This is a genomic window from Cupriavidus sp. 96C5-1 (genome assembly GCF_057798855.1).
Genome location: NZ_JBYOJU010000036.1, coordinates 1 through 57,671 on the forward strand (window position 1 = coordinate 1; position 57,671 = coordinate 57,671).

46 protein-coding genes and 1 pseudogene (1 of these 47 running past the window's edge) are annotated in these 57,671 nt (G+C 66.5%); 24 read left to right on the forward strand and 23 right to left on the reverse strand.

Annotated features, from left to right (window positions below; translation table 11 throughout):
• Nucleotides 1–73: 73 nt before the first annotated feature.
• Entirely contained in the window at nucleotides 74–1,471 is a 1,398-nt protein-coding gene (gene ltrA / locus AC3FOF_RS31015; RefSeq protein WP_276268756.1) for a group II intron reverse transcriptase/maturase, read from the reverse strand.
• 687 nt (nucleotides 1,472–2,158) lie between these two features.
• A complete protein-coding gene (locus AC3FOF_RS31020) occupies nucleotides 2,159–4,525 on the reverse strand; it encodes a DNA polymerase II (protein ID WP_488728772.1) in 2,367 nt (788 codons plus the stop codon).
• 329 nt (nucleotides 4,526–4,854) lie between these two features.
• Here AC3FOF_RS31020 and AC3FOF_RS31025 point away from each other — a divergent pair, with 329 nt between their 5' ends.
• Nucleotides 4,855–5,928: an MBL fold metallo-hydrolase gene (locus tag AC3FOF_RS31025; protein ID WP_276268893.1), complete on the forward strand. Its 1,074-nt coding sequence runs from the start codon at nucleotides 4,855–4,857 to the stop codon at nucleotides 5,926–5,928.
• 21 nt (nucleotides 5,929–5,949) lie between these two features.
• Here the strand turns inward: AC3FOF_RS31025 and pdxR are convergent, their stop codons facing one another.
• Entirely contained in the window at nucleotides 5,950–7,440 is a 1,491-nt protein-coding gene (pdxR, locus tag AC3FOF_RS31030) for a MocR-like pyridoxine biosynthesis transcription factor PdxR (RefSeq protein WP_346430332.1), read from the reverse strand.
• Nucleotides 7,441–7,562: 122 nt separating this feature from the next.
• Between pdxR and AC3FOF_RS31035 the strand changes: the two genes are divergently transcribed.
• Complete coding sequence (locus tag AC3FOF_RS31035; RefSeq protein ID WP_276268894.1) at nucleotides 7,563–8,837, forward strand: 4-aminobutyrate--2-oxoglutarate transaminase; 1,275 nt, start codon at nucleotides 7,563–7,565, stop codon at nucleotides 8,835–8,837.
• Nucleotides 8,838–8,850: 13 nt separating this feature from the next.
• The gene (locus AC3FOF_RS31040) at nucleotides 8,851–10,305 is read left to right on the forward strand and encodes an NAD-dependent succinate-semialdehyde dehydrogenase (protein WP_488728773.1); all 1,455 of its coding nucleotides are present in this window, start codon (nucleotides 8,851–8,853) and stop codon (nucleotides 10,303–10,305) included.
• An 89-nt stretch (nucleotides 10,306–10,394) separates the two neighbouring features.
• Here AC3FOF_RS31040 and AC3FOF_RS31045 read toward each other — a convergent pair whose 3' ends face one another.
• A complete protein-coding gene (locus AC3FOF_RS31045; protein WP_488728774.1) occupies nucleotides 10,395–11,441 on the reverse strand; it encodes a 4-hydroxythreonine-4-phosphate dehydrogenase PdxA in 1,047 nt (348 codons plus the stop codon).
• A gap of 298 nt (nucleotides 11,442–11,739) precedes the next feature.
• Between AC3FOF_RS31045 and AC3FOF_RS31050 the strand changes: the two are divergent.
• Nucleotides 11,740–12,195: pseudogene (locus AC3FOF_RS31050) on the forward strand (LysR family transcriptional regulator); the annotation flags it as partial.
• Here the strand turns inward: AC3FOF_RS31050 and mdeB are convergent.
• The 3 genes from mdeB to AC3FOF_RS31065 all read right to left on the reverse strand — a co-directional run bounded on the left by mdeB (nucleotide 12,193) and on the right by AC3FOF_RS31065 (nucleotide 17,175).
• Nucleotides 12,193–14,886: an alpha-ketoglutarate dehydrogenase gene (gene mdeB / locus AC3FOF_RS31055; RefSeq protein WP_276268897.1), complete on the reverse strand. Its 2,694-nt coding sequence runs from the start codon at nucleotides 14,884–14,886 to the stop codon at nucleotides 12,193–12,195. The pseudogene AC3FOF_RS31050 and the gene mdeB overlap by 3 nt on opposite strands.
• A gap of 121 nt (nucleotides 14,887–15,007) precedes the next feature.
• On the reverse strand, nucleotides 15,008–15,970 hold the full coding sequence (locus AC3FOF_RS31060) for a Bug family tripartite tricarboxylate transporter substrate binding protein (RefSeq protein WP_017227367.1): 963 nt from the start codon (nucleotides 15,968–15,970) through the stop codon (nucleotides 15,008–15,010).
• A 188-nt stretch (nucleotides 15,971–16,158) separates the two neighbouring features.
• Entirely contained in the window at nucleotides 16,159–17,175 is a 1,017-nt protein-coding gene (locus tag AC3FOF_RS31065) for a 1-aminocyclopropane-1-carboxylate deaminase (protein ID WP_017227368.1), read from the reverse strand.
• Between the two features lie 204 nt (nucleotides 17,176–17,379).
• On the opposite strand from AC3FOF_RS31065, the gene AC3FOF_RS31070 reads away from it, so the two are divergent.
• The gene (locus AC3FOF_RS31070) at nucleotides 17,380–17,889 is read left to right on the forward strand and encodes an Lrp/AsnC family transcriptional regulator (RefSeq protein WP_017227369.1); all 510 of its coding nucleotides are present in this window, start codon (nucleotides 17,380–17,382) and stop codon (nucleotides 17,887–17,889) included.
• 41 nt (nucleotides 17,890–17,930) lie between these two features.
• Here AC3FOF_RS31070 and AC3FOF_RS31075 read toward each other — a convergent pair whose 3' ends face one another.
• Together AC3FOF_RS31075 and AC3FOF_RS31080 are read right to left on the reverse strand one after the other, a co-directional pair.
• Nucleotides 17,931–19,343 (reverse strand): M20 family metallopeptidase, encoded by a 1,413-nt coding sequence (locus AC3FOF_RS31075; RefSeq protein WP_488728775.1) that lies wholly within the window; start codon nucleotides 19,341–19,343, stop codon nucleotides 17,931–17,933.
• A 53-nt stretch (nucleotides 19,344–19,396) separates the two neighbouring features.
• The gene (locus AC3FOF_RS31080; RefSeq protein ID WP_488728776.1) at nucleotides 19,397–19,636 is read right to left on the reverse strand and encodes a hypothetical protein; all 240 of its coding nucleotides are present in this window, start codon (nucleotides 19,634–19,636) and stop codon (nucleotides 19,397–19,399) included.
• A gap of 179 nt (nucleotides 19,637–19,815) precedes the next feature.
• On the opposite strand from AC3FOF_RS31080, the gene AC3FOF_RS31085 reads away from it, so the two are divergent.
• Nucleotides 19,816–20,754, forward strand: coding sequence for a LysR family transcriptional regulator (locus tag AC3FOF_RS31085; RefSeq protein WP_276268899.1), 939 nt, complete (start codon nucleotides 19,816–19,818; stop codon nucleotides 20,752–20,754).
• 45 nt (nucleotides 20,755–20,799) lie between these two features.
• Here AC3FOF_RS31085 and AC3FOF_RS31090 read toward each other — a convergent pair whose 3' ends face one another.
• Together AC3FOF_RS31090 and AC3FOF_RS31095 are read right to left on the reverse strand one after the other, a co-directional pair.
• Entirely contained in the window at nucleotides 20,800–22,101 is a 1,302-nt protein-coding gene (locus AC3FOF_RS31090; RefSeq protein ID WP_017227373.1) for a sulfatase family protein, read from the reverse strand.
• Nucleotides 22,098–23,075 carry a Bug family tripartite tricarboxylate transporter substrate binding protein gene (locus AC3FOF_RS31095; protein WP_276268900.1) on the reverse strand — a complete coding sequence of 326 codons (978 nt, stop codon included), beginning with the start codon at nucleotides 23,073–23,075 and terminating at the stop codon, nucleotides 22,098–22,100. The genes AC3FOF_RS31090 and AC3FOF_RS31095 overlap by 4 nt, the downstream gene beginning before the upstream one ends.
• 625 nt (nucleotides 23,076–23,700) lie before the next feature.
• Between AC3FOF_RS31095 and AC3FOF_RS31100 the strand changes: the two genes are divergently transcribed.
• The gene (locus AC3FOF_RS31100) at nucleotides 23,701–26,139 is read left to right on the forward strand and encodes a sensor domain-containing protein (RefSeq protein ID WP_488728777.1); all 2,439 of its coding nucleotides are present in this window, start codon (nucleotides 23,701–23,703) and stop codon (nucleotides 26,137–26,139) included.
• A gap of 141 nt (nucleotides 26,140–26,280) precedes the next feature.
• Here the strand turns inward: AC3FOF_RS31100 and AC3FOF_RS31105 are convergent, their stop codons facing one another.
• A complete protein-coding gene (locus AC3FOF_RS31105) occupies nucleotides 26,281–26,616 on the reverse strand; it encodes a hypothetical protein (protein WP_276268902.1) in 336 nt (111 codons plus the stop codon).
• A gap of 337 nt (nucleotides 26,617–26,953) precedes the next feature.
• Here AC3FOF_RS31105 and AC3FOF_RS31110 point away from each other — a divergent pair, with 337 nt between their 5' ends.
• From AC3FOF_RS31110 to AC3FOF_RS31140, 7 genes are all read left to right on the forward strand, one after another.
• Complete coding sequence (locus tag AC3FOF_RS31110; RefSeq protein ID WP_276268903.1) at nucleotides 26,954–27,166, forward strand: hypothetical protein; 213 nt, start codon at nucleotides 26,954–26,956, stop codon at nucleotides 27,164–27,166.
• Between the two features lie 463 nt (nucleotides 27,167–27,629).
• Entirely contained in the window at nucleotides 27,630–28,163 is a 534-nt protein-coding gene (yfiR, locus tag AC3FOF_RS31115) for a regulatory sequestration protein YfiR (RefSeq protein ID WP_488728778.1), read from the forward strand.
• Nucleotides 28,160–29,419: a diguanylate cyclase DgcN/YfiN gene (gene dgcN / locus AC3FOF_RS31120; RefSeq protein WP_488728779.1), complete on the forward strand. Its 1,260-nt coding sequence runs from the start codon at nucleotides 28,160–28,162 to the stop codon at nucleotides 29,417–29,419. Before yfiR ends, dgcN begins: the two co-directional genes overlap by 4 nt.
• Before the next feature lie 9 nt (nucleotides 29,420–29,428).
• On the forward strand, nucleotides 29,429–29,938 hold the full coding sequence (yfiB, locus tag AC3FOF_RS31125) for an outer membrane lipoprotein YfiB (RefSeq protein WP_488728780.1): 510 nt from the start codon (nucleotides 29,429–29,431) through the stop codon (nucleotides 29,936–29,938).
• Nucleotides 29,939–30,092: 154 nt separating this feature from the next.
• Nucleotides 30,093–30,710, forward strand: coding sequence for a MarR family winged helix-turn-helix transcriptional regulator (locus tag AC3FOF_RS31130; protein ID WP_488728781.1), 618 nt, complete (start codon nucleotides 30,093–30,095; stop codon nucleotides 30,708–30,710).
• Between the two features lie 181 nt (nucleotides 30,711–30,891).
• Complete coding sequence (locus AC3FOF_RS31135; RefSeq protein WP_276269085.1) at nucleotides 30,892–32,316, forward strand: MFS transporter; 1,425 nt, start codon at nucleotides 30,892–30,894, stop codon at nucleotides 32,314–32,316.
• Between the two features lie 65 nt (nucleotides 32,317–32,381).
• Nucleotides 32,382–32,723: a zinc ribbon domain-containing protein YjdM gene (locus AC3FOF_RS31140; protein ID WP_017230832.1), complete on the forward strand. Its 342-nt coding sequence runs from the start codon at nucleotides 32,382–32,384 to the stop codon at nucleotides 32,721–32,723.
• A 36-nt stretch (nucleotides 32,724–32,759) separates the two neighbouring features.
• Here AC3FOF_RS31140 and tam read toward each other — a convergent pair whose 3' ends face one another.
• Entirely contained in the window at nucleotides 32,760–33,530 is a 771-nt protein-coding gene (gene tam, locus AC3FOF_RS31145; protein ID WP_488728782.1) for a trans-aconitate 2-methyltransferase, read from the reverse strand.
• A gap of 136 nt (nucleotides 33,531–33,666) precedes the next feature.
• Here tam and AC3FOF_RS31150 point away from each other — a divergent pair, with 136 nt between their 5' ends.
• From AC3FOF_RS31150 to AC3FOF_RS31165, 4 genes are all read left to right on the forward strand, one after another.
• Nucleotides 33,667–34,599, forward strand: a complete 933-nt coding sequence (locus AC3FOF_RS31150; protein WP_488728783.1) for a LysR family transcriptional regulator — start codon at nucleotides 33,667–33,669, stop codon at nucleotides 34,597–34,599.
• Between the two features lie 175 nt (nucleotides 34,600–34,774).
• Complete coding sequence (locus AC3FOF_RS31155; RefSeq protein WP_017228351.1) at nucleotides 34,775–36,460, forward strand: methyl-accepting chemotaxis protein; 1,686 nt, start codon at nucleotides 34,775–34,777, stop codon at nucleotides 36,458–36,460.
• Nucleotides 36,461–36,832: 372 nt separating this feature from the next.
• Nucleotides 36,833–37,621, forward strand: a complete 789-nt coding sequence (locus AC3FOF_RS31160; RefSeq protein ID WP_488728784.1) for an EAL domain-containing protein — start codon at nucleotides 36,833–36,835, stop codon at nucleotides 37,619–37,621.
• A 17-nt stretch (nucleotides 37,622–37,638) separates the two neighbouring features.
• Nucleotides 37,639–38,508: an EAL domain-containing protein gene (locus AC3FOF_RS31165; RefSeq protein WP_017228352.1), complete on the forward strand. Its 870-nt coding sequence runs from the start codon at nucleotides 37,639–37,641 to the stop codon at nucleotides 38,506–38,508.
• Here the strand turns inward: AC3FOF_RS31165 and AC3FOF_RS31170 are convergent.
• The 7 genes from AC3FOF_RS31170 to AC3FOF_RS31200 all read right to left on the reverse strand — a co-directional run bounded on the left by AC3FOF_RS31170 (nucleotide 38,402) and on the right by AC3FOF_RS31200 (nucleotide 44,889).
• Nucleotides 38,402–39,637 (reverse strand): AAA family ATPase, encoded by a 1,236-nt coding sequence (locus AC3FOF_RS31170; RefSeq protein ID WP_488728785.1) that lies wholly within the window; start codon nucleotides 39,635–39,637, stop codon nucleotides 38,402–38,404. The genes AC3FOF_RS31165 and AC3FOF_RS31170 overlap by 107 nt on opposite strands.
• 122 nt (nucleotides 39,638–39,759) lie before the next feature.
• Entirely contained in the window at nucleotides 39,760–40,533 is a 774-nt protein-coding gene (locus tag AC3FOF_RS31175) for an RNA ligase family protein (RefSeq protein WP_488728786.1), read from the reverse strand.
• 273 nt (nucleotides 40,534–40,806) lie between these two features.
• Nucleotides 40,807–40,986, reverse strand: coding sequence for a hypothetical protein (locus AC3FOF_RS31180; RefSeq protein ID WP_017228355.1), 180 nt, complete (start codon nucleotides 40,984–40,986; stop codon nucleotides 40,807–40,809).
• 56 nt (nucleotides 40,987–41,042) lie between these two features.
• Complete coding sequence (locus AC3FOF_RS31185; protein WP_017228356.1) at nucleotides 41,043–41,366, reverse strand: zinc ribbon domain-containing protein; 324 nt, start codon at nucleotides 41,364–41,366, stop codon at nucleotides 41,043–41,045.
• A gap of 99 nt (nucleotides 41,367–41,465) precedes the next feature.
• Complete coding sequence (gene fmdA, locus AC3FOF_RS31190) at nucleotides 41,466–42,698, reverse strand: formamidase (RefSeq protein ID WP_017228357.1); 1,233 nt, start codon at nucleotides 42,696–42,698, stop codon at nucleotides 41,466–41,468.
• A 126-nt stretch (nucleotides 42,699–42,824) separates the two neighbouring features.
• A complete protein-coding gene (locus tag AC3FOF_RS31195) occupies nucleotides 42,825–43,337 on the reverse strand; it encodes an AmiS/UreI family transporter (RefSeq protein ID WP_017228358.1) in 513 nt (170 codons plus the stop codon).
• 358 nt (nucleotides 43,338–43,695) lie between these two features.
• A complete protein-coding gene (locus AC3FOF_RS31200) occupies nucleotides 43,696–44,889 on the reverse strand; it encodes a LuxR C-terminal-related transcriptional regulator (RefSeq protein ID WP_488728787.1) in 1,194 nt (397 codons plus the stop codon).
• A 291-nt stretch (nucleotides 44,890–45,180) separates the two neighbouring features.
• Between AC3FOF_RS31200 and AC3FOF_RS31205 the strand changes: the two genes are divergently transcribed.
• Together AC3FOF_RS31205 and AC3FOF_RS31210 are read left to right on the forward strand one after the other, a co-directional pair.
• Nucleotides 45,181–47,937, forward strand: coding sequence for an ATP-binding protein (locus AC3FOF_RS31205; protein WP_488728788.1), 2,757 nt, complete (start codon nucleotides 45,181–45,183; stop codon nucleotides 47,935–47,937).
• Complete coding sequence (locus AC3FOF_RS31210; RefSeq protein WP_488728789.1) at nucleotides 47,934–49,244, forward strand: EAL domain-containing response regulator; 1,311 nt, start codon at nucleotides 47,934–47,936, stop codon at nucleotides 49,242–49,244. Before AC3FOF_RS31205 ends, AC3FOF_RS31210 begins: the two co-directional genes overlap by 4 nt.
• Before the next feature lie 312 nt (nucleotides 49,245–49,556).
• Here the strand turns inward: AC3FOF_RS31210 and AC3FOF_RS31215 are convergent, their stop codons facing one another.
• Entirely contained in the window at nucleotides 49,557–50,492 is a 936-nt protein-coding gene (locus AC3FOF_RS31215) for a LysR family transcriptional regulator (RefSeq protein WP_017228362.1), read from the reverse strand.
• A 94-nt stretch (nucleotides 50,493–50,586) separates the two neighbouring features.
• Here AC3FOF_RS31215 and AC3FOF_RS31220 point away from each other — a divergent pair, with 94 nt between their 5' ends.
• The 4 genes from AC3FOF_RS31220 to AC3FOF_RS31235 all read left to right on the forward strand — a co-directional run bounded on the left by AC3FOF_RS31220 (nucleotide 50,587) and on the right by AC3FOF_RS31235 (nucleotide 53,993).
• The gene (locus tag AC3FOF_RS31220) at nucleotides 50,587–51,366 is read left to right on the forward strand and encodes an enoyl-CoA hydratase-related protein (RefSeq protein WP_276265353.1); all 780 of its coding nucleotides are present in this window, start codon (nucleotides 50,587–50,589) and stop codon (nucleotides 51,364–51,366) included.
• 33 nt (nucleotides 51,367–51,399) lie between these two features.
• Nucleotides 51,400–52,368 carry a tripartite tricarboxylate transporter substrate binding protein gene (locus AC3FOF_RS31225; RefSeq protein ID WP_276265352.1) on the forward strand — a complete coding sequence of 323 codons (969 nt, stop codon included), beginning with the start codon at nucleotides 51,400–51,402 and terminating at the stop codon, nucleotides 52,366–52,368.
• Nucleotides 52,369–52,381: 13 nt separating this feature from the next.
• On the forward strand, nucleotides 52,382–53,557 hold the full coding sequence (locus tag AC3FOF_RS31230) for a CaiB/BaiF CoA transferase family protein (RefSeq protein ID WP_276265351.1): 1,176 nt from the start codon (nucleotides 52,382–52,384) through the stop codon (nucleotides 53,555–53,557).
• Nucleotides 53,558–53,660: 103 nt separating this feature from the next.
• Nucleotides 53,661–53,993: a hypothetical protein gene (locus tag AC3FOF_RS31235; protein WP_488728790.1), complete on the forward strand. Its 333-nt coding sequence runs from the start codon at nucleotides 53,661–53,663 to the stop codon at nucleotides 53,991–53,993.
• Between the two features lie 172 nt (nucleotides 53,994–54,165).
• On the opposite strand, the gene clpB is transcribed toward AC3FOF_RS31235, so the two are convergent.
• The gene (gene clpB, locus AC3FOF_RS31240; protein WP_488728791.1) at nucleotides 54,166–56,754 is read right to left on the reverse strand and encodes an ATP-dependent chaperone ClpB; all 2,589 of its coding nucleotides are present in this window, start codon (nucleotides 56,752–56,754) and stop codon (nucleotides 54,166–54,168) included.
• A gap of 199 nt (nucleotides 56,755–56,953) precedes the next feature.
• Nucleotides 56,954–57,671, reverse strand: the 3' portion of a protein-coding gene (locus AC3FOF_RS31245; protein ID WP_276263874.1) for a MaoC/PaaZ C-terminal domain-containing protein. 200 nt of this gene lie beyond the right edge of the window; only the last 718 of its 918 coding nucleotides appear in the window; its start codon lies beyond the right edge, outside the window; its stop codon occupies nucleotides 56,954–56,956.

Here is a 57,671-nt window from a genome sequence, read left to right on the forward strand (position 1 = left end):
AAATCGAGTAGGGTGAGGGGTCACCCCCTCAGCCCTCTCACACCACCGTACGTGCGGTTCCGCATACGGCGGTTCACAAGCGAGACTGCAGGCGCTGCTGGGTATCAAGCAGCGAGACCAGCCCCATGGCGTCGAAGTAGCGCTTATGGAACGCGGTGTTCATATGACTAGCCCCCGCATTCCACCATGGCCCATGACCATTGCGGGCCGAATGCCACGCGCGATCCTTCGTTAATCCCTGCCGACGCAGCATCACAGTGCGGGTAGCACGTCTCTTGGCCTGCCTCCATAGCAAGCAGCGCAGCCGTCGTCGCACCCACCCGTCCAGCGTCTCCAACACCCCTTTCGCTTCCGTGTATTGGAAGTACCCGATCCACCCGCGCAGCACCGGATTCAGCACTGCAATCGTATGGGCCAGGCTCCCCCCTCGCCCCGGACGCACCAACTCCCGTACCCGGGCCGTTAGCCTGCTTAGGCTTTCCGCCGCGATACGAAGCCGCGGCTGACGCTGCCCTGTCAGGCTGTAACCCAGGAACTTGCGCGCCCAAGGTCGTGCACACGCGCTCTTGCCCTCATTGACCCGCAGCTTCAGCCGCTCCTCCAGGAATGCTGTCATGCCGGCCAACAACTGCTGCCCTGCCGTCTCGCTGCGCACATAGACATTGCAGTCGTCCGCGTAACGACAGAACGCGAGGCCCCGCTTCTCCAGCTCACGGTCCCAATCCGTCAGCAGGATATTCGACAGCAACGGCGACAGCGGCCCGCCTTGCGGCGTGCCTTGCCTCCTTGCCTCGACCATCCCACCACGCATCAGCCCCGCTTCCAGATACCGCCGGATCAGCTTGAGCACCCGGACCTCCTTCACTTGCCGCGCCACCCGCGACATCAGGATGTCGTGGTTGACCCGGTCGAAGAACTTCTCCAGGTCGATGTCCACCACCCAGCGCCGGCCTTCCCGCACATACCGCTGTGCCTGCAAGACCGCCTGCTGAGCGCTGCGCCCCGGCCTGAAGCCGTAGCTCGACTCGGAGAATCCCGGCTCAAAGATCGGTTGGAGAACTTGCAGCAGCGCCTGCTGGATCAGCCGGTCCACCACCGTCGGGATGCCCAGTGTCCTCACCCCGCCCGCAGGCTTGGGGATCTCCACCGCGCGCACCGCCTGCGGGATGTATTGGCCGGTCAACAGCGCCACCTTGACGCTCGGCCAGTGCACCTTCAGCCAGTCGCGCAACGCCGTCACCGCCAGGGCATCCACCCCGGCCGCGCCGCCGTTGCTGACCACCTTCCGGTACGCCAGCCACATGTTGCCCTTCTCGACCACCGCCTCCATCAGCGATGGCGCCCGCGCTTTCGTTTGCCCGACAGCCGCCGTGCCAGCCTCCGCACCCCCATCGGCCCCAGGCAGGTTCCGCCTGCCGTCCTCCGCTGTGGGCTGCACTCGTTCGTGCATTTGGGCTTCGTCGGTAAGCATCGAGGTCTGTCGTCCTAATCGCGCTCGTTCATGTTCGGCCCTTCAGCGCCAACCGCTCGCCTACTATGGCCTCTGCTGACTTCTGCACCGCCATCCCGACGCCTCTCGACGTCGGTAGCACCATGGCAGCGGTGCAGATCTCCCCGGGTATGACGCACTCACCTTCATGCTTATGCCTGTCGGATTTACGCCGCATCGTTCCGTGCAAGTATTGGGCTTCAGCAATTACGGCTACCTCACCCCAATACGGCGCCTCGTATCCGCTTCCTGTTCGTCAGGCCAGCGCTTTGCCTCGGGCTTCCTTCAGACCCCCAGTCGCCCGGGGAACCCTTGCCTCTGGCTAACACTTCCCCTTGCCGGGTGTGTAAGGGACTTGCACCCTCAAGTGAGTGCGCCCTGCCGGGCGCACCGTAAAAAAGCCCGCCCCACTTGCGTGGCGCGGGCCAAGTTTCCGTGTTCTGGAAACGGGTAGACAAGTCATGAAGAGCGCCCCCGCATCTCCATGACAGAACCCATCTTAGCCGTGCGCGCCGTCAGACCACTTGACCCATGTCAAAAGCCCTGCGAGCGGCGGCAGGTATTTATTCGCACGCATTGGATGCCTGGTTTCCGAGGCTTGCGCGGCGCACGAAGGCCAGGCCGGCAATGCCTGCGCGGCCGGTCTCGCGTCATCTCATTGCCTTATCTTTAAAACAAAGCCATCTGCCCCGTCACCAGCGTGGCGAAGTCCTCGTGCAGGAACGGCAGGATGGCTTCCGCCACCGGCTGCAGCTGGCGCGTCAGGTAGTGGTGATAGTCGATCGCCGATTGCCGGGTTTCCAGCGGCTCCGGACCGGCGACGGTCATGACATAGCTGATCCAGCCGCCGTTCTGGTATTGCAGGGGCCGGCCCTGCTGGCGGTTGAATTCATCGGCGGTGCGGGCCGCGCGGACGTGGGGCGGCACATTGCGCTGGTAGTCCTCCAGGTCGCGGCGCAGCCGCTTGCGGTACACCAATTGATCGTCGAACTCCCCCCGCATGGTGCGCTCGACATAGTCGCGCACATAGTCCCGGTATGGCTGCTGCCTGAAAATACGCTGGTAAAGCTCCTGCTGGAAATGCTGGGCCAGCGGCGTCCAGTCGGTGCGCACCGTTTCCAGTCCCTTGTAGACGATCTCGTCGCTGCCGTCGGCCCTGACGATCTGGCCTGCATAGCGCTTCTTGCTGCCCTGCTCGGCGCCGCGGATGGTGGGCATCAGGAAGCGCCGGTAATGCGTCTCGAATTGCAGCTCCAGCGCGCTCTCCAGGCCGAATTCCTGCCGCAGGCGCTGCCGCCACCATTGATTGACATGCTGGACCAGCGCGCGGCCGATGGCAGCAGCCTGTTCCTCCGTATGTGCGCGCTTCAGCCAGACAAAGGTGGAGTCGGTATCGCCGTAGATGACCGCATAGCCCTCGGCTTCGATCAGTTCGCGCGTCTGGCGCATGATGTCATGGCCGCGCATGGTGATCGACGACGCCAGGCGCGGATCGAAGAAGCGGCAGCCGCTCGATCCCAGCACGCCGTAGAACGCATTCATGATGATTTTCAGCGCCTGCGACAGCGGCTTGTTCTGCTGGCGCTTGGCCGCCTCCCGCCCCTGCCAGACCTGCTCGACGATGGCCGGCAGGCAATGCTTGCTGCGCGAGAAACGCGCGCCGCGGAAACCCGGCACCGAATCGCTGTCGCCCGGATGCAGCATCCCCTCCACCAGCCCGACCGGATCGATCAGGAAAGTGCGGATGATGGAGGGATACAGGCTCTTGTAGTCCAGCACCAGCACCGACTCGTACAGCCCGGGCCGGGAGTCCATCACGAAGCCGCCCGGACTAGCCTGCGCCGCCAGTTCGCCGACATTCGGCGCCACGTAGCCCTGGCGGTGCATCAGCGGCAGATAGAGGTGCGTGAAGGCGGCGACCGACCCGCCGCTGCGGTCCGCGGCAAGGCCGGTGACCGTCGCGCGCTCGAGCAGGAAGGTCAGCAGCTCGGTCCTGGCGAAGATCCGGGTCACCAGCTCGCAGTCCTTCAGGTTGTAGCGCGCCAGCGCCGGCTTGTCCTGCGCGAACATGCGGTCGATCTCCGCCATGCGCTGATAGGGGTTGTCGATCGATTTCCCCTCGCCCAGCAGGGTCTGCGCCACGTACTCCAGGCTGAAGGACGGAAAGGTCCAGGTCGCAGACTTCAGCGCCTCGATGCCGTCGATGATCAGGCGGCCGGCGGCGGAGGCAAAGAAATGGTTCTGCTGGAAGCCATGTTCGCGCCATTCCAGCACGCCGCCGCCACGGCCAAGCCGCAGCGGGACCTGGAACCGTTCCGCATGCTCCTGCAGCACGCGCAGATCGAACTGCACCAGGTTCCAGCCGATGATCGCATCGGGGTCGTGCCGGGCAATCCATTGATTCAGCCTCTCCAGCAGCAACTGGCGGCTGTCGCAGTACTCCAGCGCGAAGTCCAGCGCGGGCTCGTCCCCGTTCGCCGTGCCGAGCATATAGACCTGGCGCTGGCCGCAGCCTTCCAGCGCGATGGAGTACAACTCGCCGTGAGCGGTGGTTTCGATATCCAGCGACACCAGCTTCAACGGCGGGCGATAGGCCGGCGCCGGCTTCATCTGGCAGTTGAGCAGCGGGCCGTCGCCATTTGGCTCGCCGCTGAACCAGACCGGCGCGGTGATGAACCGCTCCATCAGGTAGCGTTCCGGGGGGCGGATATCGGCTTCATAGACATTGACGCCCCCTTCCCTCAACAGCTTCTCCAGCTTCATCAGCTGGCGGTGCTGCTGGCAATACAGGCCCAGCACGGGCCGCTGGTGGAAATCGCGCAGGGGCAAGGGGCGCAGTTCGAACTGGCGCTCGCCGCGCAACAGCAGCGCCGCCTGCTCGCTTTGCTCCGCCGGGATAAACGCCACGGAGGGTTGCGGCGCGAGGCGGATATGCCGGGGGCCGGCGTCGCTTGCCAGCCAGAATTCGATCTCCGTGCCCGCCGGCGTATCGCGCCAATGCCGGGTCAGAAGGAAACCCTGTTGAAGTTGAACCACGCTGCTGCCTTGGGAACCTGTTGCTCGTTGTCTGTCGCCTGTCGCTGGCGGCGTTGGGGTATTTTACGTTTGATTAGCCCCACATCGTCATCGCGGCCTCCCCCGCGCAGGATTCCGCGGAAGCCACCCCCTTCGCACGGAATGGCGCCGCGGGTGACTTCCGACAGACTTGATCCGGTTCGGACCATGGCCCCGCTTGCAACTTTGGTGTGCATCAAGGGCGAAGGCACCTTATGATCCTTAACCGGAGGATCGGCCTTTTCGCGATCCCAGGTGCTTAGCAGGCGGCAACAGGCGGTTAACGGTTAACGATTGACGGCGAACAAACAATGAACGACAAGACCCTCGTCCCCTCCCCCGACAACAAGCCCAATCTGGATTACCCATGCGGCGATCCACCCGCGCCGGGCCTGGCGCGCGAAATTACGCCCGGGGTACTGTGGCTGCGCATGCCGATGCCGCTTGGCCTGAACCACATCAACCTGTGGGCGGTGCGCGACGGCGACGGGTGGGCAGCATTCGATTCCGGCCTGCAGACCAGCGAGACCGCCGCGGCCTGGCGCGACCTCTTCGCCGAAGGCGGCGCGTTGGCGCAGGGCGGGCTGACGCGCCTGTTCGTCACCCATATGCACCCCGACCACGTCGGCATGGCCGGCTGGCTGACCCGCAAGTTCGGCTGCCGGCTGTGGATGACGCGGCTGGAATACCTGATGTGCCGGGTGCTGGCCGCCGACACCGGGCGCGAGGCGCCCGCCGACGGCGAGAGCTTCTACCGGCGGGCCGGCTGGACGGAAGAGGCCATCGAAGGCTACCGCGCCCGCTTCGGCGGATTTGGCAAGTTCGTGCATGCCCTGCCGGATAGTTTCCGCCGCCTGCGCGACGGCGAGTTCCTGACCATCGGCGCCCATCAATGGCGCGTGGTGGTCGGCAACGGGCATTCGCCGGAGCATGCCTGTTTCTACAGCCCCGAGTTGAAACTGCTGATCTCGGGCGACCAGGTCCTGCCCCGGATCTCGTCCAATGTCTCCGTCTTCCCGACCGAGCCGGATGCCGATCCCATGGCCGACTGGCTGGCCTCCCTGGGCAAGCTGCGGCGGGAGATCCCCGACGATGTGCTGGTGCTGCCGTCGCATAACGAGCCGTTCCGCGGCCTGCATGCGCGGCTCGAGCACCTGATGCGCAGCCAGCACCAGGCGCTCGACCGCCTGCGCGGCGCACTCGCCGAACCCAGGCGCGCGGTGGATGTGTTCCCGCAACTGTTCTCCCGCCCGATCGGCTCGGAACCCAACCTGCTGGGCATGGCCACCGGCGAAAGCGTGGCGCACCTGAACTACCTGCTGCACCGTGGCGAAGCCGTCATGAAAACCGGCGACGACGGCTGCGCGTGGTACCGCATGCGGTAGACGCCGGCGGCCGGCCGGGCATCACGCCCTCAGGCAGCCAAGCAGGGTCTCGAACGCGGGCCCGATCCGCTCCTCCGGCACGCATGCATAGCCCAGCAGCAAGCCGCGCTGCACGGCGCTGCCGAGAAAATAGCGCGACAGCGGCCTGACCAGGATGCCCCGCCGGCCGGCTTCGTTCGCGATGCCGACGTCGTCCGCGTCGTCGGGCAGGCGCAGCACCAGGTGCAGGCCGGCATTGCTGCCATAGGCATGCAGCGCCCCGGCGCCAAGGTAGCGTTCGATCAGGCTCGCCAGGATGGCGCGGCGGCGGCCGTACAGCAGCCGCATGCGGCGGATGTGGGCGGCATAGTCGCCGGCCCGCATGAACTCGGACACCGTGGCCTGCGTCATCAGGTGCCCGGCCCGGTACAGCTCGGAATGCGCGGTCTGGAAGGCGCTTGCCAGGCTGCGCGGCAGGACCATGTATCCCATGCGCAGCCCGGGGAACAAGGTCTTGCTGAAGGTGCCGATGTAGATCACCGGCGCATCCGGCTCCATGCCTTGCAATGAAGGGATGGGCTGCCCGGAGAAGCGGAATTCGCTGTCGTAGTCGTCTTCCACGATCCAGCTGCCGCGGCGCCTGGCGAACTCCAGCAAGGCGCGCCGGCGCGTCAGGCTCATCACCGCGCCGAGCGGATACTGGTGCGACGGCGTGACGAAGATAAAGCGCGGCGCCGGCCCTGCCGCGCCGCTGCCTTGCGCAGGCAAGGCCAGGCCCTCGTCATCCACCGGCATCGGCACCATGCCGATGCCGCTCACCTGCAGCAGGCTGCGGATACCCCAGTAGCTCGGCTCCTCCACCCACGCCTGCTCGCCCGACATGCCGAGCAGGCGGACCACCAGGTCGATGGCCTGGTGGATGCCTTCGGTGATCAGGACCTGGGAGGCATCGCAGCGCACCGAGCGCGCCACCCGCAGGTGGGTCGCCACGGCCTCGCGCAAGGCGGGCAAGCCGCCGCCGTGGCAATAGCTGAGCCACTCGGGTGGCGGCTGCTGCCACAGGCGCGCCGCGATCTGGGCATAGCGCCGGTGTGGAAAGCGCGTCACGTCGGGCACCCCCGGCATAAACGCACCCCATTGCGACGGGGAAGCCGACGCATTGGCCAGCAGTTCCAGGCCGCGGGGAGACAAGCCCGGCATGGGCTGCGCCTGGACCGCATCGGCCTCGGCCGATACGGCATTGAGGTAGGCCTCCGGCGCGGTCGCCGCGACGAAGGTACCGCTGCCGGTGCGGGCATGGACATAGCCCTCGGCCAGCAACTGCTCATAGGCGAACATCACGGTATTGCGCGATAGCCCAAGCTCGGCGGCCAGGTCGCGCGACGGCGGCAAGCGCGTCGCCGGACCGAGGCTGCCGTCGAGAATCGCCCCCCGAATGCACTCGTAGAGGCTACGGTTCAGCGGCCTGGCGAGGGCCTTGGGGCCTTCGGGGCCAAGACGCTGAAGTAGCAGGTCGCCACAGATGGATCTCAATTGGCACCATCGGATTTGTCAATGCGGTACTGGATTGTAGTGCCAAAGGAGGTTGAAATGCACCCTGCGTCGCCGTGTCACCGGCCGGCGACTCCCGCTACAGCCAGCCCCATGGAGACCTGATGAAGAACCTTGAACTGAACCAGCGCCGCGCCCTTGCCACCCCGCGTGGGGTCGGCGTGATGTGCGATTTCTATGCGGACCGCGCCGAGAACGCCACGCTCTGGGACGTGGAAGGCCGCGAATACACCGACTTCGCCTGCGGTATCGCCGTGCTCAATACGGGGCACCGCCATCCGCGCGTGATGCAGGCCATTGCGGCGCAACTCGAGCGCTTCACCCATACCGCGTACCAGGTCGTGCCGTACGAGAGCTACGTCTCGCTGGCCGAACGCATCAACGCCCTGGTGCCGATCGACGGGCTCAAGAAGACCGCGATGTTCACGACCGGCGCGGAAGCGGTCGAAAACGCGGTGAAGATCGCCAGGGCATACACCGGCCGGGCCGGCGTCATCGCCTTCTCCGGCGGCTTCCATGGCCGCACCCTGCTCGGCATGGCGCTGACCGGCAAGGTCGTCCCCTACAAGGTCGGCTTCGGCCCGTTCCCGGGCGATGTCTACCACGCCCCGTTCCCCTGCGAGCTGCACGGAGTGAGCGTCGGGCAATCGATCCACGCGCTGGAATCCTTGTTCAAGGCGGATGTGGACCCGCAACGCGTGGCGGCCATCATCATCGAGCCGGTCCAGGGCGAAGGCGGCTTCCATCCGGCACCGGTGGCGTTCATGCAGCAGCTGCGCGCGCTCTGCGACCGCCACGGCATCCTGCTGATCGCCGACGAAGTGCAGACCGGCTTCGGCCGCACCGGCGAACTGTTCGCCATGTCGCACTACCCGGTGCAACCCGACCTCGTCACCATGGCCAAGAGCCTCGCGGGCGGCATGCCGCTGTCGGCGGTCTGTGGCCGTGCCGACGTCATGGACGCGGCGCTGCCCGGCGGCCTGGGCGGCACCTATGCAGGCAACCCGCTGGCGGTGGCCGCCGCCCACGCGGTGATCGACGCCATTGCCGAGGAGCGCCTGTGCGAGCGCGCCACCACGCTTGGCAACCAGCTGAAGGCCGCCCTGCATGAGGCCCGCCCGCACTGTCCGGCCATTGCCGACATCCGCGGGCTCGGCTCCATGATCGCCGCGGAATTCCACGATCCCGCGACCGGCCAGCCGGCCCCGGAGTTCGCCAAGCAGGTGCAGCAGCGCGCCATGGCGGCCGGGCTGATTCTGCTGACCTGCGGCACGTACGGCAATGTGATCCGCTTCCTCTATCCGCTCACCATCCCGCAGGCGCAGTTCGATGCCGCGCTGGGCACGCTGTCGCAGGCGCTGGCAGGACTGACCCAGTAAGAGACAGACCATCATGCAATTGCAAAGACCCAAACTGCTGCGCGACACCTGCCTGATCGATGGCGAATGGACGCACGCCGCCGATGGCGAAGTGCTGGCCGTGCGCAATCCCGCCACGCAGGACCTCATCGGTACCGTTCCCAAGGCGGGCGCCACCGAGACCCGGCAAGCCGTGGATGCCGCCGCGCGCGCGCTGCCGGCCTGGCAAGCCCTGACCGGCAAGGCCCGCGCGGCCGTGCTGCGCCGCTGGGCCGACCTGATGCTGGCCCACCAGGAAGACCTGGCGCGGTTGATGACCGCCGAACAGGGCAAGCCGCTGGCCGAAGCGCGCGGCGAGGTGGCCTACGCCGCCTCCTTCCTCGAGTGGTTCGGCGAGGAGGCAAAGCGGGTGGACGGCGAGGTCCTGTCCAGCCCGCGCGCCAGCCAGAAGCTGCTGGTGCTGCGCCAGCCTGTCGGCGTCTGCGCGGCGATCACGCCGTGGAACTTCCCGGCCGCGATGATCACGCGCAAGGCCGGCCCGGCGCTGGCGGCGGGCTGCACCATGATCCTGAAACCGGCCGAACAGACGCCGCTGACCGCGCTGGCACTGGCCGTCCTTGCCGAAGAAGCGGGCGTGCCGCGCGGGGTGCTGCAGGTGGTGACCGGCGACCCGGTCCAGATCGGCGGCGTGCTGTGCGCCAGCCCGGTGGTGCGCAAGCTCAGCTTCACCGGCTCGACCGAGATCGGCAAGCTGCTGATGGCGCAATGCGCGGGCACGGTCAAGAAGCTCTCGCTCGAACTCGGCGGCAATGCGCCCCTGATCGTATTCGACGATGCCGACCTGGACCGCGCGGTGGAAGGCATCCTGGCCTCCAAGTTCCGCAACAGCGGCCAGACCTGTGTCTGCGCGAACCGCATCTACGTGCACGACGCGGTGTACGACGAAGTCGCAAAGAGGCTGGTGCGCGCGGTGGGCGAGTTGCGCCCCGGCCATGGCGTGGATAGCGGCGTGACGCAAGGTCCGCTGATCGATGCCGACGCGGTCGCCAAGGTGGAAAGCCACATCGCGGATGCGCTCGGCCAGGGAGGACGCGTGCTGGTCGGCGGCAAGCGCCACGCACTGGGCGGCACCTTCTTCGAGCCCACGGTACTGGCCGACGCCACCGCCGCGATGCGGGTGGCGCGCGAGGAAACCTTCGGCCCACTGGCGCCCCTGTTCCGCTTCAAGGACGACGACGAAGTCATCGCCATGGCCAACGACACCGAATTCGGTCTCGCTGCCTATTTCTTCTCGCGCAATCTGGCGAGGGTGTGGCGCGTGGCCGAAGCCCTGGAGTACGGCATGGTGGGCATCAACACCGGCATGATCTCGAATGAGGTGGCACCGTTCGGCGGCGTCAAGCAATCCGGCCTCGGCCGCGAAGGCTCGCGCCATGGCATCGACGAATACCTCGAGATGAAGTATCTCTGCCTGGAGCTTGACCAGTAAGCGTGGGAAAGGCGGGCCGCTGCCAGGACAGGTCCCCGCCGTGATCCCCGGCCCGGCTGGCCGCGCGATCGCCGGGACATGGAACGGGTTCAGGCAGGCATTCCCACCGATCGGTTGCGGGCCGCGCCCATGCGGCAGGCGATCTGGAACGCCTGCCAGGTTGCCTCCACATTGGCCTTGCCCTGGCCCGCGATGTCGTAGGCCGTGCCGTGGGCCGGCGTGGTGATGGGAATCGGCAGCCCGCCCTGCACCGTCACGCCACGCGAGAAGCCCATCAGCTTGATCGCGATCTGGCCCTGGTCGTGGTACATGGTGACGATGGCCTGGTACTCGCCCGCCCGCGCCTTCAGGAAGATGGTGTCCGCCGGGAAAGGGCCGTGGAACGGCTTGTCGGTCGGCCAGGCGCGGGACTGCAGGGCGCGCACCGCCGGCTCGATGATGTCGATCTCCTCGCGGCCGCAGACGCCGCCATCGCCGCCATGCGGGTTGAAGGCCGCCACCGCCACCTTCGGCGTGGCTACGCCGTTGGCGAGCAGCGCGCGATAGATCAGCTCCGCCGCCTGCTCGATGCGCGCCACGCTGAGATGGCTGGCGACGTCCTTGAGCGGCACGTGGGACGAGATGCGCGACGTCCACAGGTCGCCGAGCGTATTGAACTCGCAGAAGTAGCCGGTCACGCCCAGGTGCTCGGCGAAATGGTGCAACTCGTCCTCATGGCGCAGGCCCCCCAGCTTCATGGCCTGCTTGTTGAGCGGCGCGAAGCAGATCGCGTCGATGGCGCCGGCCAGCGTCGCGTCCATGCACTGGTCCAGCACCTGCAGCACCGAACGCCCGCCCGGCGCCTCGGCCCGGCTGCGGTGCACATCGGCGGCCGCGATGCTGTCCACCGCGAGGAAGGCTGGCCGCGCGGTGCCGGCCCTGCCCCGCACCTCGGCCAGCGTTGCCACTTCGTCCGTCGCCACGTCGGTACCGGCGATGCGTTGGCCGTCCTGCCACAGCCAGCGGTCGCCGACCAGCACGATGTTGGCGATGGCCGCCGCTTCCGGCCTGGCCAGCAGCCTGGCGATCAGTTCGGCGCCGATGCCGGCGGGATCGCCCAGCGTGACCGCGACCACGGGTTTTGTCGAAGGGATCATGGTGTCAGTGCAGTTTGACGTGGTTCATGCGGAAGAGGTTGCCGCCCCGGGGACAGCCATCCGCTGGGGATGCTGCCGGGGCAGGGGTCACGGGCAGGAAGCCATCGTGGCGGCCCTCGTGGCCGGGCGTTGGCAGGCTGGGCGCGATCGCACGCGCGGTCGAGCCATCAGTGCTTTCATCAATGTCTCCAGTTTCTATTTATTGGTTTGGAAGCTGCGCCGGTTGAACGCATAGTACCCACGCGATTGATCACAGTATATTGAAAGAACTTGATAGATCGATAACCAGGAGTAATCAATGGGTTCCATCGACAAGCAAGACTCGACACCGCAACTGCTCAACCGGCTGCGCATGCGCCAGATTGCGCTGATGCTTGCCATCGAGGAGCGCAAGACCCTCAGAGCCGCCGCCGGCCAGCTTGGGCTCACGCAGCCCGCCGCGACCAAGATGCTCCACGAACTCGAAGACTCGCTCGGGCAGCCCCTGTTCGAGCGGGTGGGCCGGGGCCTGCAGCTCAATCCCGCGGGCGAGCGCGTGATGGGGTACTTCCGCGGCATGCGGGGCAGCATGGAAGCGCTCAACCGCGACCTCGGCGAACTGCGCCTCGGCAGCGCCGGCCGGTTCGCGGTGGGCAGCATCATGGCGGCGTCCCCGGGCCGGCTGACCGAGGCGCTGGTGGGGCTCAAGGCGCTGTTCCCGCTGCTGTCGATCGAGATCGCGGTGGACACCAGCGACCGCCTGCTGGCGCAGTTATATCGAAGCCAGCGATATCACTTCAGCCAGGTGCCTGCGCTCGCTAGCGGTTTCGTCCGCGAGTATCTCCCCGACCGCCCTCAGGCTTGCCTGGACGATGGCCGCGGCGTCGACTTCGAAATAGCGGCGCAGCGCCGCCCGCGAATCGCTTCGCCCGAAGCCGTCGGTACCCAGCGTCACATAGCGGCGCCCCGGCGGCACAAAGGCACGGACCATTTCCGGCAGCGCCCGGACATAGTCGGAGGCCGCGACAATCGGTCCGCTGCTCGCCTTGAGTTGCTGCCCGAACCAGCTGTCGTTGGCCGGAATGGCGCCATGGCGCCATAAGCGCTCGCGTTCCGCCCCTTCGCGCGCCAGCTCGATGTAGCTGGTCACGCTCCAGACATCGGCGGCAATACCGTGCGCCTGCTCGAGCTGCTGCGCGGCCTTCAGCACTTCACCCAGGATCGCCCCGCTGCCGAACAACTGCACACGGTGAGCCAATGCGGCGCCACGCCGCAGCAGGTACATACCCCGCACCACGCCCTCGTGGGCAGCGGCCGGCAGGCTCGGATTCTCGACAAGTTCATTGGTGACGGTAACGTAGTAGAACTCATCCGCCTGTTCGCTGACCATGCGGCGCATGCCGTGGTCGACGATGACGGCCAGTTCCCCGGCGAACGCCGGATCATAGGCGCGGCAGTTCGGAATGGTCGACGCCGCCAGATGGCTCGTACCGTCCTGGTGCTGCAGGCCCTCGCCGCCAAGCGTGGTGCGCCCGGAGGTGGCGCCGATCAGGAACCCGCGTGCCCGCTGGTCGGCGGCGGCCCAGATCAGGTCGCCGACACGCTGGAAGCCGAACATGCTGTAGTAGATATAGAACGGCAGCATGGTGAGGCCGTGCGTCGAATAGCTGGTGGCCGCCGCGGTCCACGACGACAACGCGCCGGCTTCCGTAATGCCCTCCTCCAGGATCTGCCCATCCTTGACTTCCCGATACGACAGCATGGACGCCGAATCCTCCGGCTGGTAGAGCTGGCCGAACGGCGCGTAGATGCCGACCTGGCGGAACAGGTTGGCCATGCCGAAGGTGCGCGCCTCGTCGGCGACGATCGGGACGATCCGCGGACCCAGCACCGGGTCCTTGAGCAAGGCGCCCAGGTATCGCACCAGGGCCATGGTGGAACTCATCGCCTTGCCGTTGGCGTGCAAGGCGAATGCGGCGGTGGCATCCAGCCCCGGTACCGGCAGCGCCTCGGCAGCTGGATTGCGTTCAGGGAGATATCCGCCGAGGGCAGCACGCCTGGCATGGAGATAGCGGATCTCGGGGCTGTCCTGCGCTGGCCGGTAGAACGCGGCCTGTGCAACCTGTTCGTCGGAGAGCGGCAACTGGAACCGGTCCCGGAACGCCAGCAGATCGTCCTGGCCGAGCTTCTTTTGCTGGTGCGTGGTCATCCGGCCCTGTGCGATGGCGCCCATGCCATAGCCTTTCATGGTCTTGGCCAGCACCACGGAGGGCCGCCCGTTGCGCTTCGCTGCTTCGGCGAATGCCGCGTGTATCTTCGCCGGGTCGTGGCCGCCCCGGCGCAGGCGGTCGATCTCATCGTTGGAGAGATGCTCCACCAGCTCCCGCAACGCTGGCGTCTTGCTGAAGAAATGATCGCGATTGAACGCGCCATCGTTGGCCGAGAGCGTCTGGAACTCGCCATCCACGGTCTGCGCGAACGCGCGGCTGATCGCATGGCCATGATCGCGCGCCAGCAGCGCATCCCACTCCGACCCCCACAGGCACTTGACGACGTTCCATCCCGCCCCTGCGAACAAGGCCTCGAGCTCATCGACAATGCGCCCATTGCCGCGCACCGGCCCATCCAGCCGCTGGAGATTGCAATTGATGACGAAGGTGCAGTTGTCCAGCCCTTCCCGGGCGGCCAGCGTCAGTGCCGCGACCGACTCCGGCTCGTCCATCTCGCCATCGCCAAAGAAGCCCCAGACCCGGCGCTCGCCGGTCTGCTGCAACCCCCGGTTTTCCAGGTAGCGCATGAAGCGCGCCTGGTAGATGGCGTTCAGCGGGCCGATGCCCATCGACCCGGTCGGAAACTGCCAGAAATCCGGCATCAGGTAGGGATGGGGATAGGAACTCAGGCCGCGCACGCCATGGCCTTCGGCAACGATCTCCTGCCGGTAGTGGCAAAGCGAGGCCTCGTCCAGCCGGCCCTCCAGGAAAGCGCGCGCGTAGACACCGGGTGCCGAGTGCGGCTGGAAGAAGACGAGATCTCCACCTTGCGCAGCACCACGGCCACGGAAGAAATGCTGGTAGCCGACCTCGAACAGGTCGGCCGCGGAGGCATAGCTTGCGATGTGGCCGCCGAGTTCGCCGTGCGTCCGGTTTGCCCGCACGACCATGGCGAGTGCGTTCCAGCGCAGGATCGCCGACAGGCGCTGTTCGATCGCCATATCGCCGGGATAGTGCGGCTGCGCCTCGACCGGCACGGTGTTCAGGTATGGCGTTACCTGCGCGGGGCGCCACTGCAGCCGGCGCTTCCCCGCATGCGCCAGCAGCGCGTCCAGGATGGCGCAGGCGCGCTCCTTGCCCTGCTCCGGCCCCCAGGCAGACAACACGCCGTCGAGCGCGTCGCGCCATTCCTGAAGCTCCTCGGGATCTGCTTGATCGGTCGCAATGGTGGAACCGAAGCGGTCACGCGTTTCCATCTCTGTTGCACTCCGCTGGATTGACTGCCGCCCGCAATTGCCGGGGCTCGATGTTGCACTTGCTTGCGCCGTTTCCCGGCAAGACCTGACTGGCGCCGGCAGGCGCCGGCAAATGCCCGGCTCAATTTGCCTGGATACCGGCCTTTTGGGCGATGGCGCGCATCTGCGGCAGGTCCTTCTCGATCATGGCGCTAACCTGGTCCGGCGCCGCGTAGGAGGGCTCCAGCGCGTTGGCCATCAGTTGTTTCCGGATATCCGGGTCTTTCATGGTTTGCGCCAGTGCTTTCTCCAGACGTGCCTTGACGTCAGGAGACAGGCCGCGCGGCGCCACGATCGCGACCCACGAATCGGCATCGAAGCCCGGGAAGCCAGACTCCGCAACAGTTGGAACATCCGGCAGCGACGTTGCGCGCCTGGCGCCGGTCACCGCGATCGCTTTGAGTTTGCCGCTCCTGATATGCGGCAGGGATGCCGCAATGGTGTCGACCGAGAAGGGAATCTGCCCGCCAATCAGGTCGGCAATCGCCGGCGCGCTGCCTTTGTAGGGTATGTGCTGCAACTTCATCCCGGTGGCGGCGAGGATCATCTCTCCAGCAAAATGCCCCGTCGTGCCATTGCCGAACGAGCCATAGGCGTATTTTCCCGGCTCGGCCTTTACCACCGACATCATCTGCTTCAGGTTGCCCACGGGGACATCGCGATTGGCCAGCAAGATCAGCGGTACGCGCGCCACCAGGCCGACCGGTTCAAAGCTCTTGACCGGGTCGTATGGCAGGTTGGCATTGATGGCCGGATTGACTGTGAAGGTCGATCCTGAACTGATGAACAGGGTGTAGCCGTCAGGCGCTGCCTTTGCCACGTAGCTGGCGCCAACGATCGTGCCAGCGCCCGCGCGGTTCTCGATGACCACGGCCTGCCCGAGACTCTCGCCCAGCTTCTTGCCGACCATCCGTCCGATGATGTCTACCGCGCCACCCGCCGGGAACGGTACTACCAGCATCACAGGCTTGGCGGGATAGCCCTGGGCGTGCGCAGTCGTTGCGCACACGGCCAATCCCGGCAACGAGAGCACATTGATCGCCATGGCGACGCTGCGTAGAGTCGTTTTCATCAGTTTCTACTCCTTTGATCTGGCGATGGAAAAAAAGCAGCCAACTGCGTTTAGCACTGTCTTGTGGCGTCTCTTTTCAGCCCGCAACGCCCGAGCGCCGTCACCGCCGGGCGGATGCCCGTCGCTCCGGCCTTCCTCGGGCAATCAGGCAGGCTGGCGGATCAGCCGTTCCGGAACAGGAAGCTGTAGGCGTTCAGTGCCGGGGCACCGCCCAGGTGCGCGTAGAGCACCCTGGAGCCTGCCGGGAATTCGCCTCGGCGGACGAGATCGATCATGCCCTGCATCGATTTGCCCTCGTAGACGGGGTCGGTCATCATGCCCTCGAGCTTGGCGCTCAGGCGGATGGCTTCAAGCGTCTCCTCGGAAGGCAAGCCGTACTCCGGCCCACCGTAGCGGGTGTCGAGAACAACGTCTTCCTCCGTGATCTCGCGGCCGAGGTCGACGAGATGCGCGGTGTTTCTGGCGATGCGCAGGATCTGCGCGCGGGTCTGCTCCGGCTTGGCGGATGCATCAATGCCGATCACGCGGTTTGCGCGACCGTCGGCGGCGAAGCCGACCACCATGCCGGCCTGCGTGCTGCCGGTCACCGAGCAGACCACGACGTAGTCGAACTTGAAGCCGAGTTCGGCCTCCTGTGCCCGCACTTCCTCCGCGAAGCCCACGAAGCCGAGGCCACCGAGCGGATGCTCCGAGCACCCGGCCGGGATCGGGTACGGCTTGCCGCCCGCCTGGCGTACGCTCTCCATCGCCTCTTCCCAACTCTTGCGGATCCCGATATCAAAACCATCGCTGACCAGGCGCACATCGGCGCCCATCATGCGGGACATCTGGATGTTGCCAACACGGTCATATACCGCGTCCGAGTAGTTCACCCAGTTTTCCTGCACCAGCACGCACTTCAGCCCGAGATGCGCCGCCACGGCGGCGACCTGGCGCGTCTGGTTTGACTGGATGCCGCCGATGGAGACCAGCGTGTCGCACCCCTGGGCCAGCGCATCTGGAACGATGTATTCGAGCTTGCGGGTCTTGTTGCCGCCGAATGCCAGGCCGCTGTTGCAGTCCTCGCGTTTTGCATAGAGTTCAACCTTGCCGCCGAGATGCGCGCTCAGTCGCTTCAGAGGCTGGATGGGCGTGGGCCCGAACGTCAGTTGGTGGCGGGGGAAGCGATTCAGATTCATGCTGGCAACTCCTGGTTTGAGGGCGGGTATCCAGGCATCAAGACTGGCGAAGAACACAGGCATGTGAACGACCTTTCATTGATGCTTCGATGGCCTCCATCCTAGGAAAAAACACACGAAACGTGGTTGCAAATATTGATTGATCTATGCACTATTAGAAAAATAAACATTAGATATCGACATGTTAATTTTTCATAAATCATCATGGACGAAATAAAAATTCGCACCAAATCCGAGCAACCCGCGCCCCTTTCCGAGACATTGGATCGCACCGACAAGGCGATCCTTCGCGCACTTCAGCGCGACGCGTCCATCTCGAATGTGGCGCTGGCGGCAAAGGTGAGCCTGAGCCCGCCGGCCTGTCTCCGGCGTGTCGAGCGGCTGAAGGAAATGGGCCTGATTCGCGGCATCGTGGCGCTGCTCAATCCCGCCGCGCTCGACGCGGGCATGCTGGTGATGATCGGCGTGGTGCTGGACAGGTCCACGCCCGAATCCTTCTCCGAGTTCGAGAAGGCCGCCCAGAAGGTCTCCGGATGCATGGAATGTCATGTGGTGACCGGCGAGTTCGACTACTTCATGATGCTGCGGACCAAGGACAGCGAGAGCTTCAATCGCCTTCATGCCGAGCAGCTTCTGTATCTGCCGGGCGTCCGGCAGATACGCTCGTTCATGGTGCTCAAGCAGGTGCTATCGACGACGCAGATTCCGATCTGAAGCGCCACAAGCACATGCGCCGGCGCCGGGGCGCCGTGCATTCATGCGCCTGGTGGCCGCGTCCTGGCGACGGCGGCGCCGCCCTCGGCCAGATCCCAGAACACGCCAGCCATGATCTGCAGCGCCTGCCTGGCCACACTGCCCAGCAGGTGCTCGTCGGGCGCATGCTGGCTGCACGCCGGATAGGAATGCGGGAACCAGAGGGTGGGCAGGCCCAGCACGTCCGCAAAGACATCGTTGGGCAGCGACCCGCCAAAGTTCGGCAGCAGTACCGGCTGCTCGCCTGTGGTGCGGAGCACCGACTCCCGGGCCCACCGCACCCACGCATCGTCCGGATTCAGCCGGGTTGCCTGCATCGGCTCGCCGTCGGGCTGGACCGACACGTCCTGAAAGCCATGCGCATCCAGGTGCTGCCGAAGGTGGCGCATGAAATTGCCGCTGTCGCTGCCCACCACAAAGCGGATCTGGCATAACGCAAACGCCTGGCCGGGAATCGCCCCGACCGGTGCGTCGGGATTGCCGGTCTTGAAGGCGAGCACTTCGAATGTGTTCCAACCGTACACACGTTCGGCAGGCGATAAGCCCGGCTCTCCCCAGTCGGGATCGATCCGGGGATCGGTGGGGCCGCCGCCGACCGCAATGGTCATGAGCGCCGCACGGACGTTCGCCGGCAAGCTCTCCGGCAACAATCCCCTTACCAGTACCCTGCCCCTGGCATCCACCACGCTGGCGATCGCATGCGCCAGCCGCGTGCCGGCGTTGCTCAACAGTCCGCCCCAGTTGCCGGAATGGTGTGCGCCTTCGCGCAGATTGACGGCCAGCCTGAAGTTGCAGAATCCCCGCGAGCCCAGGAAGATGGTCGGCCGCCCGGCCGCCACGCGAGGTCCATCCGATGCGATGAACACGTCCGCTGCCAGCTCGCCGGCGTACGTGGCGCACACATCCCGCAGGCCTGGCGAACCGGTCTCTTCCCCCATCTCGAGAATCATCTTGACGTTGTAGCCCAGCCTGCCCTTGCGCAGCGTCAACACCTGCGTCAGCGCAGCCAGGTTGATGGTGTGCTGGCCCTTGTTGTCGGCGGTGCCGCGGCCATACCAACGGTCTCCGTCGAGCGAAACCTCCCAGGGGCCAAGGCCCTCGCGCCACTGCGCATCCTGGCCGCGCACCACGTCGCCGTGCCCGTACGTCAGCACGGTGAACGCGGCATCGGGTTCCAGCCGCTGCGCCAGCATGAACGGTCCGCCGCTGGCGATCGGGTTGTCGACGAGCTTCCAGCTAAATCCCAGGGCGTCCAGCTGCGGCCCGATGGCATCGGTCAGGTAGGCCTCCAGGATGGCCGCGCTGGCGGGGTTCTGGCTTTCGGTGCGCATCGCCACGCGTTGCCGGAGCACCTGCTCGAAGCTGCCGTCATCGAAGTAGCGGGCCGCGAGTTCGAGGGCTTGTGAGCGGCTCATGTCTCTTCTTCCTAGTCTGTTTCGTGAAATCCATGGGCGTGCGCGCGCCTCGATCAAGCGGCGAGCGGTTCGGAATCCCGCCGGATATCCGGGATCCCCGGCCCGGGCTCCGGAGTCGGCGCGGACGACAGCAGCATGCGCGTATCGGGGTGGGAAGGCGCCGCAAAGATCGCCTCGCGAGCGGCCTGCTCCACGATGCCGCCGCGATACATCACCGCGACGCGATCCGCCAGAGTTCTTCCGGCTTGCCAAACCGGCCCCGTCTCGTCATGCAGCGCCGGCTGAGCGCGCAAAGCTCAAGCGTACCGATTTCACATGCGCGTTCATGGATTCGCCTCTGGCCAGGTGTAGCTGGATCGAAGAAATGCAGGGTTGTTCGAATCCTAGGCCCTCTCTGACTTTGCGAAAAGCATAGAATTCAGATACATGGTTTGCCTAAAAGGCAAACCGCACCCATCCAGCCGGAGAGTTCGTGTCGCAGTCCCATCGTTTGCAGAGCACCGCCCTGCGCTACTTCCTGGAGGTCGTCCGTTGCGGATCGATCAGCGAGGCGGCATTGCGCCTGAACGTCGCGGGTTCCGCCGTGAGCCGGCAGATTGCCGGCCTGGAGGAGGCCCTGGACGTGGTCTTGTTCGAGCGCCGGCCGCGGGGGATGATCCTCAGCGCGGCGGGCGAACTGCTCGCGGCGCATGCGCGCAAATCCAGTTTCGAGGCAGAGCGGGTCGTGGCCGACGTGCTGGCGCTGCAAGGCCTCGGCACGGGCCACGTGCGCATCGCCTGTTCGGAAGGCTTCGCCATCCAGTTCCTGCCGAGCGTCATCGATGCGTTCCGCGGCCAGTATCGCGGCATACGCTTTCACCTGACGGTAGATGCGCCAGCCGAAGTCACCCGCCGCGTGCGTCAGGGGGAATGCGATATCGGCGTGGTGTTCAACTACAGCCGGGTCGGCCAGAAAGACGTGATGGTGGAACATCGCCAGCCCGCGCCCGGCCTTGCCATCATGCGCGCCGGCCATCCCCTGGCGAAATCCAGGCAGGTCACCCTGTCACAACTGCAGGGCTACCCGATGGCCCTGCCGGATGCGGATACCACCGTGCGCCAGGTGTTCGACATTGCCTGCATACGCCAGCGTGTCACGATCGACCCGGTATTCACCAGCAACTACGTCGAGGCCTTGCTGAACTTCGCGCGGCTGAGCGATGCCATCACGCTGGCGAGCGAGGTCTCGGTTCGCCTGCTGCTGGAAGAACGCGGCTTGTGCGCGATTCCCATCCGGGACCGCGCGATGAGCGAGCGCAGCATCGAGGTCCAGACCTTGCAGGGAAGGACGCACGCGGAAGTGGTGCGCGTTTTCCGGGACTTCCTGATTTCACGGCTATCGGCCGCCCATGGGCCCGGGCCCAGGCGCTAGCGGTCCGCCGCCCTGAGCCGGGAAGTGCGCCCGGCCGGCGCATCCTCAGCGCTGCGGCATGTCCGCCGCCGAATACCCCAGGCTGACCGTAGCATCCTCCGGAATCGGCGGCATGCCCGCGTTCCAGGCCAGCCAGGCCTCGCGCATCGCCGCCAGCCGCTCGGGCTGGCGCTGCGCCTGGCTGGATCTCTCGCGCTCGTCCCGGCTCAGGTCGAACAGGTATTCATGCCCGTCGACCTGGAGATACTTCCAGTCCCCGTCACGCAGCGCGCGCTGGTCGCGATGGTTCATGCGCCAGTACAGCGGACGCGGGAAGCCATGTCCGGCATCGCGCAGCAGTGGCATCAGCGACACCCCGTCCAGCGGGAAGGCCGGGTCGGCCCGTACGCCGGCGGCGTCCAGCAAGGTGGCCGACCAGTCCATCGTCATGCAGTGCTGCGCGCTGGTGCCGCCGGGCGCGATCACGGCGGGCCAGTGGGCGATCCACGGCACGCGGATGCCGCCTTCGGTCAGGTCCATCTTGCCGCCGACCAGCGGCCAGTTGTCCGAGAAGCGTTCGCCGCCGTTGTCGCTGGTGAAGACGATCAGCGTATTGTCGAGCTGCCCGAGCCGGCGCAGCGCGTCTACCAGCCAGCCGATGCCCTCGTCCATGTGGCCGATCATGCGGCGGTAGGTGTGGATGTTGCCGCCGTCCAGGTGAAACAGGTTGTCCCGGACCTGCGGCGCAAGGGCGGCGTCATCGCGCGTCTCCCAGGGCCAGTGCGGCGCGGTGTAGTGCAGGCTCAGGAAGAAGGGAGCGCCTTCGCCGCTCATGCGCGTCACAAAGTCGACCGCGCGGCGGGATAGCAGATCGGTGAGATAGCCTGCCTCCCGGTGCTCGGCATCGTTATGCCACAGGTCGTGCCGCCCGCTGGAGTCGCAGTGGGTGAAGTAATCGACGCCGCCGGCCATGGGCCCGAAGAACGCCTGGTAGCCGGAGAGCAGCGGCCCGAAGGCCGGCGCAAACCCCAGATGCCACTTGCCGATCAGGGCAGTACGATAGCCATCCGCCTGCAGCAGCGAAGGCAAGGTGGGATGCGACGGCGGCAGCCCGAGCGCGCTGCTGCCACGGCTCTTGCTATTGATCGGTTCCTCGGCCGCGCCGCGCAAGCGGTACTGGTAACGCGCCGTCATCAGCGCAAAGCGCGTGGGCGAGCATACCGGCGAGTTGGCGTAGCCCTGCGTCAGCTTCAGGCCGTTGGCGGCCAGGCCGTCGAGCACCGGCGAGACCGGCTCGCGGCCACCGTAGCAGCCCAGGTCCGCATAACCGAGATCGTCGGCGACGATATAGATCAGGTTGGGTTTCATTCGACTTTCATGCCCGTGGCAAGAATGAGTTGGCGATAGTACTCGGATAGCTCCGACAGGCGCCGCGCGGCATCGGCGCCGGTGATGCCCTCCGGCTGCAGGTCCAGGGCCTGCATGCGCGCCTGCACGTCCGGCCGGGCCAGGGCGCCGGCGAGAGCGCGCTCGAGCATGCGCAGTACCGGTTCGGGCGTGGCGGCCGGCACCATCGCCACATACAGTACCTCATGCTTCAGGTCCTTGAACCCAAGCTCGGCCACCGTGGCCACGCCCGGCGCGAGCGGGGAGCGCTTCCGGCTGGTCACCGCCAGCGCCGTCACCTTGCCGGCCTTGACGAAGGGCAGCATGGCCGGCGTGGCCAGCATGCCGCCATCCACCTCGCCCGCCACTACCGCCGTCGCCGCCGGCGTGCTGCCCTTGTAGGGCACCTGGTTAAGCTTGACGCCGGTGGCGCGCAGGACCGCTTCGATGGCCAGGTGGCCGGGGCTGCCGCTGCCCCCCGAGCTGAAATTCAGTGGCTTCGCCCTGCCCTGCGCCAGCAGGTCCTGCAGGGTGCGGATGCCTGTGGAGGGATGCACGCCGACCAGCAAACCCGAGCTCGCCAGGATCATCAGCGGCTTCAGCTCGCCCGGGCGGAACGGCATCGATGCATAGAGATGCGGGTTGACGGTAAAGGTGGTGTCGATGCCGAACAGCACCGTGTAGCCGTCGCCCGGGCTCTTGGCCACGGCGCCGGCGCCCAGGTTGCCGCCGGCGCCCGGCTTGTTCTCGACCACGAAGGCCTGCTTGAACTCGCCCTGCAGCACCTCGGCCACCGAGCGGGCCAGCAGATCGGACGGGCCGCCTGGTGGGAAGCTGTTGACGAAGCGTACCGGCTTGACGGGATAGCGCTCCTGGGCGTGCGCCGCGAGCGCCGGCGCGCACAGCATGCATGCGAGGGTCAAGGCCCGCAACGGGGCGCGAAGGCTTGGGATCATGGCATTGTCTCCGTCTCATTTTTATACGGGCGGCGGTGGCCGCACGGCGCACCTTGCCGTCAGGCGCCTGCGCGCCAGCGCGCCAAAGAGCCGGACCACTGTAAGTCCCGTATCATCGATTGTTCTAATCAATCATCCCCGCTTCTGTGGATAGCCAGCAACAAGGGGCAACTGATCCCGCAGCACGAACCGGGAAGGGCGTCGCCACGGCCAGTCCCGCATTGGCAGGTCGCGAAGCGTAGATACATTCTTTTTCACTTCGCTTTGGCGCTCCTCTATAAAATCGCGCACTCGCCGGCACGGCACCAGGAAGCCCATCGCGGCGCCATCACCATCGGCCTGGGCCTCGCTCGAAGCCGGCGTTCGCTCGCCAGCCGGAATGGCGCATCAACGCGGCAAGGATCGCGTGCGCGGCCGACGGCATGCGTCACAGGCCGTCCCGGTCGTGCCGCCTGGCAGCGTTGCCGCAAAGACCGCCTTGATACAAGGGCACGGCAGGACGGTCGGATGTCATCGCCAAGTACGCGGCTTGCGTTAACAGGCTATTTTGACGTGCCGGAGATTGCCGGGCGGACGCAGCATTCGATGCGCCATGCCCCAAACCAGCACCGGTCCAAGGAGAGAGTTGAATCACGCCATGATGTATTCAGGCGATGAAGAGGCGCTACCTCCTGCGCGCGATTTGAATCCGAACGCCAGCCAGCCCCCAATGCCAAAAAAAGTGCGCGATATGCAACGCAAAGAACAACGCGCGATACCATCGCTGGCGTCTCCGCTCGGCGGATCGGATGTATCGACGGACCTGCAACCTGCGCCACCATTGGAGCGCGAGCCTGGCTTGCTCGCCATGTGCATGGACAAGACCGACAATCCGGTCATGATCGTCGACGGGCTTGGTGCAATACGCCAGATCAATGCCAGCTTCACGCATGCATTTGGCTATGCGCCAGCGGAAGCAATGGGCCGCCTCCCGCGGGAACTCCTGCGCCCGGTCAATACGCCCACGGAGACCATCGACTCGATGCTCGCCCAGCTCAAGACCGGACGCACGCTGCAGCACGAAGCGCTGATTCCGGATAAGCAAGGGCGTCCCCGATGGTATTCCTGTGTCACGACACCGGTGCTGGCCGCGGATGAGCGGCTGGAAAATGCCCTTTGCGTCCTGACCGAAATCACCGATACCAAGGTACGCGAAACGATCCAGAACCGGGCGCTGGAAGCCATGGTGCGTGACGTTCCGACCGCGGAGATCCTGACCCGGATGTGCCGGCAAATCGAACGCATGGTGCCCGGCGTGATCGTCTCGGTCCTGCGGCTGGAGCAAGGCAGGCTGCATCCGGTGGCCGCCCCCAGCCTGCCGGAGGCATTCTCGCAGGCGATCGACGGCCTGCGGATCGGCCCGCAGGTCGGCGCTTGCGGTGCGGCGGCATTTCTTGGCGAAGCGGTTCTGGTCCGCGACATTGCAAGCGACCCAAGGGCAGCGCCCTTCCGGGAACTGCTTGCGCCGCTGGGCCTCGTCGCTTGCTGGTCCAGCCCGATCCGGACGAACGATGGCCGCGTGCTGGGCACCTTCGCCATTTATTACCGCCATCAGCGCGGGCCGGACGGCTTCCAGGAGTCGATGGTGGCGATTGCCACGCATCTTTGCGTCCTGGCCTTCGAACGCGACCGCTCCCGGGAACGCATCCGCGAACTGGCGTTCTCCGACTCACTGACCGGGCTGCCCAACCGTCAATCCCTGTTGATGCGCGCGGATGAGGCGCTCCTGGCGGCAACCGCTTCCGGCTCACCGCTATCGGTCCTCGTGATCGAGATCGACAAGGTCAAGCATATCAATGACTTCCTGGGACAGGCGGTCGGAGACCACCTGCTGTGCGAAGTCGCGACGCGGGTCCAGACTGAAATCGGCGGGAAGGGAGAGGTTGGACGGCTCGGCAGCCACGAATTCGGGGTCATCCTCCCGCAACTTGCACAGGCCAACGCACTTGGCGCGGCGCAAGCCCTGGTGCATGCGCTCGCCCAGCCACTGACGATTGCGCGTCTCGACGGCGTGCGGCTTTCGGTGAGCATCGGCGTGAGCGTGCTGTCGGACAGCAATCGTGATCGCGAAACGCTGTTCAGGCAGGCCGAGCTGGCCATGTATCAGGCCAGGAAAGCCGGACGCAATATGGCGTGCCTGTACGATGCGGCCATCGCGAGGCGGCTGGAAGACCGGCAGACACTGGAAAAAGCGCTCCGCATCGCTGTTTCTTCCCGGCAGTTGACCCTGCACTATCAACCGCAGATCGACCTTGCCAGCGGCCGCTTGTGGGGACTTGAAGCGCTGGCTCGCTGGCAGCATCCGCAGCGCGGCGAGATCTCGGCGCACCAGTTTATCCCGCTGGCCGAAGAGTCCGGCCTCATCACGGAGATTGGCAACTGGGCCATTCAAGAGGGTTGCCGGCAGTTGAGCGCCTGGCGAGCCCAGGGCCTGGCCGTTCCAACGGTATCGGTCAATCTTTCCCCGATCAGTTTCCGTGACCCGGACCTGATCGCGACGGTGGCCCGGTCCCTGCGCGCGCACGGGCTGTCCGGCGGCGACTTGACCGTCGAGATCACCGAGGGCGTCCTGCTGGATTACACGACGGAGGCCGAAGCAGCCCTCACCGCCCTCCACGAACTCGGCGTCCGCCTGTCGATCGATGACTTCGGCACCGGATTCTCCAGCCTCAGCAGATTGATCCACCTGCCCGTCAATGAGATCAAGCTTGACAGGAGCTTCCTGGCAGACCTGCACGAGAGCAAGGCAGCCCAGGTTCTGGTCGACGCGGTCATCCGGATCGGCCGCAACCTTGATCTAAGCGTCGTCGCCGAGGGCGTAACCACCGATGTCCAGCGGCAATTCCTGGCGGAACACGGTTGCCACATCGGGCAAGGCTTTCTCTTTTCCCACCCGCTGGAGGCGTCCGCTGCCGGCGAATGGCTGGCGTCGAATGCGGCAGCAATCCGGTCGATGCGCCCCCAGGGGCTGGCATCGAATCGTCGCTGTGGGCGCAAGCGCGCCAAGCCGCTGGCCGAGGACTGACCCGGGCGCCCCGGGGCAGCTGCATTGCCCTCAAGGCAAGCACGCGCATACTGCGACTGTGCCCGTGGCTGGCGGCCAGCGAGCCGATTCAAGTACTGGGTACCTTCAGCTAACTCAGCTAACTCAGCTAGCTCAGCCAACTCAGGTAAGGCTGTCGCAAAGCTTGAGCCCGCGCGACAGCAAATCGGCTGCCTGTTCCGGAGGCAAGGCATGGGTTGCCCTGATCCAGTGATGCGAGCGCGCACGCAGGCGGGCGTAGCCATTCAGCGCATACGTCTTTCCATCGGGTGACGTGTAGGTAATCACCTTCTCCGTCAAACCGTGCCTGTGGACCTTTTCACATCGCAGGCCGCTCTCGGCCCGCGCATGTGCGGCGCTGCCGGCAAGAACCAGCAGTGAGCCGATCGCAATCTGCTTTCGCAACGCGGCGGCGGCGCTGCGTGCATTCCCCTGATGGTGATGTCCCATGGCTTTCATAAAAAAATGAGCGCGACAATACGTCGCCGGGGAAGATACTAGGCAGCTTGCGCAACGTCTGCAAACAATAGTGTCGATGTCGCAAGTTGAAAATACCCGGCGGCCCACATCCATCACAATCCCAGGACGCTCTCTCTTGGCGCCGGCTGGCGCAATCAGAGTGGCGGCGGACCGACTTCGGCCCCCGTTGCTCGCGCGAGGTGCGGTATCGCCATCATCTTTCCCGCAAGCGGAAAAATGACGGCGGCGACTACGCCACAATCCCGGCGCCAACGCGACATGGCGCTGACATTTGTGAGAGCATGTGTTTCCACGTTCAACCTGGATGGAGATGGCAATGGGAATTCTGGATGAGGTAGGCAAGATCGCAGGTGCGGTGGTGGCCGTAGAGGCAGCGGAAAAACTCGACCCGGACGCTTCGCTGCTGACGAAGGGCATTGCAGCCGTGGCCGGCTTCAAAGGCGCCGCTGCACTGGAGGCCGCTGTCGAGAAAAAAGAGGATGAGCAAGCCAACACGGATTCGACGGACGGTACCCAGTCGCAAGCCTGATTTGCCGCTGCGCCCGGCATGACGGAAACCCCGCCCTGGCTGCGGGGTTTTTCTTTTCCTGAAAAGTCATGCTGCAGGTTTTCCTGGCCATGCGACTAGCGGACAGACGCGGGCCGCGCGCTCCGCGCATGACCGTTTCCACTCTCACCCGCGATACCCCGGCCTCGCATGAGCTGCCCCCCAAGGGATCCGGGGCGTATGCGGCGGCGAAGCGCGAATGCAAACAAATGTGGCCGCCGCCTCCTGGCTTTGCCCGCACGGCTACACTGCATTCAACCGCCTGCAGGTTTTCCATGAAACACTTGGTCGTCGCCATTGAGGCCGATCCACGCGGGCGACACCCGATCAGCGCATGTCCCCGGTCTATGCTCCCTGCAACGCCAAACAACCTGGCCGCTCGCCCCTTCTGATCCGTCCCCCGATGGCAACCACCCCAGGCGGATCATGCAGCAAACGCAGGCCGTTGCGCTTCCCTCGTATTCTCCCGGCACTGTGTGCGGCAGCGCTGTCGGCTTCGATGCCGGCGGCCACGGCGGACGCTGCCCGGCCGCGCCTGGAGACCGTGGCCCAGGTGGTGCTCAACCTGCTCAGCTATGCTCGCTGGCCCGCCGAGCGCGACGTGCTGCGCCTTTGCGTGGACGGTTCCGCGCTCTACACCGGCAAGCTATTGGAAGGGGCAAGCCTGCCTACCGGACGCCCGGTGCAGGCCAGGCGCGTCGACGTGGTGAACGATGGACTGGCGAGCGACTGCGACTCGCTCTATCTGGGCGCCATGACGGAGGCCCGGCGCAAGAAGATGTCAGCCGAACTGAGCGGCAAGCCGGTTCTCGTCATCGCCGAACACGACGACGAGTGCGAGGTGGTCAGCATGTTCTGCCTCGACATCCGCGATAACGACGTTTCGTTCCGCGTCAACCTGGATTCGGTTGCCCGCAGCGGGATCCACATCCATCCCGGCGTACTGCAGCTTGGCCGCCGCCGCGAGCCGCCGTCATGAAAAGGCAGTCCCGCCCCGGCGCAACCGCATCGCGTCCGACGCTGTACCACTCCCTGCGCCGCATCCACTTCAGCGTGGCGCTGATCGCCGTATGCACGGTCGGCATTTCGCTGACCACGATCGGCCTGGCAGCGCTGCGCGTCTATGCCGACCACAACCTGCACCTGGTGGCCCGCTCCATCGCCTACACGCTGGAAGCACCGGTGGTGTTCCGCGACCGGGCGGCCGCGGGCGAGATGCTGGCGATCATCGCCGCCGCGGAAGACGTAGCCCAGGCACGCGTCTACGACCGGGAGAACCGGCTGCTGGCCGCATGGCAGCGCCCCGCCACCGGAAAATTCTCCGGTCCGAGGCGAGCCATGAGTGACCTGATGCTGTCCGGCCCGGTGGAGCAGCCCATCCTCCATGAGACGCAAAAGGTGGGCAGCGTTCGCCTGACCGGCGACCCCATCAATCTGTTGCGCTTCGTGCTGAGCGGCCTGCTGGGCTTGCTGGCTTGCCTGCTGCTCACCGCGATCAGCGCGCACTACATATCGCGCCGCATGCTGGTCCACATTATCGAGCCCGTGCGCAACCTGATGCGCGTAGCCCACGCGGTACGCTCGGAACGCGCCTTCGAGCAACGCACGCCGCCGGCCCGCATCGCCGAGCTCAATGCACTCGGCGAGGACTTCAACGGCCTGCTGGACGAACTCGAGACCTGGCAGAGCCAGCTCCAGCACGAAAACCGGTCGCTGGCACACCGCGCCAGCCACGATGGCTTGACCGGACTGCTGAACCGCGGGGCGTTCGAGGATGCGCTGCAGCGGGCGGTTCGCGATGCGCAAGCGCAGCAGAAGCAGATCGCTGTGCTGTATCTGGACAGCGATGGTTTCAAGGACATCAATGACCGCTTTGGCCACGCAACGGGGGATGAGATACTGGTCAGCATCGCGCGGCGCATCCGCATGTGCCTGCGCGAGGAGGACGCCGTTGCCCGCTTGGGCGGAGATGAGTTCGCGGTCCTGCTCGCTCCCTTGCGCAAGGACGCCGATGCGAAGCAGATCGCCGAGCAGATTCTGCTGCGCATGAAGGACCCCATCCCCTTGCCGGACGGCTTTGACATTGTCGCCTCGCTTAGCATCGGTGTTGCCGTGTTTCCGCTCCACGCGTGGACCGCCAAGGCACTGCTGCAGGCCGCGGACGGGGCCATGTACGACGCCAAGCGTCATTCGGGCGGCACCTGGCGGAGTGCCGGCCCGGGTGCGCAGGGATAGGAGAAACCGATGCGGCCATTTGATTTGCCACGACGCACCCGTGCCAGCGCGGCGATCGCCGCGCTGGCACTCGCCCTGGCCCTGGCAGGCTGCCAGACCGCGCCCGCCGGGAGCCCCACCGCCGCGCAGGTCGAGGTATTGAAGCAGCAGGGTTTCGAACTGACGGCGAACGGCTGGGAGTTGGGTCTCTCCGAGAGAGTCCTGTTCAATCACGACGAGGATGTCGTCAGCAGCGAACGGATGCAGGCCGTGCAGCGGCTCGGGCATGCCCTGGTCGCGGCAGGCATTGGCCGGCTCCGGCTGGACGGTCATACCGACAACGCCGGCGCGGCCGAGCACAACCAGCAGTTGTCCCTGCGCCGTGCGCAGGCCGTGGCGAAGGTGCTGGAATCAGCGGGCTTCCCGCGTCTCGACATGCAGGTGCGGGGACTGGGCGACAGCAGGCCCGTGGCCGACAATCGCAGCCCAGAGGGCCGTGCGCAGAACCGGCGGGTATCCATTATCGTCACGGTGGAGTAGTCCACCGCCGGGTGATCGTACGGCAAAGCCTGCACCGCCAGGCACGGCGCCGCAGATCTGAACTGGCATCGCAGCCGCGCTATCGCCGGGGCACCTGTACCGCGCGCCCGGAACGCCCTGCGTTTCGCTCGCGCCCGCAAGATGCAGGTGCAAAATGCAGACGTTAACCGAGAACCCGACAGCAACCATGCCGCCCACCAATCGCCTGAACCAGCCGCAATGCATCGAAGACCTCCTGCTCTACCGTCTGGGGTGCGTGCTAGCGGATGCCGGTGGCATCGTGATCCGTTATTGCGAAGGCCAGTTTGGCATCACCCGCCGCGAATGGCGCTTGCTGGCCCTGCTGGGCGCGCACGGCGCGCAGGCATCGATCGGTTCTTCGGCACTTGCGCGGCTGGCCCATCTCGACCGGCCCCGCGCCTCGCGTGCGATCACGTCGCTGGTAGGCAAGAAGCTGGTCAGCCGGGTGGCGCGCGCCGGCGACGCGCGCCAGGTCACGCTGGCCCTCACCGCCGCGGGCGAGGCGCTGTACGCGGAAGTCTTCCCGCTGACCGCACGCGTCAACCTTGATTTGCTGGATACGCTGGACGAGGCGGAAGCCGCGCAGCTCGACGGCATGCTGGCGCGCTTGCAGCAACGCGCCCAGCAGATGGCGGCACGCGGCGGCCTGCCACGGGCGGACCGGTGGCGTGGCGGCAGACGAAGCCCGCCATTGCCGGAAGGCGGAGAAACGCTGGCTGGCAAGCCCACCGAAGCGGCATCGCGCACCTGACAGCCGCGGCTCCCCGGATCGGGCACATCGCCCGCGCTGCCGTCCGCAGCGCTCGCACGCACGGATCGAAAGACCATATTTCCAAAGCATTATCTTGCCTAATCCCTCGCGTCACCTTAATATCCAAGTCATTACTTGCATATTAAGGTGACAACGATGACAGATCTTGCGAGACACCCCGATGCCCCGTGAACCCTCATTCACCGCGAGCTGGGGCGATCTGCTGCGCGGCAGGAACGGCCTGCTGGCCCTGGCCCTGACGGGCGGCGTGGCGCTGCACGCGATCAACGTGCACATCGTCACCACCGTGTTGCCGTCGGTGGTGCGGGACATTGGCGGGCTGGACTGGTACGCCTGGAACACCACGCTCTTTGTCGTGGCCTCCATCGTCGGCGCGGCAGTGTCCGTACGGCTGCTGGCTTTGCTGGGGCCGCGCGGCGCCTGCATGGCGGCGCTCGCCGTGTTCGCGCTGGGTTCGGCCGGCTGCGCCCTGGCGATGTCCATGCCCTGGATGCTGGCCAGCCGGAGCGTGCAGGGCCTGGGCGGCGGCACGCTGGCGGCGCTGAGCTATGCGCTGATCCGGGTCGTGTTCGCCCCGCCGCTGTGGCCGCGCGCCGTGGCGCTGGTATCGGGCATGTGGGGCGTGGCCACGCTCTGCGGGCCGGCCGTGGGTGGCCTCTTCGCGCAGGCCGGGCATTGGCGCTGGGCCTTCTGGACCCTGCTGCCCATTGCTCTTCTGCAGGGTTTGCTGGTGGCGGCGCAACTGCGGCCCGCCTCGGCATCCGCATCACCTGCCGGCGCCGCGCCGCGCACGCCAGTCCCGCAGATTGCGCTGCTGGCGGCTTCCGTCCTGGCCGTTGCGGCAGGCAGCCTGTCGGCGGCGCTGGCCTGGCAGGGTGCCGGCGTGGCTGCCGGGATCGCCCTGGGCGCGGCAGCCATTGCCTACGACCGGCGTGCTTCGCTGCGCTTGCTGCCTGCCGGCGCAACCGCCCCGGGCACGCCGCTTGGCGCCGCTTATGCGAGCGTGGCCTTGCTCCTGGTCGGCACCACCACGGAGATCTTCGTCCCCTACTTCCTCCAGACGCTGCATGGCCATACCCCCCTGGCCGCAGGCTACCTCACGGCCGCGATGGCGGGTGGCTGGAGCCTGGGTTCTCTGCTGTCGTCCGGGCACGGCGGCGCCGGGGCGGCACGCCTGCTGCGCGCAGGTCCGATGCTCTGCGCCGCCAGCCTGCTCGTGCTGGCGGTACTGATGCCCGCTGGCGCCGGCCTGGCGCCGGACACGCGCACGCTGCTCTGCGGCCTGGCGCTGGCGGGCGCGGGGGCGGGCGTGGGCATCGGCTGGCCGCACCTGCTGACGCAGGTGCTGACGCTGGCGCCATCGGGCGAGGGCGGGACGGCTTCGGCTGCGATCACGACGGTTCAGCTCTACGGTATGGCGATCGGCGCGGCGGTGGCGGGACTGGTGGCGAACGCGGCGGGGATTACCAGCCCGGGCGGTACGGCGGGCGCGCAATCGGCCGCGGCCTGGCTGTTCGCCAGCTTTGCCATGGCCCCGGCGCTGGCGGCGGTAGTTGCGCGCAGGATCACCGGCGGAGCGCACTGACCCGCTGCCTGTGCGCAGGCCGTTATACTCTAGCCCCCTCAAGCCTCATTCACCTGGAAACCGCCATGTCCACCGTCCCAGCCTGCCCCCAATGCGCCATGGAGAACACCTACCCCGATGGCGACAACTTCGTCTGCGCCGACTGCGGCCACGAATGGGCGATGGCGGCCGCCGCGCCGGCGGACGACAATGCGGACGCGGTCGTGAAGGATGCCAACGGCAATGTGCTGAACGATGGCGACGCCGTGGTGCTGGTCAAGGACCTGAAGGTCAAGGGCTCGTCCATCACCTTGAAGATGGGCACCAAGGTCAAGAGCATCCGCCTGGTGGGCGGCGACCATGAGGTCGATTGCAAGATGGACGCCGGCAGCTTCATGCTCAAGGCCTGCTACCTGCGCAAGGCCTGACCGGCCGCGCGTGCCCGGCCCCGCCGCCATGCGACCTCAGCGTGTGGCCACGATGAAAAACCGCGGGAACGGCAGCAACACCGTTCCGTCCGCCATCGGCGGATAGGCGCGCGCCACAGCCGCCGTATAGCGCTCCAGGTAGGCCACCCGCCCGGCCTCGTCCAGCGGATCCAGGAAGGGCCGCAGGCCGGTGCCCTTGAACCACTCCACGATCGCTGCAGGACCGCCGGCCAGCGCGTGGTGGTAGGTGGTGTGCCACACGTCGACCGTGGCGCAGTGGGCGCGCAGCAGCTCGTAATACCAGGCCGCGCCGGGCAGCGCGGTACGCGCCTGCGCGGCGTCGGCCAGCTTGCCGGCCCACGGCCCGTCGGCGGCGACTTCGCGCATCAGGCGATGGGCGGGCGTGTCGAGCGTGTCCGGCACCTGGATGGCAAGGCTGCCGCCCGGAGCCAGCTTGGCGGCCAGCGCGGGCAGCAGGCGGCCATGGTCCGGCAGCCATTGCAGCACGGCATTGGCCAGGATCAGATCGTATGGGCCCGGCTCGTACCAGCTTTCAATGCCGGTGACTTCGAACTTCAAACCCGGCAGCCGCTTGCGCGCGGCCTCGATCATGTCGGGCGAGCTGTCCAGGCCGCTCACGCTGGCGCCGGGAAAGGTCTGCGCCAGCACCTCGGTCGAATTGCCCGGACCGCAGCCGATGTCCACCGCGATACGCGGCTCGCGCCCCGGCACGGCGGCAAGCAGGTCACGCACCGGCCTGGTACGTTCGTTCTCGAATTTCACGTATTGCCTGGCTGACCAAGTCATTGCTGCTCCTTTGCGGGTTCGGTTCTGGTGCCGGGGCCGTTCGCGCTGCCGTCCCCGGAGATTCACGCCGTCAGGATAGGCCCGGGCTGCTATGATTTCCAATGCATATTTGGAACGATTTCAATACCCAGAGAGTATGGCAATGATCGAGCTACGCCGGTTGCGCGCGTTCGTCGCGCTGGCCGAGGAAGGCCACGTCACCCGTGCCGCCGAACGGCTCGGCATGCAGCAGCCGCCGCTCACGCGCCTGTTGCGCGGCCTGGAGGCCGAGCTGGGGGTATTGCTGATGCGGCGCCTGCCGCGCGGCGTGCGGCCCACCGAAGCCGGCCTGGCCTTGCTGGAAGAGGCGCGCGCGGTACTGGCGCGCGCCGATGGCGTGGCCGAGGTGGTGCGCCGCGCCGCGGCCGGGGAGCAAGGGCGGCTGATGGTCGGATTCACCAGATCCGCCGCCCTGCATCCCTTCGTCCCCGCGGTGCTGCGCAGGTTTCGCGAAAGCGTGCCGGGCGTTGCCGTGACCCTGGAGGAAGCCGGCACCAGCGAACTGGTGGATGCGATCCTGCATGAGCGGCTCGACGCGGCCTTCGTGCGCTCGCCGGTCGGCAGCACCGCCGGCCTGCTGCTCGATGCCGTGCTGGAGGAACCGATGCTGGCCGCGCTGCCGGCCGGCCATGCGCTGGCGGCCGATGCCGACGCCCCATTGCCGCTGTCCGCACTGGCGCGCGAACCGTTCATCCTGTACCGCCGTCCGGCGAGCCCGGGGCTGTATGACGCCATCCTGACCGCCTGCCGCGCAGCGGGATTCAGTCCGCTGGTGGCGCAGGAAGCGCCACGCCTGCCCGCCACGCTCAGCCTGGTGGCGGCCGGACTCGGCGTCTCCGTGGTGCCTGCGTCCATGCGCCGGCTGGGTGGCGACGACATCGCCTATCGCGCGCTGGCGGACACCCCATCCCTGACCGCGCCCCTGCACCTGGCGATGCGCCAGGCGCACCTGCCAGCGGCCGTCGTGCGCTTGCGCACGCTGGTACGCGAGATGGTGCCAGCGAAGACCATGGCAAGCGTAAAGCCATGATCTCGGCATGATCGTCTGGGGGGGGCAGGCTCAAGCGCGCGCGGGGCGCATGCCGGCCTCTATCGCCCTATCGTTGCGCAACGCGGCGATTGCCTCGAATTCATACTCCCGCTTCATCTTCATGCCATTTTGCCGTAAACGGGTATTGAGATTCCCCTCAATTTATGGATCGAAGATGCTTTCCAACCTGACCATCAAGACACGGCTCGCCATCGCCATGTGCGTGCTCTCCGTCCTGCTGCTTGTCGTAGGAATACTGGGCCTGCTCGGCATGACCCGCAGCAATGCAGCAAACCAGGCCACATACGCCAACCAGCTGCCAAGCGCCATCGCCATCGCCGAGGCCGATATCTGGCTAGGGCGCGTCAGAACGTCCCTGTTCAGCGCAGGCCTGGATCCGCAGTCCCCCCACGCGGCGGAGTTGCTGACGCGGATCGAAAAATTCATGGCCCAGTCCGACTCGGCATGGCAGCGCTACCTGTCGCTGCCGCGCGATGCCGAGGAAGAGCGGCTGGCCCAGGATGTCAGCGCCAAGCGCAAGGCGCTGTACGACGCACTCAATGCCTTTGCCGCGGCGGTCAGGTCGGGAGATCACCAGAAAATCATCGAGGCGGGCGTCGGGCAAACCCCGTTCTACGCTGCCTTGCAGGCCAGTGGCGAAACCCTGAGCAAATTCCAGACGTCGCTTGCCAAGGCCAATTACGAGTCGGCCCTATCGTCCTTTGAAAGCTTCAGGCTGATCACCATCGGCGCGCTGCTTGCCGGGCTCGCGCTCGCCCTGTACAGCTGGATCGCACTGCGCCGCGCCATCGCGCGCCCGCTCGACGCGGCCCTGCAGCACTTCGACCACATCACCGCGGGCGACCTGAGCCGGCCCGTTGAAATCCATTCGCGCGACGAGATGGGGCAACTGCTGTCGGGCATCGCGAAGATGCAGGACGGCCTGGCGCAAACCGTCCTGGCGGTTCGCACGGGCAGCGATACCATCGCGGCAGCAACCAAGCAGATTGCCGCGGGCAACGTCGATCTCTCCTCGCGCACCGAGGAGCAGGCCGCCTCGCTGGAACAGACCGCAGCCAGCATGGAAGAACTCACCGGCACGGTGAAACAGAACGCCGAGAACGCGCGCCAGGCAGCAGCACTGTCGGCGACCGCATCGAACACCGCCAACCAGGGCGGCGAGGTGATCCGCAATGTCGTGGCGACCATGAGCGAGATCAATGAAAGCTCGACGCGGATCTCCGACATCATCAGCCTCATCGAGGGCATTGCCTTCCAGACCAATATCCTGGCATTGAATGCCGCCGTCGAGGCCGCACGCGCCGGTGAACAGGGGCGCGGCTTTGCCGTCGTCGCCGGCGAAGTGCGGTCGCTGGCCCAGCGCTCTTCCAGCGCCGCCAAGGAGATCAAGGATCTGATCGACAAATCGTCGGCACGCGTGACCACCGGCACCGCGCTGGTCGGCAAGGCGGGGTCCACCATGGACGAAATCATCCGGGACATCCAGCGGGTATCCGACATCATGGGCGAAATCTCCGCCGCCTCGGTCGAACAAACCAGCGGCATCGAGCAGGTCGCGCTGGCGGTGAGCCAGATGGATGAAGTGACGCAACAGAACGCCTCGCTGGTGGAGGAAGCGGCAGCGGCAGCGCAGTCGCTGGAGGAACAGGCCGCCAGGCTGAAGGATACGGTGGCCGTCTTCAGGCTGGGCCATCAAGGCACCGCCAGCGCGCCTGCGCCCCGCCCTGCCCCGTCCGTGCGCAAGACTGCCGCAGCCTCGTCACGGCCGGTCACGCCATCTGCCAGGGCCATCGCGACGACCGCTGCCGTGCCGGCGACGGCCGAGTGGTCGAGCTTCTGAACCGCACCGCAAGGACGCCATGTTCCGCGCGTAACGGCAACCATCCCGGCGTAACGTTACGTGGCGTCATGGCCTGGCTGCTTCGGCACCTGCGCGCGGCGCCGGAGCCGCGCCCGGGGGGACCGCTGGCCTGCCACCGCAACCCCTTGATCTACCGGATGATTTCCCCCTCCCCCTGGGAAGACCTGAAGCGCTCTCCCGATCCGCGAATCCCCCCACGTGTCCCTCACGAGCCGCTGGCATGACACTTGCGGTGACTGCCCGCGGCCGGCATTGCACGCACACGCGTAGCGCCGGCCGACGAGCGCGCGGATACCTCGCCCTGCCCTGCGGGGTCGAGTCCTTCCCGCATAGGCCGATGGGAGACAGCAGTTGCGAAGCCATGCAGAACCGGGCTGCAGAAACGACAAGGGGCGGCACGGCAGAGAAGCGCGCCGCCGACAACCTGGCGTGCATTTCACGCCCACGTTCACCGCCAACGGATGCCGCCTCACCGGGGCTCAGGCCCTGCTGGGCTGTCGGCGTCCGATATCTGGCTTGCCGCTGCCGAATGCGCCCGGGCGCCCGGCCGAGCGCAACGGCGCCGTGGACGCGACTGCGCACCGGCTGCTCGATGAGGTCTGCTGGCAAGTCAGCCAATGGGACAGCGCCGGCCTGCGTCCGCCGCGGATCGCCATCGGAGTCGCGCCCGGCGTGCTGCGGGGGAACGCGCTGCTGGTCCGCCTCGGCGATAGCCAGCGCCGCTACGGGCTCGGCGCCGGCCGGCTGATGCTCGAATGCACCGAAGCCGCGGCGATGCGCGACCCGGCGCAGACCGGACCCATGCTTGAACAGCTCCGGGCCATGGGCATCGCGGTTGCGCTGGACGACTTCGGCTCGGGTTGCTCCAGCCTGGCCCATCTGCGCAACCTGGCCATCGACCAGATCAAGATAGACCGCCAGCTGGTACAGGGACTGGACAAGCCGGAGTCCAGGGCGCGCGCCATCGTCGCCGCCATCATCGAGATCGGGCGCACGCTCGACATGGAGGTGGTCGCCAAAGGCGTGGAGACACGGGAGCAACTGGATGCGCTGTGCGCCCTGGGGTGCGCCCAGGTGCAGGGCACCCTGTTGTCGCTACCGCTGTCCGGGCCCGAATTTGCCCAACGCTGGCTGGCGTAGTGCTGGCGCCTGGCGTTTTGGACAAAGGCGATCCCCGCCGGCCCGCCACCGGCAACCCCGCCGGATCCGGTGCCATGCCGCGCGACGATGCCGCCAGCCAGTTGACCGATCGACAGCGCCAGCTCCGGCAGGATCTGCCGCACGCGGGGCTGCGCGGCGAACTCTGGCTGGCCTACCAGCCGAAGTTCACCGCACGGGGCAACCGGCTCGCCGGCGCGGAAGCGCTGTTGCGATGGCGGCACGGCACGCTCGGCGCGATCCCGCCTGACGAATTCATTCCGCTCGCCGAAGAGAGCGGCGCGATCATGCGGCTCAGCGAATGGGCGATCGGCGCAGCCAGCCGGCAGATCCATGCGTGGCGACGCCAGGGCCTGGGAGCGCCTCGCATCGCGGTCAATATCTCACTGCGGGATCTGCGCGAGGCCGACCTCGTCGCCTGCCTCCATGACAATCTCTCCCGCTACGGCATCGCGCCAGACCGGCTGATCTTCGAGTTCACGGAATCCTCGGCGATCGGCGCATCCCCGCATTTGACAGGGATGCTCGCCCATCTGCACGCCATTGGACTCGGCGTTGCCATCGATGATTTCGGTACGCGGCATTCGAACCTGTCGCACCTGCTCGAACTCAAGGTGAGCCAACTGAAGATCGACCGCAGCTTTGTCTCGCCCCTGGACGGGGAAGACACCCGCGCGCATCGGATCGTCGCCGTCATCATCAGGCTGGCGCATTCGCTCGGCATCGAGGTCGTGGCCGAAGGCGTGGAAACGGCCCGCCAACTCAGGATACTGAGCGTGCTCGATTGCGATCAGGTTCAGGGCTACTTCCTCGGCCACCCGCTGGAGGCCCGGCTGTTCGCGGAACTTCTGGCGAAGCACGCGTCGTAGGGCCGCTGCCTCCCGCCGAGGCGGTGGGGTCAGCCGTCGTTCGGAACACATCCCCATCGACATGGTAAGTCACCGAATGCGCCTCCGCCGGCGACACCACTTCCCAGCGATGGAGCATTCTCTCGAGCGCGGCGTTCGTCAGCGAGGTATCCCGCTTGCGATTGCGCGCCATGATGGCAGGTTCCGCCGCCTCAAGATACACAACGTTGACTTCGGCGCCATAGGCGAACAGGAGGTCGAGCGTCTTCGCCCGCATCTGCCGGCTCAGGTGCGTGGCATTCCAGACAAAGGCGCGGCCATCGCGCAGCAGCGCCTTGGCCTGATCGACGGCGAAGTGCATTACCGCGCCTTCGTTCTTCCCGTGCTTGAGACCCAGGGCCTCGCGCGCATCGTCGAAGCCCACCACCGGCAGCCCCCGGCAGTGCTGTCCGATCCAGGTACTCTTGCCCGTTGCCGGCAAGCCGCTCAAGACCGTGACGACGGAGCCGGCCTCGCGGTGGTACGCATAGTCCGGGTGAACGTCCTCCCCGCGTACGTAGCGCATGCGGGTCCAGCGATCCGCAAATTCGCGCGGCCTGTCATAGCACGCCTCCTCTCTCGCCAGTTCGCGGAAAAGCGCGATATCGACCAGCACCTCGTCGCGATCGGCGCAGATGCGCCCACGCATGTCCGCCTCGGCCAATGCCGCCAGCTCACGCAGGCTGAGCTCGAGCGACAGGCGCCGCACCACCCTCTCGGCGGATTCGCCGGACCGGCTTCCCCGGATGGCATAGAACGGCAGCTGATGCACCTGGATCAGGCGGCAGACCGCTTCGCGGATATCGAACGGTACGCCGCTGCGCCACAGCAGAATGCGCGCATCGACGGCGCCGCGAGCAGAGTGGCCGGGCTGGCCGATCGCCCCCGTTTCGCTATCGACGCGCGTGGTGGCCGGCTTTGCGATATCGTGCAACAGCGCTGCATAGAACAGGACAAAACGGCGCTCCGCACTGGCGGCCGCATAGTCTTCGAGACCTGCCAGTGAACGGACCACCATTTTCGTGTGTGTCCACACATCGCCCTCTGCGTGGTAGCGCGGGTCCTGCGGGGTACGGCGCAATGGCGCCAGGCACGGGATCGCTTCGGTCACGGCGCTCCAGTCCGGATCGGCGCCTGCGCACGGCACCAGCGCCGCCAGGCGTGCATAGGCGGGCGCGCGCAGGACCGGCGAGGCCCGCAGCGACTGCAGGTTGGCTGCGCTCAAAAGATCGGTCATCTCCATCTTGAATCTCCTTGTCGCTGGCGCATGTGGTTCTGCGCGAACGCATGGTTGTGCATCCAGTGCTCGCCCGTCTGGACGTGCCCGCTGCGCACGAACTTCGCCACGCAGCGCCTGAACTCGGCATAGGGGATCTCGCCCGCCAGCCGGACCACATAGCCCTCGGCCTGCTCGCGCTGGCTATCCCGCCAGAGCGACCGAATCGCAGCGGCGTCGAACACGCCGTCGTAAAGCAGCGGGACCGGCTCGATACCGAGCAAGGCGAACCACTCCAGGGTCTCGTCCCAGCCGAGGCAAAGGTTCTCTCCGTTCCAGATCGAAAAACCCAGGAAAAACGAAGCCAGGTCGCGGTAGGGAATCGTGTGCGTGGCGAACAGGTTCTCGCCGCACACCCGCCAGCGCTCGGGAATATCCGCCCGGATCGCGCCCCAGAAACCTTTGAGCCAGTCCCGGCTTGGGTGATGGCGGCTATCCAGGCTTCTGGCATGCATGCCGGTGCGGTAGAGCGAGCTGTTCTCTCCGTCCATCTTGGACGTGACAATCACGCGCCGTCCGTGGAATGCCTCCAGGGATTCAATCCTCCGGTCATCGTCGCCCAGTCCGGGCGACCATGGCAGGTGTGGGGTACGCGGATACTTCACGCGGCCGGAAACGGGTGCCGATACCGGTGCGGGCGCGGGTTCGCCACCCGGCCCGCGGGCGGCATCCCGGAACGTCTGGTGGGCAGGTTTATCGTCCCGAATGGCTTCGGGCATGTTCATCGTCATTTCGAACTCCAGGAAAATTTGGAGCCGACAATGGGATGGCGCGCGGCGGATTGTCAGTTGCCTCGGGGCAACTCAGGGCAACTCAGGTCTGGCATTGTGTAAAGCGCTGGTAGCAGGCACAGCAGACGATTGCGCGAACGCGCCATCGGCACTCTGCGTGTGCAGGTGTCGTCGGCATCAGGGGGCGATGGCGGACATGCAAGGCACTTTACTCTCCAGGAAAGAAGGGGTGAACAGACTTGCACAAACGTGCAGGCGACGGATATTACACAGTCAGCGCGGATGCGTAAATCGTGCGTTGCGGGTTTTCCACATTTGCGCGCGCCGTGGCGGCGCGGGCAGGGGCGTGGCCCTGACCACCGCCTGGCGAATCCGTCCTTGCCCGCCCGGCACCTCGATGTCGGGCGTGCCGAAACCGAAGTCCACACGGCCGGCCCGCAGGCCGTAGATCATCAGGGACGTGGCGGCACGATCTGAATTCCCGCATCACGGCCCCGGGACACGGGTCGCTAGTGGCTGATCATCCAGGGCCGCGTGCCGGGAAAGGACTTGGCCGCACCAGGCTGCCGGGCCGGGGCGGCCTTCCCCGCCGAGCAACCGCACCCTGGCCCGTGACGATGCCCCTGGGAGCTGGCCGGCGCATGGGCACTGCGCTCGTTGCCGGCATGCGCCGCCCGGCGGGCGTGCGGCATCAGCGCCAGCATGGTTGCCGTGACCTGCCGCCGGGCTTCCCGGCCGCAGCCCGGGCAGGATTGCGGCGCATCGCGCTCGTCGATGCGCCGCACCGCGGTAAAACTGCCGCAGTCCACGCACGCGTATTCATAAATGGGCATTCGGATCTCCGCTCGTTTGGAGGCCGCCGGCGCGTGGAAAGACAGGAACCCGCGCCGGCCGCCTTTGCTTCACATCGCTTCAGCAGAAGCCGGGGCACTTCAGGATACGTCGGGCGAGAGCAGGACGTCGGCACCTCCCTTGATGTGAGCGGTGGGACCGTTGGCCTGCGGCCGGATATCGAAGTCGAAGATCTGCGTCGGTATCCATAGCGTGGCGCAGGAGTTGGGAATGTCCACGACACCGCTGATATGCCCCTGCACCGGCGCCGTGCCCAGGATGGCGTAGGCCTGCGCGCGCGAGTAGCCGAACTTGGTCAGGTATTCGATCGCGTTCAGGCAGGCCTGCCGGTAGGCGACATTGACGTCCAGGTAGTGCTGCTTGCCGTCTTCATCGACCGAGATGCCCTCGAAGATCAGGTAGTCGTTGTAGGTCGGCGTGATCGGGCTGGGCTTGAAGATGGGATTCCTGATGCCGTACTTCGCCATCCCGCCCTTGATCACGTTCACCCGCATATGCACCCAGCCCGCCATCTCGATGGCGCCGCAGAAGGTGATTTCGCCATCGCCCTGGCTGAAGTGAAGATCGCCGACCGACAGTCCGGCGCCATCCACATACACCGGGAAGTACACCCGCGAGCCGCGCGACAGATCCTTGATGTCGCAATTGCCGCCGTGCTCGCGCGGCGGCACGGTGCGCGCGCCCTCTGCCGCCGCCCGCCTGGCGGCATCGCCATGGAGCTGGCCCATGTGCGCGGTCGCCGCGAAGGGCGGGTTGGCCAGCGGCGGCACGCGGTCGGGGTCGGTCTTGATCAGGCCCACTTCGCGTTCGTTCCAGGTCTGCAGCAGCTTGGGGTCGGGCAGGCAGCCGATCAGCCCGGGGTGGATCAGCCCCGCGAACTGCACGCCGGGCACGTGGCGCGACGTGGTGTAGACCCCGTGGAAGTCCCAGATGGATTTCTGCGCCTGCGGGAAATGGTCCGTCAGGAAACCGCCGCCGTTCTGCTTCGAGAAGAAGCCGTTGAAGCCCCACTGGCTTTCCTGCCTGGCGCCCACGTCGAGCAGGTCGACCACCAGCAGATCGCCCGGCTCGACGCCATGAACGCCCACCGGGCCGGACAGGAAGTGAACGATGGACAGGTCGATGTCCCGCACATCGTCCGCGGACTCGTTGTTCTTGATGAAGCCGCCGGTCCAGTCGTAGGTCTCGAGGATGAATTCGTCGCCGGGATTGACCCAGCAGGCCATCGGGATATCCGGGTGCCAGCGGTTGTGCACCTTCTCGTTCTCGTACGCCGACTGCGCGAGATCGACCTTGATAAGGGTATCTGCCATCTGCCTGTCTCCTTGGTGTGGATCCGGTCAAGCGCCGGATTGCGGCCGTGAAACCGTGCAGCCGTCATGGCTGCCGCCTGAACCGTCAACGTTGCGCGCGGCTGCCCGCCACGTTGCCGGGTCTGTCTATTTGAACGATTCGCTCAGCAGCAGATAGCCGGGCAGCCAGCCCGTCGCGATGCCCGCCAGGACCGTGGCGACACCGGTGAGCTTGAGGATCGGGCGCTGCATCGCGAGCAACAGGAAATACAGGAACCACAGCACGCCCCAGCCGACCCAGCACCATGCGAACCAGATATCCCAGACGGAACCGGCGTGGCGCAGCGCGTCGATGGCGACGGGAATCACCGTGACCGAAACGAACAGGCTGAACCAGCCCAGGCCGCGCCCGTCGGCGCCATTGAAGCGGTTGAGCGCCACCCACAGGTAGGTGAAGGTGAACAGCAGCGTCAGCGCGCCGGCCTTGATCGACGCGCTATCCGCCGCGCCGCCGAAGATGAGCCGCAGCGATACCAGCATGGTCACTCCGCCGGCGAAGATATTCACGACCCAGATCTCGCGGTCGCCTATTTTTCCGAGCAGCCAAAGGCCGTTCAGGCACAGCACTGCGCCGACGTACAGCAAGGTCAGGCCTAGCATGGCTTGTCTCCTCCGTGAGGTGGTCTTGTTTTTGGCAGGTGCTCGTGGTCCCGGCTCCGGGCAGACGCGCTTCGGATGCCAGCGCGGATGCCGATGCCGGCCGGGTCCCGACGCCGTGGCGCCGCACGGTGCCAAGGGGCGATGGATCAACTATATGTGGGGACGGACAGACGCGAATCCTTCACGGCGAGGATTTCCGTCTCATCCGGCTGGGTGATGCGACCTCACCCGGGCGCATGAGCCGATGGCGCCTGGGGGCACGAAGGCAAGGTGGCAAACGGCATTGGGGAAGCAGGGAACGCCGCGGAAATGCCGGCCTCCTGAGGCCTCCGGGCACACGGCCAGGGCTTGTGGGCGCTCAGCCTGGCGGGCAGTGCTGGGCGTGCAGGCGCACCAGCTCCATCTGGCCATGCGTATTGGTTTTCTGGAAAATCTGCTTGAGGTGGCTGCGCACCGTATTCTCGGATACGTGCAGCGCCTCGGCCAGGCTGGCGATCGAGTGGCCGGCGAAGACCAGCGCGTTGACCCGCGCCTGGGCCTCGCTCAGCTTGAACTGGCGCGCGAACAGGCAGTCGTGGTGCGCGTGCTCCACCCCCTGCCGGCGCGCACTCACCACCACCACCGCGCGTTCCTCGCCCAGGCCGCTGCGCAAGGACGCGCCGGCAGGCTGCAGGGTCAGCGTGGTAGGCAATGCGTAGCCAGGCGCCGAGACCGACAGCACCTGCGTGGGCACCAGCGCGGGATGGGCGGCGTGCGCGTCGCCCGTGTCCCCGGCCCTGCGGGCCAGTGCCGCCAGCATCTCGCGCAGGGCGCGGTGGTCGGTTGGCATCACGGCGGCGAGATAGTCGCCGTCCCGGTACAGCCCGCTGCCCTGGCCGCAGAGCGCGAGCGCGCTGCGGTTGCAGTAGACGATGCGCCCGTCCTGCTCCACCAGGAAGGTGGCGTGCGGATGGCCGTCGATGATGCGCATCAGCGCCTGGCTCAGGTCGGCGGCACTGTGCCGTTGCCAGCGGTTCTCCAGCGACAGCGCCATATGCGCCAGCAGCCCGCGGAATTCCACCTTTTCCTTCGTACCAAAGCGCCGCTGCTCTTCGTGCCGGTACAACTCGAGGAAGTAGACCACGTCGGCTTCGCGGGCCACCACGCCGCACAGGCGGTGCAGGTATCGATGGGGCCGCAGCAGCGCGTGGTAGAAATCCGTCCTGACCAGGTCGCCGTTGCTGAGCATGTCGTCGCCGCCGATCACCTGCAGGGGCTGATAGGCATGGCTGGAAAGGAACCAGGGATTGCGTGGCGAATACTCGGCAAAGGTGCGGAAGAACGCCGCATCCTCGGGCGCGCCGTACAGTACCGCGCCTTGCCCGCCGGCCAGATGCCGCCGCGCCAGCACGGCCGTGCCCGCGGCAAACCGGGCGCGCACCTGCGCGATGACGCCACGCCACCCGTCGTCGTCGCGCGCGGCGTGGATACGGTAGACCAGCTCGCCGGCGTGGAGCTCGGCGCTATCGGCATGCTTCGCGGTCAACCGCGCGTCCTCCATGGCATCGGGCATAGTGGATTCAGCGGCTTCCAGGGAAATGCCGGCTGCCACGGCCTCTTGAATACGAGATTTGCCGGCCAGTGTTTGCGCTGGAACCTCAAAAGTCAAGATGCGCGTTCCTGCTGCCGCGCAGCATTGCGTCCGCGCGCGGACGCCGGATCCCGCTCCTGCCGCGCGCCGCAGGCATGTCATTGCGCAGGGGCCGGAATCAGTCAATAATCGAAGCGCTCGCCGCCAACCCGCCGCCTCGATCCACCCCGGATCGGCGCCCCGGACCCGCATAGCACCCGAAGCCCCCACGCCATGCGCATCAAACGTGAATATCAATCCTGGGTCGCGAACGAAACCCTGGAGGATTACGCGCTACGCTACGCGGCACGCTCCTACCGGCGGTGGTCGCCGTTCACGCTGGCCAATACGGCCATCGGCGGCGTGTCTTTCCTGGCGCTGGAGGCGATAGGCGCCAGCGTCACGCTCAGCTTCGGCTTCCAGAACGCGTTCCCGGCCATCGTGCTGGTCTGCTTGCTGATCTTCCTGATCGGCCTGCCGGTGGCCTATCACGCCAGCGTTGCCAACGTGGACATCGACCTGCTCACGCGCGGCGCCGGCTTCGGCTATGCCGGGTCCACCATCACGTCGCTGATCTACGCGTTCTTCACCTTTATCTTCTTCGCATTGGAGTCCGCCATCCTGGCCCAGGCGCTGGCCATTGCCACCGGCCTGAACCTGACGGTCGGCTACCTGGTCTGCTCGCTGGTGATCGTGCCGCTGGTGTTCTTCGGGGTTACCCTGATCAACAAACTGCAGATGTGGACGCAGCCGCTGTGGCTGCTGCTCCTGGTGCTGCCCTTCGTCTACATCCTGCGCCGCGATCCCGGCGTGCTGGCGCAATGGGCCACGTTCACCGGGCGCGACGGCGCATCGCCGGCGTTCAGCGTGCTGGCCTTCGGCGCCGCCGCCGGCGTGCTGTTCTCGCTGATGGGACAGATCGGCGAGCAGGTGGACTACCTGCGCTTCCTGCCCGAGCGCACCGCCAAGAACCGGTGGAGCTGGTGGAGCGCGCTGCTGCTGGCGGGACCGGGCTGGATCCTGATCGGCGGCCTCAAGGTGCTGGCGGGCAGCCTGCTGGCGGTGCTCGCGGTGCAGGCCGGCATGGCCGCCGGCCAGGCCATGGAACCCATGCACTTGTACGTGTGGGCGTATGGGCAGGTCTTCGACCGGCCCGAGGTCGTGCTGGCGGTGGCGCTGCTGTTCGTGCTGGTCTCGCAGATCAAGATCAACGTCACCAACGCCTACGCGGGATCGCTGGCCTGGTCGAATGTGTTCGTGCGGCTGGCGCACTACCATCCGGGCCGCGTGGTCTGGCTGGTGTTCAACGTCCTGATCGCGCTGCTGCTGACCCTGCTCGGCATCTTCAGCACGCTGGAGGCCGTGCTCAGCGTCTATTCCAACCTGGTGAGCGCCTGGCTCGGCGCCCTGGCGGCCGACCTCGTCGTGCTCAAGCCCCTGGGCATCAGCCCGCGCCATATCGAATTCCGCCGCGCCTGCCTGTATGCCTTCAACCCGGTGGGCTGCGGCGCCATGCTGATCGCCTCGACGGCCGGCATCGGCGCCTACTCGGGCCTGCTGGGGCCCCTGGCGCAGGCCTATTCGGCCTTCATCGCGCTGGGCGCGTCGTTCGCCAGCGCCATCCTGATCGCCTATGCGACTGGCGGCCGCTACTATATCGCGCGGGAAGAAACGCAATATCGCGACGCCAGTGCCGACGAGCCGATCCGCTGCTGCATCTGCGAGCGCGACTACGAAGCCCCCGACATGGCGCACTGCCCCTTCTACGCGGGGCCGATCTGCTCGCTGTGCTGCGGCCTGGACAACCATTGCAGCGATACCTGCAAGGAACCCGGCAGCGCCGCGCAGACGCGGGCATGGCCGCAGGCAAACATCTTCCTGCGCATCCTGCCACCGCATTTCCTGCGGCGCCTGGCGCGCTTCCTGGGCCTGTTCGTGATCGCATCGGCTGCCATGGGCGCGGTGTTCCTGCTCGCCTGCCGGCTGCTCGGCGAGGGCGCTCCGCCGTCCGCCGGCGGACTCGGCGACCTGCTGCTGCGCGTGTACTCGGCCACCCTGCCCCTGCTGGCATTCGGCGCGTGGTGGATCGTGCTGTCGCACGAAAGCCGCGAGCTGGCGCAAATCGAACTGATGGAATCGCTGCGCCATCTGGAATCGGCGCGCAAGGACCTGGTGGAAGCGGAGAAGATGGCGTCGCTGGGCGCACTGGTGGCGGGGGTCGCGCACGAGATCAATACGCCGGTAGGCATCGCCGTCAGCGCCGCGTCCTACCTGCAGGACCGCACCGGCGCCACGCAGGCGCTGGTCGCCGGCGGCGGACTGACGCAGGCGGAACTGCAGCGCTACCTGTCGGACGCCGCGCAATCCGCCCGGCTGCTGCTGTCCAACGCAAACCGCGCGGCGGAACTGGTGCAGAGCTTCAAGCAAATGGCGGTGGACCAGACCAGCGAGAAGCGGCGCAGCTTCGATCTCGGCGACTATGTCCGCGAAACCGTGATCAGCCTCGACCCGCGGCTGCGCGATACGCGCGTGCAATTGCAGATCGACTGCCCGTCCGGCATCGCCATGAACGGCTATCCTGGCACGATCGCGCAGATCCTGACCAACCTGATCATGAACTCGCTGCTCCACGCATTCCGCGGCGACGAGGCCGGCACCATCCGCATCGCCGCGCGGCTCGCGGCCGGCGACGAAGTGGTGATCTCCCACGCCGACAACGGCTGCGGCATTCCGGACACCCTGCACGAGAAAATCTTCGAACCCTTTTTCACCTCGCGCCGCGGCAAGGGCGGCAGCGGGCTTGGCCTGCACCTGGTCTACAACCTGGTCACGCAGCGCCTGGGTGGCACCATCGCGGTAAGCAATGGCACCGGCAAAGATGGCGCAGGCGCCGTCTTCACCGTTCGGATACCGCGTGTCACGCCCTCCGCAAAGGCCACCATTCCGATCGCATCCGTCAAGAGCCAGAGCCCGTCATCGAGCCCGTCATGAATACATCCTTGTCTATGCCCGCGTGGAAGGTCCTCCTGGTCGACGACGATCCTGATGTGCACGAGATCACGCAACTGGTGCTGCTGGACCTGACGTTCTCCGGCCGCAAGGTCCAGCTCCATAGCGTCTACTCCGGCGCGCAATGCAATGCGTACCTGAGCGCGCATCCCGACACGGCTCTGGTGCTGCTCGACGTGGTGATGGAAACCGATGACGCAGGCCTGGCGACGGTGCGCTACATCCGCGAGCAACTGCGCAACGCCGACCTGCAGATCGTGCTGCGCACCGGGCATCCCGGTCTGGCGCCCGAGCGCGAGGTCATCACAGGTTACGAGATCAACGGCTACTTTCTCAAGACGGAACTGACGGCGCAGAAACTCACGTCCGTGGTCATCGGCGGCCTGCGCACGTACCAGTATGTCAAGGCGCTGCAGCAGGCCAGTACGCTGCAACCCGGGGCGGGACTGCTCGCCGCCCGCCCGTCACCCGACCTCCCCAGCGCCGCGGCAGCCAGCGACCCCGCTGTGGAAGATGCCGTCGAAGCGAGCCTGCGCGGCGGGCAGTACCGCCTGCTGGCGGTATCCCAGTTCGACCTGGGTTCCGCCGCCATTGCCGCGATCGCGCTGCTGCCGGAGTGGCGGGTCCCGGACGGCTGGCTGCCGCATACTGAAATCGCCGGCCGTCTCCGCCGGCCCGGCCTGGTGAGCGAGATCAACGCGGTGCTGCTGCGCCGCGCCTGCGCGCTGGCGCAAGCCTGGCACGTGGACCCGCAGGCCGCCGTGTCCGGCCCGGTTCGCGTCAGCGTGCCCATCCTGCTGCCGCAGGTAGCCGGCGCGGAGGAATCCGCGCTGCTGGCCTTACCGGAATTGCTCAGGCAATGCCTGTGCGAGACCGGCCAGTCCGGCAACGTGCTCGACCTGCAACTGCCCGTCAGCATACTGGGCACGGCCACGGAATCGGCCCGCCTCGCCTGCGCCCGGGTCCAGGAGCAAGGCGCGTCGGTAACGCTGGCCGACGTGGGCGACACGCCCATCTCCCTGGCCAACCTGCAGTGCCTGCTGCCCGACCGGCTGCAGATTCCACAGGGCTATGTGCGCAACGTGGCCACCGATGCCAAACGCGCGGCCATCGCACGCGCCGTGATCGCACTGGCGCATACGCTCGGCATGCAGGTGCTGGCCAACGGACTGGCCAGTTCCGACGAACTGCAGTTCTTCAAGTGGGAAGGCTGCGACCACGGGCAGGGAGACGTGCTGGGCACGGCATGGGAGACGACCGGATGGTTGCAGGCGGCCGCCGGGAAATAGGGATGGAGCGGCATGGCATTGACGGCGAGCGCCACTTTCCACTCGATGCCACGCAGATCATCGGTGGCGAGGTAGCGGCAAAACTGCGCAGGACATCCACGAAGCCGGCGCCGCCTGAACTGCAACGCCCTGCACGTCGAGGTCCTGAAAGCCCGCGATAGTCAACGAATCCGCGCGCATCGGATCGGAGCAGCGCATTGCCGGCTACGCGGACCCGCCAGGAAAATACCTCGAATGCGCCGCTGCCGGAATACCGGGGGCGCCTTCAACCTCGCCCGGCGGATCCGCTCGCTTTCGCACGCATGCCCGGACCTACGGCTTAGCGGATCGTCTCGTCTTGCGCATCGCCGGCTCGCGCGCCCGCAGCACAGGCAGCAACTCCGCAAGAAAACTGCGCGCGGCAACCGATAGCCTGGCCGACTTCCGGCGGATCAGCGAGATGCGGTGGATCTGCTGCGCCCGGCTGTCGATCTCCACCGCCGCCATGCCCCACTCGCTGGCGATATCGGCCGCGTAACCTGGCAGCACGACAATGCCGGCGCCGGCACGCGCCAGCCCAAGCGCCACCGTCAACGTCCCCGCCTCGATCTGGCTCGGCAGCGCGATGCCTTCCTTTTTCAGCACGTGATCGAGCGTGCGCCGCACACTGTAGACCCGCCGCAGGCTCACATGCTGCCACTGGGCGAGATCCGCCCACTTGACGGACTTCCTGCCCGCGATAGCGTGCCCTTGCGGCGCGACCGCAACCAGGCGGTCGCGGAACACAAGCTCCTCCTCCACGCCAGGCACCTCGCTATCCAGCGAACCAAACCCGAAGTCCACCTGGCCGGACCGCACGCTCTCCACCGTGTCGTCGGTCGACAGCTCATGCAGATCGAACCGGATACCCGGATACCGCTCCCGGTATCGCGCAATGGGCTCGGCAAGCAGCCCATAAATCATCAGCGGCGAGGCGGCGATGCTGATCTGCCCGCGCGTCAGGTCGGACAACTCCACCACGCTGCGCGTCGCGGCCTGCATGCTGGCCATGATGTCCTCGGCGAAGCCGCGGAACTCGCGCGCAGCATCGTTGGGCTCCACCCGCCGGCTGGTGCGGTCGAATAGCGCAAAGCCGAGCTGCAACTCCAGCTCCGCCACCATCTTGCTGACCGCGGATTGCGTCACGTGCATCCGCGCCGCGGTCGCGGTGAAGCTGCGCGACTCAAACAGTGCCAGGAAAACCTGAAGCTGGCGTAGGGTGATATTCATTCCAGTATGGACTTGAACTATGCGAATAATTCCATTGTTCCATAGATGCACCGCCCCTAACATCGTGGCAAACCCAAGCCAAGGAGACGCACCGATGAGCACCGCGCCAGATTCCACGCCCCGTTGCATCACCGAAACCGACGCCGATGGCGTGGTGACCGTGACGCTCGACAACGGCCGCCTCAACCTGCTGACCGGCGAGGCGGCCGCGATCTACACGCAAACCCTGCGCGAGCTCGCGTACGACACCGGTATCCGCCTGCTGGTGCTGCGCGGCGGCCCCGCGGCGTTCCTGGGCGGCGCGGATATCAAGTTCCTCAAGGATGCCGGCAAGCGCGATATCGACACCTATATCCGCGGCGTATTCGGCCTGTGCGAGCAGATCCGAGACCTGCCCTTCCCGACCATGTCGGTGATGTGCGGGTACTGCCTCGGCGCCGGCATGGAAGTGGCCGCCATGTGCGATATCAAGATCGCGAGCCATGACGCGCAACTCGGCATGCCCGAGGTCAAGCTGGGCGTGCCCTCCGTGATACACGCGGCCATGCTGCCCGGCATGATCGGCTGGGGCCGGACCCGTGACCTGCTGCTGAGCGGGCGCATGATCGGCGCGCGGCAGGCATGCGACTGGGGGCTGGTGACCGACGTCGCGCCGGAGGGCGGCCTCGAGCCGCGCGTGGACGAGTGGAAGCGGGAAATGCTCACCGGCGCTCCGGTCGCGATGCGCATCCAGAAGGACCTGATCCGCCGCTGGGAACGGATGCCGACACAGGAAGCCATCGCCATCGGCATCGATGGCCTGGTTTCCGCGTACGGCACCAGCGAGCCCAGGGAATACATGGAGCACTTCCTCAGTGCGAGGAAGCGGGCCTGAGCCGGCCGAAGAACTGGAGGAGACAATAAGATCATGAAGACACGGCAGTTCCGCAGATTGGCAACCGGCATCGCCTTCGCGGCGGTGGCCGGTGCAAGCCAGGCCGCCCCCTACCCATCCCAGCCGATCCGCCTGGTGGTGCCGTTCGCGGCGGGCGGACTCACCGACGTGCTCGCGCGGCAGTTGTCGAAGACCCTGCAAGGCGCGTTGAAGCAGCCGGTGGTGGTCGACAACAAGCCTGGCGCCGGCGGCATCATCGGCGCCGAGATCGTCGCCAAAGCCAGGGCGGACGGCTATACGCTGCTGGTCACCACGACGGCCCACGTAGTCAACCCGGCGGTGGCGAAAAGCCTACCCTATAACACCGAGAAAGACTTCGCGCCCATCGCCAAGCTGGCCAGCACGCCAACCGTGCTGGCGGTCAATCCCTCCGTACCGGCGAATAACCTCAAGGAACTGCTGGCCTTCGCACGGCAGTCCGGTGGCGTGACCTACGGCTCGTCCGGGCCAGGCGGCATCACCCATCTCTCCGGCGAACTCCTTGCCGCGAGGACCGGCGCCCCGTTCGTGCATGTCCCTTACAAGGGCACGGCACTCGCCGTCAACGACCTGCTCGGCGGACAGATCAATGCATCGTTTGTCGATGCGCTGACGGCAACGAAGTTCGTCGAGAGCGGCAAGCTGCGCGCGATCGGGGTCACCACAGCATCCAGGAGCGCCGCGCTTCCCAACGTGCCGACCCTTGCCGAGCAAGGCGTGCCTGGCTACGACACGGAGATCTGGATCGGTTTCTACGCCCCCGGCGGTACGCCGCCGGAGGTCCTGGGGCGCTTGAACCAGCTGGCCGTGGCATCGATGACCGAACCTGCCTTCCGGGCCACCCTGCAGCAACAGGGCACGACGGCGGGAACCATGGGCCTGGCCGAGTTCCAGGCCTATGTCGCCAGCGAGATCGCCAAGTGGCGCATTGTCGTGCAAACCGCTCACATCCAGCCACAGTAGAAAAGGAGCCGGCATGCCATCACCCCTTGCCGGGATCCGGATACTGGATCTGACCAGCGTGATCATGGGCCCCTATGCCACCCAGATGCTGGCTGAGTACGGCGCCGATGTGATCAAGGTCGAGCCCCCGGAGGGCGACATCATGAGAAAAATGGGACCTTGCGGCAAAGCCGGCATGGGCCCGGTGTTCCTCAACCTCAACCGCGGCAAGCGCAGCCTGTGCCTGGACCTGAAATCGGCGGCCGGCCGGGACGCCATGTACCGGGCGGTGGCAAGCGCCGATGTCTTCATCACCAATGTCCGGCTGAAAGCGCTGAAGAAGCTGGGGCTCGACCGGGATGCGCTGCACCAGCACAATCCGCGTCTTATCTACCTGTTCCTGTCCGGGTTCTCTGAAGCGGGCAGGCATGCGGGCCGGCCGGCGTACGACGACCTGATCCAGGCCATGGTCGGGCTGCCGCACCTGAGTACGGCGGCGGCCGGCGGCGATCCGAGGTACGTGCCGCTGAATATCGCGGACAAGACCATGGGCCTGTTCGCCGCACAGACCGTGCTGGCCGCATTGCTGCAGCGCGCCCGGAGCGGCAGCGGACAGTACATCGAGCTGCCGATGTACGAGACCATGGCGGGCTTCGTGTTGCTGGACCATCTCGCCGGCAACACACTGGTTCCGCCCGTCGGCGAGCCTGGAAACCCCCGGCTCGTCTCCCGCTATCGCAGACCTTACCGGACCCGGGACGGCTGGCTCAGCACGATGATCTATACGGACGGCCACTGGGCGGCATTCCTGGCCCTGGTCGGCCGGCCCGACATCTGGGAGCGGGACCGCCGCTTCGGCTCGGTAGCGGCCCGAACGGAATGCGTGGACATTGTCTACGCATTCATCGAGGAACAGATGCTGCAGCGCGACTCCGCTGACTGGCTGGAAGCCCTGGCACGCGCCGATATCCCGGTCGCCCCGATTGCGGATCTCAAGGCGCTGGTGGACGATCTCCGGCAGTCGCCGGCGGGCGTCATCGAGGAATACCAGGGCCACTCGGGAGAGCGCTATCTGGGGGTGTCGCCCGCTGTGCGGTGGGCGGGCGCATCGGCACCGCTCGCCGCCGCGCCATCGCTGGGCGAACACAACGAGGAAATCCTGCGCGAACTGCCCGCTGCGCACAGAGAGAGCCGGCCACAATCCCGCTAGCAAGGTAACGCCGGCGCTGTGAAATATCGTTACAGTTCCATTTCCCGGCGCGGCAGCGGCACTACTAAAGTGGTGTCATTGCTACCGCATGACGAGGATTGAAATGAGGCATGGCGTCTTCTACGCGCTGGGCATCGGAGCGCTGGCGCTGGCCGCGTCCCGGCCCGCCATGGCGCGCGTCGATGTTGACCTGAACATAGGCGCACCCGCACCGGTGGTGGTTGCGCCGGCTTACCCGGCGCCGGTCTACCCCACACCGGCTGATCCCGCACCGCCGCCGGCCATGGCGTATCCGACACCGCCGCCAGGGGCCTATGGGCCGCCGCCGGTCGTGGTCGGCCCCGCCGTGGTGATCGGCTGGCACGGGGACCGCTACTGGGACGGACGTCGCTGGTGGGGGCGCCGGGACTGGTACGCCTACCATCATCGCCGCTAGCCTCCCGGCGTGAATCCGCCGCGCTTGCCGCGCGGATGTGACGTGCCTGACGCGGCCCGCCGGGTAGCTCGTTAATTTCCATTACAAGGAAAAAGAAAAACCGCCCCGGCAAAGGGCGGTTTTTCTTTTTCCGGCGTTGCGCATGCGGCACCGCTGCCGCATGCGCCCAGGCTTAGTGGACGGTGGGGCCGAAGGTGTACTCCCCGTCGCGATAATCCACCGACACCACATCCTTGGCGGCAAACTTGCCTTCGAGGATGGCACGGGCCACCGGGTTCTCGATCTGCTGCTGGATGGCACGCTTGAGCGGACGCGCTCCGAACACCGGATCGTAGCCAGCGCTGGCGATCTTGGCGAGCGCGGCTTCGCTCACCTCGAGCGTCATGTCCATGCGCGCCAGACGCGCCTGCAGCCGCCCCAGCTGGATACGGGCGATCGACTCGATATGCTGCTGGTCGAGCGAGTGGAACACCACCACCTCATCGATGCGGTTCAGGAACTCGGGCCGGAAATGCGTCTTCACTTCCTGCCATACCGCGCCCTTGACCGCCTCGTGCGGCTCGCCGGACATCGCCTGGATGATGTGCGAACCCAGGTTGGAAGTCATCACGATCACCGTGTTCTTGAAGTCCACCGTGCGGCCCTGGCCGTCGGTCAGGCGGCCGTCGTCCAGCACCTGCAGCAGCACGTTGAAAACGTCCGGGTGAGCCTTCTCGACTTCATCCAGCAACACCACGCTGTACGGCTTGCGGCGCACGGCCTCGGTCAGGTAGCCGCCCTCTTCATAGCCCACGTATCCGGGCGGCGCGCCAATCAGCCGGCTCACGCTGTGCTTCTCCATGAACTCGCTCATGTCGATGCGGATCAGGTGGTCCTGCGAATCGAACAGGAACTCGGCCAGCGCCTTGCACAGCTCGGTCTTGCCAACGCCGGTGGGGCCGAGGAACAGGAACGAGCCGTAAGGCTTGTTCTCGTCCGCCAGCCCGGCGCGCGAGCGGCGGATGGCGTCCGACACCAGGCGCACGGCCTCGTCCTGGCCCACCACGCGGCGGTGCAGGTAGTCCTCCATCTTGATCAGCTTCTCGCGCTCGCCCTGCATCATGCGTGAGACCGGGATACCCGTCGCGCGGCTCACCACTTCGGCGATTTCCTCGGCGCCCACCTGCGTGCGCAGCAGCTTGTTGGGCGCCTTCTGCTCGCTGGCCTCGGCCGCGGCGGCAGCCTTGAGCTTGCCTTCCAGTTCGGGCAGCTTGCCGTACTGCAGCTCGGCCACCTTGTCGAGCTTGCCCTCGCGCTGCAGGCGCGTGATTTCCAGGCGGATCTTGTCGATCTCCTCCTTGAGCGCGGCGGCGCCCTGGGCGGCACCCTTCTCGGCCTTCCAGATCTCCTCGAGGTCGGCGTACTCCTTCTCCAGGCGTTCGATTTCCTGCTCGATCAGTTCGAGCCGCTTCTTCGACGCTTCATCGGTTTCCCGCTTGACCGCCTCGCGCTCGATCTTGAGCTGGATGGTGCGGCGCTCGAGCTTGTCCATCACCTCCGGCTTGGAGTCGATTTCCATCTTGATGCGCGCGCCGGCTTCGTCGATCAGGTCGATCGCCTTGTCGGGCAGGAAACGGTCGGTGATATAGCGATGCGACAGTTCCGCCGCGGCGACGATGGCCGGGTCGGTGATCTCCACGCCATGGTGCAGTTCGTACTTTTCCTGCAGGCCGCGCAGGATGGCGATGGTGGCCTCCACGCTGGGCTCGTCGACCAGCACCTTCTGGAAGCGGCGCTCCAGCGCGGCATCCTTCTCGATGTACTTGCGGTACTCGTCCAGCGTGGTGGCGCCGATGCAGTGCAGCTCGCCCCGCGCCAGCGCGGGCTTGAGCATATTGCCTGCGTCGATCGCACCCTCGGCCTTGCCGGCACCGACCATGGTATGCAGTTCGTCGATAAAGACGATGGTCTGGCCCTCGTCCTTGGCGATGTCCGACAGCACGGCCTTGAGGCGCTCCTCGAATTCGCCGCGGTATTTGGCGCCAGCCAGCAGACCGGCCATGTCGAGCACCAGCACGCGCTTGTTCTTCAGGCTTTCCGGCACTTCGCCGTTGACGATGCGCTGGGCCAGGCCTTCCACGATGGCGGTCTTGCCCACGCCCGGCTCGCCGATCAGCACCGGGTTGTTCTTGGTGCGGCGCTGCAGGATCTGGATGGTGCGGCGGATTTCGTCGTCGCGGCCGATCACGGGATCGAGCTTGCCGATGCGGGCGCGCTCGGTGAGGTCCACGGTGTATTTCTTGAGCGCTTCGCGCTGGGTCTCGGCGTCGGCGCTGTTGACCGAATCGCCGCCGCGCACGGCTTGGATGGCGCTCTCGAGCGATTTGCGCGAGAGGCCATGCTCGCGCGCGATGCGGCCGGCTTCGCCCTTGTCGTCGGCCACCGCGAGCAGGAACAGCTCGCTGGCGATGAACTGGTCGCCGCGCTTGATGGCTTCTTTCTCGGTGGCATTGAACAGCGCGCTCAGTTCGCGCCCGACCTGGACCTCGCTGGTGCCCTGCACCTGGGGCAGGCGCTTGATGGCGGCATCCAGCGCGGCGGTCAGGCCACCGGCGTTGACGCCGGCGCGCGACAGCAGGCCGCGGGCGGCGCCGTCGTTCTGCGCCAGCAGGGCGCGCAGCACGTGCAGCGGATCGATATATTGGTTGTCGTTGCCGAGCGCCAGGCTCTGGGCATCGGCCAGCGCTTCCTGGAATCGGGTAGTCAGTTTGTCAAGTCGCATTTAGGAGCCCTCTGTTTCGGATGAGTGTCCCGATGCGGAAGGCGGGGGCGTTTGCGCCCCCGTCTGCCGATCCCGTTGCGCGGGCCGGACACTGGATGTCTTTCCGAAAGATAAGGCTTTGCGCCTGCATTTCAAGGCCTGAGTGCACGACCCTTGATGTGGCGCAGGAAACACCTTGCGCCCTGCCCGCGAGGCTCCCTCAGGCTGCCGCGAGCGCGCGCTTGTCCTCCAGGTTGCGCACCAGGACCAGGGCCTCGCCAGCCAGCACCACGCGGCCGTCGTCGCCAGTGACCACGGTGGCCAGGTTGACCAGGTCCTTGTCGCCACGCAGGCGCACGATGCGCACCGAAGCCGTCAGCAATTCACCCAGCCGCGCCGGCGAACGCAAGCGCAGCGATTGCTTCATCCAGCCGGTGCCCCGGCCGGGCAAGCGCGTGCCCAGCAGGTCCGAGAACATGCCGGCCAGCAGCGGCAAGGGCACGATGGCACCCCCGAAACCCCGGCCGCGCGCGAACACCGGGTCGGTATAGAAGGCGTTGCCATCGTCGGTAAGCGACACATACTCGTCGATATCGCCGGCGCTGAAGGAACGTATCGCGGACGCCTCCTGGCCCACGCTGAGATGGTAGAGCGTGCGGTCTCCGTCCACCGGGGCACCCGGCCGTGCGGCATCCTCGGCGTCGTTGCGCGCCGCCTCGGCAAGCGTGTCGGCACTGGCGTCGACCAGCAGGACCGCGTCGCCTTGTGCCGTAATCTGCTCATCCGCGGCGGCCGTGCGCGTGCGGCCGCGCTGCACGCAGCGAATCTCGGTGTCCAGGGCAAGCCGGTCCCGGCCAGGCGTCTCGTTCAGCACCAGCACCGCCGCCACGCCATCGCCGACGAAGGTCGGGCGCGGGAACATCAGCGTCTGCGCGATC

Bases quoted from the DNA above. Each gene is read 5' to 3' on its own strand.
- yfiB (WP_488728780.1), top strand. From the start codon at position 29,429: ATGCGGCCATTTGATTTGCCACGACGCACCCGTGCCAGCGCGGCGATC.
- AC3FOF_RS31155 (WP_017228351.1), top strand. From the start codon at position 34,775: ATGCTTTCCAACCTGACCATCAAGACACGGCTCGCCATCGCCATGTGC.
- AC3FOF_RS31090 (WP_017227373.1), bottom strand. From the start codon at position 22,101: ATGAAACCCAACCTGATCTATATCGTCGCCGACGATCTCGGTTATGCG.
- AC3FOF_RS31140 (WP_017230832.1), top strand. From the start codon at position 32,382: ATGTCCACCGTCCCAGCCTGCCCCCAATGCGCCATGGAGAACACCTAC.
- mdeB (WP_276268897.1), bottom strand. From the start codon at position 14,886: ATGGAAACGCGTGACCGCTTCGGTTCCACCATTGCGACCGATCAAGCA.
- AC3FOF_RS31230 (WP_276265351.1), top strand. From the start codon at position 52,382: ATGCCATCACCCCTTGCCGGGATCCGGATACTGGATCTGACCAGCGTG.
- AC3FOF_RS31065 (WP_017227368.1), bottom strand. From the start codon at position 17,175: ATGAATCTGAATCGCTTCCCCCGCCACCAACTGACGTTCGGGCCCACG.
- AC3FOF_RS31135 (WP_276269085.1), top strand. From the start codon at position 30,892: ATGCCCCGTGAACCCTCATTCACCGCGAGCTGGGGCGATCTGCTGCGC.
- AC3FOF_RS31195 (WP_017228358.1), bottom strand. From the start codon at position 43,337: ATGCTAGGCCTGACCTTGCTGTACGTCGGCGCAGTGCTGTGCCTGAAC.
- AC3FOF_RS31200 (WP_488728787.1), bottom strand. From the start codon at position 44,889: ATGCCCGATGCCATGGAGGACGCGCGGTTGACCGCGAAGCATGCCGAT.
- AC3FOF_RS31130 (WP_488728781.1), top strand. From the start codon at position 30,093: ATGCAGACGTTAACCGAGAACCCGACAGCAACCATGCCGCCCACCAAT.
- AC3FOF_RS31175 (WP_488728786.1), bottom strand. From the start codon at position 40,533: ATGACGATGAACATGCCCGAAGCCATTCGGGACGATAAACCTGCCCAC.
- dgcN (WP_488728779.1), top strand. From the start codon at position 28,160: ATGAAAAGGCAGTCCCGCCCCGGCGCAACCGCATCGCGTCCGACGCTG.
- AC3FOF_RS31205 (WP_488728788.1), top strand. From the start codon at position 45,181: ATGCGCATCAAACGTGAATATCAATCCTGGGTCGCGAACGAAACCCTG.
- AC3FOF_RS31060 (WP_017227367.1), bottom strand. From the start codon at position 15,970: ATGGCGATCAATGTGCTCTCGTTGCCGGGATTGGCCGTGTGCGCAACG.
- AC3FOF_RS31075 (WP_488728775.1), bottom strand. From the start codon at position 19,343: ATGAGCCGCTCACAAGCCCTCGAACTCGCGGCCCGCTACTTCGATGAC.
- AC3FOF_RS31110 (WP_276268903.1), top strand. From the start codon at position 26,954: ATGGGAATTCTGGATGAGGTAGGCAAGATCGCAGGTGCGGTGGTGGCC.
- AC3FOF_RS31040 (WP_488728773.1), top strand. From the start codon at position 8,851: ATGCAATTGCAAAGACCCAAACTGCTGCGCGACACCTGCCTGATCGAT.
- tam (WP_488728782.1), bottom strand. From the start codon at position 33,530: ATGACTTGGTCAGCCAGGCAATACGTGAAATTCGAGAACGAACGTACC.
- AC3FOF_RS31210 (WP_488728789.1), top strand. From the start codon at position 47,934: ATGAATACATCCTTGTCTATGCCCGCGTGGAAGGTCCTCCTGGTCGAC.
- AC3FOF_RS31070 (WP_017227369.1), top strand. From the start codon at position 17,380: ATGGACGAAATAAAAATTCGCACCAAATCCGAGCAACCCGCGCCCCTT.
- AC3FOF_RS31045 (WP_488728774.1), bottom strand. From the start codon at position 11,441: ATGATCCCTTCGACAAAACCCGTGGTCGCGGTCACGCTGGGCGATCCC.
- AC3FOF_RS31105 (WP_276268902.1), bottom strand. From the start codon at position 26,616: ATGAAAGCCATGGGACATCACCATCAGGGGAATGCACGCAGCGCCGCC.
- AC3FOF_RS31150 (WP_488728783.1), top strand. From the start codon at position 33,667: ATGGCAATGATCGAGCTACGCCGGTTGCGCGCGTTCGTCGCGCTGGCC.
- clpB (WP_488728791.1), bottom strand. From the start codon at position 56,754: ATGCGACTTGACAAACTGACTACCCGATTCCAGGAAGCGCTGGCCGAT.
- AC3FOF_RS31215 (WP_017228362.1), bottom strand. From the start codon at position 50,492: ATGAATATCACCCTACGCCAGCTTCAGGTTTTCCTGGCACTGTTTGAG.
- AC3FOF_RS31025 (WP_276268893.1), top strand. From the start codon at position 4,855: ATGAACGACAAGACCCTCGTCCCCTCCCCCGACAACAAGCCCAATCTG.
- AC3FOF_RS31185 (WP_017228356.1), bottom strand. From the start codon at position 41,366: ATGCCCATTTATGAATACGCGTGCGTGGACTGCGGCAGTTTTACCGCG.
- AC3FOF_RS31235 (WP_488728790.1), top strand. From the start codon at position 53,661: ATGAGGCATGGCGTCTTCTACGCGCTGGGCATCGGAGCGCTGGCGCTG.
- AC3FOF_RS31225 (WP_276265352.1), top strand. From the start codon at position 51,400: ATGAAGACACGGCAGTTCCGCAGATTGGCAACCGGCATCGCCTTCGCG.
- ltrA (WP_276268756.1), bottom strand. From the start codon at position 1,471: ATGCTTACCGACGAAGCCCAAATGCACGAACGAGTGCAGCCCACAGCG.
- AC3FOF_RS31180 (WP_017228355.1), bottom strand. From the start codon at position 40,986: ATGATCTACGGCCTGCGGGCCGGCCGTGTGGACTTCGGTTTCGGCACG.
- fmdA (WP_017228357.1), bottom strand. From the start codon at position 42,698: ATGGCAGATACCCTTATCAAGGTCGATCTCGCGCAGTCGGCGTACGAG.
- AC3FOF_RS31095 (WP_276268900.1), bottom strand. From the start codon at position 23,075: ATGATCCCAAGCCTTCGCGCCCCGTTGCGGGCCTTGACCCTCGCATGC.
- AC3FOF_RS31035 (WP_276268894.1), top strand. From the start codon at position 7,563: ATGAAGAACCTTGAACTGAACCAGCGCCGCGCCCTTGCCACCCCGCGT.
- AC3FOF_RS31220 (WP_276265353.1), top strand. From the start codon at position 50,587: ATGAGCACCGCGCCAGATTCCACGCCCCGTTGCATCACCGAAACCGAC.